Annotated in this window: 52 protein-coding genes (2 of these 52 only partly in view); 24 read left to right on the top strand and 28 right to left on the bottom strand. The window is 68.5% G+C overall.

All coding sequences use genetic code 11. From position 1 onward, the window contains the following. Together IFT89_RS00525 and IFT89_RS00520 are read left to right on the top strand one after the other, a co-directional pair. A protein-coding gene (locus IFT89_RS00525) for an LssY C-terminal domain-containing protein (RefSeq protein WP_307783354.1) crosses the window boundary here: on the top strand, positions 1-1,003 show its 3' portion. 362 nt of this gene lie to the left of the window's left edge; only the last 1,003 of its 1,365 coding nucleotides appear in the window; its start codon lies off the left edge, out of view; the stop codon is at positions 1,001-1,003. Then, positions 1,000-1,497: a ribosomal maturation YjgA family protein gene (locus tag IFT89_RS00520; RefSeq protein ID WP_124767802.1), complete on the top strand. Its 498-nt coding sequence runs from the start codon at positions 1,000-1,002 to the stop codon at positions 1,495-1,497. Before IFT89_RS00525 ends, IFT89_RS00520 begins: the two co-directional genes overlap by 4 nt. Before the next feature lie 8 nt (positions 1,498-1,505). On the opposite strand, the gene IFT89_RS00515 is transcribed toward IFT89_RS00520, so the two are convergent. From IFT89_RS00515 to IFT89_RS00500, 4 genes are all read right to left on the bottom strand, one after another. Continuing rightward, positions 1,506-1,793, bottom strand: coding sequence for a hypothetical protein (locus IFT89_RS00515; RefSeq protein ID WP_202937913.1), 288 nt, complete (start codon positions 1,791-1,793; stop codon positions 1,506-1,508). Positions 1,794-1,853: 60 nt separating this feature from the next. After that, on the bottom strand, positions 1,854-2,723 hold the full coding sequence (locus IFT89_RS00510; protein WP_202937912.1) for a DUF429 domain-containing protein: 870 nt from the start codon (positions 2,721-2,723) through the stop codon (positions 1,854-1,856). 125 nt (positions 2,724-2,848) lie between these two features. Next, positions 2,849-4,399: a S1C family serine protease gene (locus IFT89_RS00505; protein WP_307783353.1), complete on the bottom strand. Its 1,551-nt coding sequence runs from the start codon at positions 4,397-4,399 to the stop codon at positions 2,849-2,851. Positions 4,400-4,542: 143 nt separating this feature from the next. Then, positions 4,543-5,124 carry a TetR/AcrR family transcriptional regulator gene (locus tag IFT89_RS00500; RefSeq protein WP_229939165.1) on the bottom strand — a complete coding sequence of 194 codons (582 nt, stop codon included), beginning with the start codon at positions 5,122-5,124 and terminating at the stop codon, positions 4,543-4,545. 93 nt (positions 5,125-5,217) lie between these two features. Between IFT89_RS00500 and IFT89_RS00495 the strand changes: the two genes are divergently transcribed. Continuing rightward, positions 5,218-5,841, top strand: coding sequence for an NAD(P)H-dependent oxidoreductase (locus IFT89_RS00495; protein ID WP_137242957.1), 624 nt, complete (start codon positions 5,218-5,220; stop codon positions 5,839-5,841). Here IFT89_RS00495 and IFT89_RS00490 read toward each other — a convergent pair. Continuing rightward, complete coding sequence (locus IFT89_RS00490; protein WP_202937911.1) at positions 5,816-9,349, bottom strand: TM0106 family RecB-like putative nuclease; 3,534 nt, start codon at positions 9,347-9,349, stop codon at positions 5,816-5,818. The two genes, IFT89_RS00495 and IFT89_RS00490, sit on opposite strands and share 26 nt — an antisense overlap. Positions 9,350-9,563: 214 nt before the next feature. Between IFT89_RS00490 and IFT89_RS00485 the strand changes: the two genes are divergently transcribed. Then, the gene (locus tag IFT89_RS00485; RefSeq protein WP_124767808.1) at positions 9,564-9,956 is read left to right on the top strand and encodes a (deoxy)nucleoside triphosphate pyrophosphohydrolase; all 393 of its coding nucleotides are present in this window, start codon (positions 9,564-9,566) and stop codon (positions 9,954-9,956) included. A gap of 18 nt (positions 9,957-9,974) precedes the next feature. Here IFT89_RS00485 and IFT89_RS00480 read toward each other — a convergent pair whose 3' ends face one another. The 3 genes from IFT89_RS00480 to IFT89_RS00470 form a co-directional block, all read right to left on the bottom strand. Beyond that, the gene (locus IFT89_RS00480; RefSeq protein WP_124767809.1) at positions 9,975-10,850 is read right to left on the bottom strand and encodes a hypothetical protein; all 876 of its coding nucleotides are present in this window, start codon (positions 10,848-10,850) and stop codon (positions 9,975-9,977) included. Between the two features lie 109 nt (positions 10,851-10,959). Beyond that, positions 10,960-11,793 carry a siderophore-interacting protein gene (locus tag IFT89_RS00475; protein ID WP_124767810.1) on the bottom strand — a complete coding sequence of 278 codons (834 nt, stop codon included), beginning with the start codon at positions 11,791-11,793 and terminating at the stop codon, positions 10,960-10,962. A gap of 63 nt (positions 11,794-11,856) precedes the next feature. Next, positions 11,857-13,335 carry an MFS transporter gene (locus tag IFT89_RS00470; RefSeq protein ID WP_124767811.1) on the bottom strand — a complete coding sequence of 493 codons (1,479 nt, stop codon included), beginning with the start codon at positions 13,333-13,335 and terminating at the stop codon, positions 11,857-11,859. A 136-nt stretch (positions 13,336-13,471) separates the two neighbouring features. Between IFT89_RS00470 and IFT89_RS00465 the strand changes: the two genes are divergently transcribed. Together IFT89_RS00465 and IFT89_RS00460 are read left to right on the top strand one after the other, a co-directional pair. After that, entirely contained in the window at positions 13,472-14,107 is a 636-nt protein-coding gene (locus tag IFT89_RS00465) for a uracil-DNA glycosylase (protein ID WP_158596626.1), read from the top strand. A gap of 97 nt (positions 14,108-14,204) precedes the next feature. Further along, positions 14,205-14,417, top strand: a complete 213-nt coding sequence (locus IFT89_RS00460; protein WP_137242951.1) for a hypothetical protein — start codon at positions 14,205-14,207, stop codon at positions 14,415-14,417. A gap of 72 nt (positions 14,418-14,489) precedes the next feature. Here the strand turns inward: IFT89_RS00460 and IFT89_RS00455 are convergent, their stop codons facing one another. The 3 genes from IFT89_RS00455 to IFT89_RS00445 form a co-directional block, all read right to left on the bottom strand. After that, positions 14,490-15,947 carry a catalase gene (locus tag IFT89_RS00455; protein ID WP_079704299.1) on the bottom strand — a complete coding sequence of 486 codons (1,458 nt, stop codon included), beginning with the start codon at positions 15,945-15,947 and terminating at the stop codon, positions 14,490-14,492. 115 nt (positions 15,948-16,062) lie between these two features. Beyond that, a complete protein-coding gene (locus tag IFT89_RS00450) occupies positions 16,063-16,509 on the bottom strand; it encodes a Fur family transcriptional regulator (protein ID WP_191939941.1) in 447 nt (148 codons plus the stop codon). A 156-nt stretch (positions 16,510-16,665) separates the two neighbouring features. After that, a complete protein-coding gene (locus IFT89_RS00445) occupies positions 16,666-17,277 on the bottom strand; it encodes a TetR/AcrR family transcriptional regulator (RefSeq protein ID WP_064294065.1) in 612 nt (203 codons plus the stop codon). Between the two features lie 119 nt (positions 17,278-17,396). On the opposite strand from IFT89_RS00445, the gene IFT89_RS00440 reads away from it, so the two are divergent. Then, positions 17,397-18,170 (top strand): lysophospholipid acyltransferase family protein, encoded by a 774-nt coding sequence (locus tag IFT89_RS00440; protein ID WP_124767815.1) that lies wholly within the window; start codon positions 17,397-17,399, stop codon positions 18,168-18,170. A 111-nt stretch (positions 18,171-18,281) separates the two neighbouring features. Then, positions 18,282-19,202 (top strand): hypothetical protein, encoded by a 921-nt coding sequence (locus IFT89_RS00435; RefSeq protein WP_202937910.1) that lies wholly within the window; start codon positions 18,282-18,284, stop codon positions 19,200-19,202. 10 nt (positions 19,203-19,212) lie between these two features. Here the strand turns inward: IFT89_RS00435 and IFT89_RS00430 are convergent, their stop codons facing one another. Continuing rightward, positions 19,213-20,295: an alpha/beta hydrolase gene (locus IFT89_RS00430; RefSeq protein ID WP_161578587.1), complete on the bottom strand. Its 1,083-nt coding sequence runs from the start codon at positions 20,293-20,295 to the stop codon at positions 19,213-19,215. 194 nt (positions 20,296-20,489) lie between these two features. Here IFT89_RS00430 and IFT89_RS00425 point away from each other — a divergent pair, with 194 nt between their 5' ends. Further along, positions 20,490-20,663 carry a CsbD family protein gene (locus IFT89_RS00425; protein WP_064294062.1) on the top strand — a complete coding sequence of 58 codons (174 nt, stop codon included), beginning with the start codon at positions 20,490-20,492 and terminating at the stop codon, positions 20,661-20,663. 96 nt (positions 20,664-20,759) lie between these two features. Then, a complete protein-coding gene (locus tag IFT89_RS00420) occupies positions 20,760-21,023 on the top strand; it encodes a GlsB/YeaQ/YmgE family stress response membrane protein (RefSeq protein WP_064294061.1) in 264 nt (87 codons plus the stop codon). A 297-nt stretch (positions 21,024-21,320) separates the two neighbouring features. Here the strand turns inward: IFT89_RS00420 and IFT89_RS00415 are convergent, their stop codons facing one another. From IFT89_RS00415 to IFT89_RS00405, 3 genes are all read right to left on the bottom strand, one after another. Then, on the bottom strand, positions 21,321-21,872 hold the full coding sequence (locus IFT89_RS00415; RefSeq protein WP_079003748.1) for a type 1 glutamine amidotransferase domain-containing protein: 552 nt from the start codon (positions 21,870-21,872) through the stop codon (positions 21,321-21,323). Positions 21,873-21,981: 109 nt separating this feature from the next. Then, on the bottom strand, positions 21,982-22,929 hold the full coding sequence (locus tag IFT89_RS00410) for a G5 domain-containing protein (RefSeq protein ID WP_191939942.1): 948 nt from the start codon (positions 22,927-22,929) through the stop codon (positions 21,982-21,984). An 88-nt stretch (positions 22,930-23,017) separates the two neighbouring features. Then, positions 23,018-23,962 carry a J domain-containing protein gene (locus tag IFT89_RS00405; RefSeq protein ID WP_124767820.1) on the bottom strand — a complete coding sequence of 315 codons (945 nt, stop codon included), beginning with the start codon at positions 23,960-23,962 and terminating at the stop codon, positions 23,018-23,020. Positions 23,963-24,112: 150 nt separating this feature from the next. On the opposite strand from IFT89_RS00405, the gene IFT89_RS00400 reads away from it, so the two are divergent. Together IFT89_RS00400 and IFT89_RS00395 are read left to right on the top strand one after the other, a co-directional pair. Beyond that, the gene (locus IFT89_RS00400; RefSeq protein WP_064294058.1) at positions 24,113-24,364 is read left to right on the top strand and encodes a type II toxin-antitoxin system Phd/YefM family antitoxin; all 252 of its coding nucleotides are present in this window, start codon (positions 24,113-24,115) and stop codon (positions 24,362-24,364) included. A gap of 5 nt (positions 24,365-24,369) precedes the next feature. Then, complete coding sequence (locus tag IFT89_RS00395; protein ID WP_064294057.1) at positions 24,370-24,627, top strand: Txe/YoeB family addiction module toxin; 258 nt, start codon at positions 24,370-24,372, stop codon at positions 24,625-24,627. Positions 24,628-24,647: 20 nt separating this feature from the next. Here the strand turns inward: IFT89_RS00395 and IFT89_RS00390 are convergent, their stop codons facing one another. Both IFT89_RS00390 and IFT89_RS20060 read right to left on the bottom strand, forming a co-directional pair. Continuing rightward, on the bottom strand, positions 24,648-26,273 hold the full coding sequence (locus tag IFT89_RS00390; protein ID WP_202937909.1) for a DUF7059 domain-containing protein: 1,626 nt from the start codon (positions 26,271-26,273) through the stop codon (positions 24,648-24,650). After that, positions 26,236-29,832, bottom strand: a complete 3,597-nt coding sequence (locus IFT89_RS20060; protein ID WP_244650513.1) for an efflux RND transporter permease subunit — start codon at positions 29,830-29,832, stop codon at positions 26,236-26,238. Before IFT89_RS20060 ends, IFT89_RS00390 begins: the two co-directional genes overlap by 38 nt. Before the next feature lie 256 nt (positions 29,833-30,088). On the opposite strand from IFT89_RS20060, the gene IFT89_RS00380 reads away from it, so the two are divergent. Continuing rightward, positions 30,089-30,469, top strand: coding sequence for a hypothetical protein (locus tag IFT89_RS00380; RefSeq protein ID WP_064294055.1), 381 nt, complete (start codon positions 30,089-30,091; stop codon positions 30,467-30,469). A gap of 19 nt (positions 30,470-30,488) precedes the next feature. Here the strand turns inward: IFT89_RS00380 and IFT89_RS00375 are convergent, their stop codons facing one another. The 3 genes from IFT89_RS00375 to IFT89_RS00365 all read right to left on the bottom strand — a co-directional run bounded on the left by IFT89_RS00375 (position 30,489) and on the right by IFT89_RS00365 (position 34,653). After that, a complete protein-coding gene (locus tag IFT89_RS00375) occupies positions 30,489-31,061 on the bottom strand; it encodes a hypothetical protein (RefSeq protein WP_202937908.1) in 573 nt (190 codons plus the stop codon). A gap of 9 nt (positions 31,062-31,070) precedes the next feature. After that, a complete protein-coding gene (locus IFT89_RS00370; RefSeq protein WP_202937907.1) occupies positions 31,071-33,113 on the bottom strand; it encodes a primary-amine oxidase in 2,043 nt (680 codons plus the stop codon). Positions 33,114-33,174: 61 nt separating this feature from the next. Beyond that, complete coding sequence (locus IFT89_RS00365; RefSeq protein WP_202937906.1) at positions 33,175-34,653, bottom strand: APC family permease; 1,479 nt, start codon at positions 34,651-34,653, stop codon at positions 33,175-33,177. Between the two features lie 212 nt (positions 34,654-34,865). On the opposite strand from IFT89_RS00365, the gene IFT89_RS00360 reads away from it, so the two are divergent. The 7 genes from IFT89_RS00360 to trxA all read left to right on the top strand — a co-directional run bounded on the left by IFT89_RS00360 (position 34,866) and on the right by trxA (position 44,445). Further along, complete coding sequence (locus IFT89_RS00360; protein ID WP_192019784.1) at positions 34,866-36,356, top strand: APC family permease; 1,491 nt, start codon at positions 34,866-34,868, stop codon at positions 36,354-36,356. Next, positions 36,353-37,078, top strand: coding sequence for an IclR family transcriptional regulator (locus tag IFT89_RS00355; protein WP_202937905.1), 726 nt, complete (start codon positions 36,353-36,355; stop codon positions 37,076-37,078). Before IFT89_RS00360 ends, IFT89_RS00355 begins: the two co-directional genes overlap by 4 nt. Before the next feature lie 76 nt (positions 37,079-37,154). Next, positions 37,155-38,834 (top strand): DHA2 family efflux MFS transporter permease subunit, encoded by a 1,680-nt coding sequence (locus IFT89_RS00350; protein ID WP_202937904.1) that lies wholly within the window; start codon positions 37,155-37,157, stop codon positions 38,832-38,834. A gap of 134 nt (positions 38,835-38,968) precedes the next feature. Further along, positions 38,969-41,308 carry a DUF6049 family protein gene (locus IFT89_RS00345; protein WP_202937903.1) on the top strand — a complete coding sequence of 780 codons (2,340 nt, stop codon included), beginning with the start codon at positions 38,969-38,971 and terminating at the stop codon, positions 41,306-41,308. Continuing rightward, positions 41,301-42,917, top strand: coding sequence for a murein biosynthesis integral membrane protein MurJ (gene murJ, locus IFT89_RS00340; RefSeq protein WP_194642858.1), 1,617 nt, complete (start codon positions 41,301-41,303; stop codon positions 42,915-42,917). Before IFT89_RS00345 ends, murJ begins: the two co-directional genes overlap by 8 nt. A 151-nt stretch (positions 42,918-43,068) precedes the next feature. Then, on the top strand, positions 43,069-44,079 hold the full coding sequence (trxB, locus tag IFT89_RS00335; RefSeq protein WP_086472471.1) for a thioredoxin-disulfide reductase: 1,011 nt from the start codon (positions 43,069-43,071) through the stop codon (positions 44,077-44,079). Positions 44,080-44,124: 45 nt separating this feature from the next. Beyond that, complete coding sequence (trxA, locus tag IFT89_RS00330; RefSeq protein WP_064294045.1) at positions 44,125-44,445, top strand: thioredoxin; 321 nt, start codon at positions 44,125-44,127, stop codon at positions 44,443-44,445. Between the two features lie 268 nt (positions 44,446-44,713). Here trxA and IFT89_RS00325 read toward each other — a convergent pair whose 3' ends face one another. The 8 genes from IFT89_RS00325 to rpmH form a co-directional block, all read right to left on the bottom strand. After that, positions 44,714-45,772 carry a ParB/RepB/Spo0J family partition protein gene (locus IFT89_RS00325; protein ID WP_079704316.1) on the bottom strand — a complete coding sequence of 353 codons (1,059 nt, stop codon included), beginning with the start codon at positions 45,770-45,772 and terminating at the stop codon, positions 44,714-44,716. After that, positions 45,772-46,674 carry a ParA family protein gene (locus IFT89_RS00320; RefSeq protein ID WP_274500041.1) on the bottom strand — a complete coding sequence of 301 codons (903 nt, stop codon included), beginning with the start codon at positions 46,672-46,674 and terminating at the stop codon, positions 45,772-45,774. Before IFT89_RS00320 ends, IFT89_RS00325 begins: the two co-directional genes overlap by 1 nt. 2,198 nt (positions 46,675-48,872) lie before the next feature. Further along, positions 48,873-49,514 (bottom strand): 16S rRNA (guanine(527)-N(7))-methyltransferase RsmG, encoded by a 642-nt coding sequence (gene rsmG / locus IFT89_RS00315; protein WP_191939950.1) that lies wholly within the window; start codon positions 49,512-49,514, stop codon positions 48,873-48,875. 30 nt (positions 49,515-49,544) lie between these two features. Next, positions 49,545-50,048, bottom strand: a complete 504-nt coding sequence (locus tag IFT89_RS00310; protein WP_064294041.1) for a Jag family protein — start codon at positions 50,046-50,048, stop codon at positions 49,545-49,547. Between the two features lie 8 nt (positions 50,049-50,056). After that, the gene (yidC, locus tag IFT89_RS00305; protein ID WP_064294040.1) at positions 50,057-51,040 is read right to left on the bottom strand and encodes a membrane protein insertase YidC; all 984 of its coding nucleotides are present in this window, start codon (positions 51,038-51,040) and stop codon (positions 50,057-50,059) included. A gap of 9 nt (positions 51,041-51,049) precedes the next feature. Further along, a complete protein-coding gene (gene yidD / locus IFT89_RS00300; RefSeq protein ID WP_079003764.1) occupies positions 51,050-51,361 on the bottom strand; it encodes a membrane protein insertion efficiency factor YidD in 312 nt (103 codons plus the stop codon). After that, positions 51,358-51,720: a ribonuclease P protein component gene (gene rnpA / locus IFT89_RS00295; protein WP_137242933.1), complete on the bottom strand. Its 363-nt coding sequence runs from the start codon at positions 51,718-51,720 to the stop codon at positions 51,358-51,360. Before rnpA ends, yidD begins: the two co-directional genes overlap by 4 nt. A 7-nt stretch (positions 51,721-51,727) precedes the next feature. Beyond that, on the bottom strand, positions 51,728-51,865 hold the full coding sequence (gene rpmH, locus IFT89_RS00290) for a 50S ribosomal protein L34 (RefSeq protein WP_056010217.1): 138 nt from the start codon (positions 51,863-51,865) through the stop codon (positions 51,728-51,730). A 327-nt stretch (positions 51,866-52,192) separates the two neighbouring features. Here rpmH and dnaA point away from each other — a divergent pair, with 327 nt between their 5' ends. The 4 genes from dnaA to recF all read left to right on the top strand — a co-directional run. Beyond that, a complete protein-coding gene (dnaA, locus tag IFT89_RS00285; protein WP_064294038.1) occupies positions 52,193-53,614 on the top strand; it encodes a chromosomal replication initiator protein DnaA in 1,422 nt (473 codons plus the stop codon). 468 nt (positions 53,615-54,082) lie between these two features. Next, positions 54,083-55,234, top strand: a complete 1,152-nt coding sequence (dnaN, locus tag IFT89_RS00280) for a DNA polymerase III subunit beta (protein ID WP_064294037.1) — start codon at positions 54,083-54,085, stop codon at positions 55,232-55,234. A 17-nt stretch (positions 55,235-55,251) separates the two neighbouring features. After that, positions 55,252-56,142, top strand: a complete 891-nt coding sequence (gene gnd / locus IFT89_RS00275; RefSeq protein ID WP_056010210.1) for a phosphogluconate dehydrogenase (NAD(+)-dependent, decarboxylating) — start codon at positions 55,252-55,254, stop codon at positions 56,140-56,142. Positions 56,143-56,302: 160 nt separating this feature from the next. Beyond that, positions 56,303-57,252 carry the 5' portion of a DNA replication/repair protein RecF gene (gene recF / locus IFT89_RS00270; protein WP_137242932.1) on the top strand. Its footprint extends 271 nt past the window's final position, so 950 of the gene's 1,221 nt are visible here — the first part of the coding sequence; its start codon is at positions 56,303-56,305; its stop codon lies off the right edge, out of view.

The following is a 57,252-nucleotide window of genomic DNA, read 5'->3' as shown; positions in this document are numbered from 1 at the left end:
GGCGGGCTGGACGCTCGCCGACGACCTCGGCCTGCGCGCGAACCTGCGGATCGTGACCTCGACGCTGACCAGGCGCAGCTACTCCGAGGCACCCGTCTCGTCGCTCTACCTGTTCGGTCGTCCCCAGGCGTTCTGCTACCAGCAGGAGGTCGACGGCAGTCCCGGGAAGCGGCACCACGTCCGGTTCTGGCCGACCCCCGAGAGTTGGCTGCTCCCGGGCGGCTACCAGGCGGATTGGCTGGCCGCCGGGACGTACGACCGATCGGTCGGCATCAGCGTATTCACCCTGCAGGTGACCCATCGGATCGCCGACGACGTCGACGACGAACGCGATCACATCGTCGCGTCGATCGCGGCCGCGGACCTCGGGGCGTCGACGTCCGTGATCGACAACTTCTCCACCGGCTACCACTCGCGGAACGGCGGAGGCGACGCGATCGTCACCGACGGCGACCTGCCGATCATCGATCTCAGCGCCGTGGTCGTGCCGCCGGCGGCGACCCTGCCGGCCGCCGACGCTCCCCCGACGCGCTCCCTCATCCGGGCCGGCGACCCGCGGCCTTTGGACACCACCGTCGGCGTGGTCCTCATGGTCGTCGCGGCGCTGTCCACCGTGCTCTCCGGCGCCCTCCTGGTCTCCGATTGGAAGCAGGTCATCTCGGAGGCCCGCGCGACAGCTGCGACGGCTGACGACGTCGTCCTCATCCCGTGGGTGGTCGGGGCCGTGCTGGCCCTGTCGGCCGTGGTGACGCTCTGCTACCTCGTCCTCGCCTGGCGGGTCCATCGGGGAGGCAATCTCGCGCGGCTGCTCGCCATGACCTTCAGCTCGACGTCCATCGCCACCCTCGCCGCGAGCTATGTCGCCGGCGCCGGCGGATTGACCCTGCAGACCAACCTGATCGGCTTCGCGGTCGACTGTTCCATCATCCTCGCCCTCTCCGGAACCGAGGCCCGTGACTGGGCCCGTGGGCGACAACGACGCACCCGGAGGACGAAAGCATGACCGACGCACCCGACCAGACGGACGAGGGGCCACGCCCCGCCACCTCGCTCAAGCGCGCGCTGCTCCTCGGCGCAGCCATCATCACGATCGTCGCCGGGCTGACGGTGCACTGGTCGGTGGCGGCAGCCTGGGCGAACCCCGTGACCAACGCGCTCTACACGGTGCTCGTCGCGCTCCTCCTGGCCTTCGCCGCCCCACGGCGTCCGCTGTGGCAGATCGCCCTCGGCGCGTTCGGCTTCTCGGCGGCGATCGAGTGCTTCCAGGCCACGGGCGTGCCGGCCGCACTCGCGGACCAGTGGCCGCCCTCGGCGCTCGTGCTCGGCACGACGTTCATCCCGACGGACTTCATCTCCTACGCCCTGGGCGCGGCGGCGTTCCTGTTCCTGTCGCTCGCCATGTCGCTGGTGATCCGTTGGGTTCGCAACGACATCCTCGAACGACGCGCACGGGCGGACCGGGCGGCGCGGCGCCGATCGGACTCCGGACCCGCCTGACGGGTGCCCTAGCCGCGAGTCGTCTCCCCGTACTGGACGTGCTCGAGGTCGAAGACGGCCTCCGCCAACGCCGACCTCGCCGCTTCGAACTCGACGTCGTCGGGGTGACCCACCACCCGTGCGTGCTCGAGGTGCCAGGTGGCACTGCGCAGGAGTTCGACGGTCGTCGGAGCGGGGGAGGGCGCTCGCGTCGAGGCCGCGGGTGACGCGTCGGCGTTCGCCGCTCCGCCGGGGACGAACTCGATCGTGTTCGATTCCGCCGGAGCGTCGTCCTGAGCGTATGCCTTCTTCTTCATATGTCCTTCATCGAGGTTGTGAACTGTTGTGGCTTGCGGCGCGACGGGCTCCAATGGTGGCTAGGATGCCAGTCCTGGAGACGAAGTGATATATGCCGACATCGGAATGTCCGGCTTGGGGCGCTGTTCGGGTCGCGCCATCGCGAGGAGCGTCGGAACACGCCCACGGTCGTCCGGAGCATCCGAGGCACCGAGGACCTGGAACCGTTCGAGCCCCCAACGGGACCAAGCGGATGCCGTCCACGCGCAGATGGCCGCGTCGATGAGGTCCTCGCGGTGCTTGTGCGCCGACTCCTCCAGCGGCGACGGTTCCGCGACGAGGAGCGCCGTCACCGGGTGGGTGTCGAGGTCGAGTGGCGGAGTCGCCGAGGTCAGCGCCTGCAGGCGCGAGATGAGGTCGTCACAGACCTCCGCGCGGCGTCGCCGTCGCTCGGCGACTGGGAGACCGGGGTCGAGGCGCTTGTAGCGGGGCCGCGCATCCGGATACCCGAACTCCTCGGCACCCACCAACGTGGTGTGGGGATAGGCCTCGAAGAACACGACGGCATCCGCCGCCGGCGTGCTCAGTCCGTCGAAGTATTGGAACCCCGCCGCCTCCAGCGCCGTGAAGAGCGCGACACCACCGAGCGCGGGCAGGCCGAGGTTCGACGGGTAGGCCGAGACCTGCCAGCGCCCGTACCGCTGCCCGACCTCACGTTCACAGAGACGCATGCCGGTCTCGTTCTGGACGAGCAGAGGGGCGTCGACCGCGATCACGGAGCCCGGTGAGGCGGTGGCGACGATCCAGGCGACGACGGCGTCGATCCCCACGGCCCACCCGGCCTCGATGACGGTCCCGGTCTCGTCGATGCACACCAGTCCCGACTCGTTCGCCGCGCGGGAGCCGGTCCCCTCGCCCCAGGCGAGGTCGACTCCGAGGAAGCGGGTCACGAGCGGTTCCTTCCGGTGGACGCGGCGAGGCACCGCCTCCCGAGCCTACTGGGCAGACGTCGACGACTCCTCGGATCCGGCGGCGGGCCGGAGGTGAGGAGTCGTCGAGCGTCCCGACCACGCGATCAGCCGACCGGGCCCTCGATCAGCGTCACGTCAGCGGTCTGGGAGGTTCCACTCGCCGTGGTCCAGGTGACGGAGACCGTCTGCCCGGGCTCGAGCGTCGCCATCGTCGCCGTCAGGGTCTGAGCGGAGTCGATGGCGACACCGTTGAGGCCGGTGATGACATCGCCGGCTGCGAGGCCGATCGACGCCGCCGGCGTGTTCTCGATCACCGAACCGACCACGGCACCCGGCACGGTCTGGGCTGCGCCGGACGCTGCCAGACCGATCCCGATGAAGGCCGGGTAGCCGATCGTGACGGTGTCGGTCTCGACGCCGGTGCGGATCTGGTCGACGATGGACAACGCGTCGTCGATCGGGATGGCGAATCCGTCGATGTCGGTCCCACCGGAGGAGGCAGCGGTGTCGACGCCGACGACCTCGCCCTCCGAGTCGTAGAGCGGCCCGCCGGAGTCGCCCGATTGGATGTCCGCGTCCGTCTGGATCAATCCGGTCAGCTGCTTGCCCGCCCCGGTCGCCTCATCCTGGACCGTGATGTCCTGCTCGAGGGCGGTCACGGACCCGTCCGCCGCGCTGGGCGTCCCACCCGTGCCGCCGGCGTTCCCGACCCCGGTGACGGCGTCACCGACGGCTGCGCCGCCGTCGTCGTCGATCGTGACGGTGTCCAGCCCTGAGGCGCCGTCGAGCTGCAGGAGCGCGACGTCGTTCGTGGCATCCGTCCCGACGACGCGTGCGTCGTACTTCTCTCCGGTCGCCACGACGGTGACGACGATGCTCGTCGCTCCCGCGACGACGTGGTTGTTGGTCAGGATCTGGCCATCGGCGGTGAGGATCATCCCGGTTCCCGCGGCGGCGGCCCCCTGGTAGGCCAGCTCGGTGTCGATGTCGACGACTCCCACGGATTCAGCGGCGGTGGCACTCCGGGTGTTCGCCGTCGCGGCATCCGGCGTCGCCTGCTGCGGCCCAGGCTGCCCACCGGGAGCGCGGAAGCTCTGACCGCCGTCGTCCGGCACCGTCTCCGTCACCTGTGAGGAGGCGGCGACGCTCTGGAACGCGCCGGCCGCCAGCGAAGCGAGGCCGAGGCCACCGGTCACGAGGGACACGACCGTGGCGGCCGTCGCAGCGGCGATGATCCAGCCGATGGGCTGCTTCTTCGCGGGAGTACCCGTGGTCGACAGCGGCTGAGGGATCGTCTGCTGTCCGTACGGTTGGGGCTGCCAGGTGCCGGAGGGCGCGTACTGGCCCTGGCCGGCGGCGTACGGTCCGTACTGACCCTGCGGGCCCTGGTGATGACCGGGCCACACGTGACCGCTCGTCGCGTGGGGAGCCGTCGCGTAACCGAAGGGCGTCGTGGGCTCGCGTCGTTGACCACCCGCGGCCGTGTTCCCGGGGTAGCCGGCCGGGGGAGTGACGTCCACACCGGGCTGGGGCTGGTACGAGCCGGTGGGCGGCTGGTACGGATCGAGAGCGGGGGACGACTGCGGCGTCTCCGCCGCTCGAGTGCCGTCCGTTGGACGCGGCTCAGGGCGTTCTGGGTCTGGGGTGGTGTTCACGGGGATTCCTCTCGGCGGGGGTGCTGAGATCATCTGACTCCCGCAATCCGAGTGAATCGTCTGGTTCGACCATGAACGACCTTTGAGCTTCCCGACCGTTTCCCGGATGACGATCGTGTACAGGCTCCATGCGAGACGCCACCTCAGGGTCGCGTGAGCAACGCCTCCAGCGCAGGGCGGGCCGCTGCCTCGGAGATGTGTCCGGCGACGACGAGTTCCGCGAGCCCGTGGACCGCCGCCCAGACCGCCGTGGTCAGGGCGGCGATGACCTGCGGCTCGGCGCCGGGGGCCAGCGACGCCGTCGTCTCGGCGAGCAGCGCCTCGACGCCTCCGATGAGTGGCGCCATAGCCTCACTCGGTGAGCCGGGGACACAGACTTCGGGGTCGTAAATCAGGCGGAACCGCTCCGGGTGCTGCGCCGCGTAGTGCACATACGTCGAACCGATCCGGACGGCCGCCTCCCGTGGGTCTCGACCCGCCGTCGCCTCCCGCTCTTCGCGCATGGCGTCCAAGAGCTCGGCCATGCCGCGTTCACTCAGCCGCTTCAGGAGCGCGGTCCGGTCGCCGAAGTGGTGGTACGGCGCGTTGTGACTGACCCCGGCACGGCGTGCGACCTCCCGCAGGCTCAACGAAGCATGGCCCTGCGTCCGCATGAGTTCGAGTGCAGCGTCCTCGAGCGCCGGCCCGAGGTTGCCGTGGTGGTACGTCGTCGTCGATCTTGACACAAGCAACATCGTACCCGTAGAGTCGGTTCCAGCCGGAAGTGGACAGTGTCCAGATTCTTGGCACTGTCCAGACCTACAACTGTTGGAGAACTCATGCCCGCCCTCGTCATCGACGGACACCCGAACCCCGGGTCCCTCTGCGCCGCCCTCGCCACCAGCTACGCGGAGGCGCACGGCGACGCCACCGTCCTCGCCGTCCGCGACCTCGCGTTCGACCCGAACCTCCGCCTCGGTTACACCCGCCGTCAAGACCTGGAACCCGACCTCGAACGGGCGTGGGAGCAGATCCTCGCCGCGGACCACATCGTGATCGTGGCTCCGGTCTGGTGGGGATCGATGCCCGCACTGCTCAAGGGGTTCTTCGATCGCCTGCTGCTGCCCCGTCGCGCCTACCGGATGAAGTCCAACGGCCTCCCTGAGGGGCTGCTGGCGGGCCGTACCGGTCGGGTGATCGTCACGTCGGACTCGCCCTCGTGGTACCTGCCGCTCGTCGGCGACACGACGGTGAAGCAACTCCGTACCACCACCCTCCGGTTCTGCGGGATCAAGCCGGTCGCCGTGAACCGGTTCGGTCGGGTGAAGGATTCGACCGTGGAGCAGCGTCAGCGGTGGCTCGCGAAGGCGGCGCAGAACGGTCGCACCGACGCGGCGCGACGGAATCCTCGCCCCTCCGCAGCCCCGGCGGAGCTGGTCAGTGGCCGTCGACCAACCGGATGAAGGCACTGAGCTCGGCCACGCCCTCCGGCGTGACCGGCAGGTACTCGGTGAGCGCGGGGGAGTGCACGAGGTACGCCGCCCACTGGGCGCGGGAGATCCCGACGTTCAGTCGGTTCTTCATCAAGAGGAACGACATGCCCCGCGGGACGTCGGCGGGGGAGGACGCGGCCAGCGACACGATCGCGATGACGGCCTCCTGACCCTGGAACTTGTCGACGGTCCCGACGCGCACCCCGTCGAACCCGGCCGCGTCGAGCGTCGCTCGGACGACGGCGACGTGGGCGTTGTAGGGACAGACGACGATGATGTCGGCCTCGCCCACCGGGTCGTCGATGCGGCCGGCATCCGGATCGGTCCAGCGGAGCCCGATGCTCGACCGGACGAGCTCGGCGACGCGGTCGGCCTCCTCCTGCGAACTCGTCGCGTTTCCGACGTGGTGGACCGGGACGACGTGCAGTCCCGGCGCACGACCCTCCAGACGCCGCTTCGTCGTGGCCGCTGCTGAGCGCAGCTCGCCGCCGTACGACAACCGCGAGACCGGCTCGGTGACCGCGGCATCCATCCGCCAGGTCTCGTGGAGGAAGTAGCCGAGTTCCGGAGGGAGGACGTCGCGACCGTCGGCCACGAATCCGAGGGCCGAGGTGTCGATCGGTTCGGGATGCGTCCCCTGGCTCACCTGCGGCAGCTGCTGCGGGTCGCCCAGGAGCAGGAGGTTCCGCGCGGCGACGCTCGCCGCGATCGTGTAGGCGAGCGAGAACTGACCGGCTTCGTCGACGACGAGGAGGTCGAGCGATCTCCGGTCGAACCGGTTGGGGTTGCTGAAGTCCCAGGCCGTCCCGCCGATGACGAAGCCGCCGGTCTGCTCGGCCATGAACGCGCCATGACCATTGGCCGGGAGGACCGTGTAGCCGCGCTCAGCATCCGGGTCGGCACCGGATCGTAGGGTCTTCGCCACGAGCGCGGGGGAGAGCCCCGCCTTCACCACACGCTCGAGGAGGTTCTCGACGACGTCGTGCGACTGCGCCACGACCCCGATCCGCCAGCCGTGCTGCTGCACGAGGGCCGTGATGACGTGCGAGGCGACGTAGGTCTTGCCGGTTCCGGGCGGCCCCTGGACGGCGAGCGCCGAGTCGTCGAGGTCGAGCAACGCGGCGGTCACGTCCTCGATCGTCCGCCCGTCTCCGCGGTGGGGGAGCGGCTCACCCGAGCTCGTGCGGGGCGGCCGTCGCCGCAGGATGTCGACGACGCCGTCGTCCGGCCACCCTGGAGAGGCGTCGAGGACCGCTTGCCCCCACTCGGCGATCGCGTCGACCTGTGTTCCGGGTCGCGGGGGAGGAGACGGCGTGAGCGCGACCGGCAGCTCCGTGTAGGGCTCACGATCCGTCTTGAGCGTCTCCTGGATGAGCAGGGAGTCGTCGTCGACCTCGAGGACCGTGATCTGCCCCGCCGGTCGCGAGCCGGGCTCGGCGCGGGGGAGCGTGTACGGTCCCGGGTGGTCGTAGACCGCGAACGGGTCGGCGCCGACCTTCACACTGCTGCCGGGAGCCCATCGGCCGCGGAGTCGGACGTGACGGCGGTCGCTGCGCTGCCGTCCCTCGCGGAACCAGTCGCGCTCGACGATTCCCGAGGTGACGGTGAAGACGTTCCGGGTGTCCTCCCATTCGTCGCGCGCGGCGATGAGTCGGGAGAAGTGCTCCTGCCAGAACGATTTGTGCTCACGCCGGTGGTAGTCGATGGCGGCCGCCGCGAGCGCATACGCGGTGGCGTCGTCGGAGCGTTCGGGGTCGAGGGGGTCTCCGGCCAACGCCGTCAGCGCGTCGTGGAGCGGCGTCGGTTCGTCCACCAGGGGCTCAGGTGCGTCGGTGACGAAGGTGCCCGGCAGCACGCCCCGTTCCGCACCGAGGTCGAGCAACCAGTTCCGCAGCCGACGGGTCGACTCGCAGTCGTACGCGTTGTACTCGGCGATCTCGGCGAGCTTCCGTTCGCCTTCGGCGACGAGCTCCGGGTCGCCGCTCCGACTCAGCTCGCGCGCCTCCGCGTAGGCGGTGATGGATGCCGCGGCGTCGGTGACGTCGCTGTCGCGGTGGTCCTCACCCATGTAGAGCGGCTCGAGCTTCTTGATCGAGTACGACCGCGATCCGACACGCACCGTCTTGCGGACGAACGGGTAGAGGTCGAACAGCACGGCCTCGCGGAGGAGGTCGTCGATCGTGTCCTCCCCGACCCCGTGCCGGGCGGCCAGCGAGAGCAGGTGCGTCCGCTCGTAGGCGGCGTAGTGGTACACGTGCATGCCCGGGAACTCGGCACGGCGGGCGGTGAGGTAGGCGAGGAAGTCGATCAGGGCCGTGCGCTCCTCATGGAAGTCGTGCGCCCACCAGGATCGGAACCGGCCGTCGGTGTCGACCAGGCCGAACAGGTAGTCGATGCCCCACCTCGTGCGGTCGCCCCGTCGGGCGTCGCCCGGCTCGCCCTCGGTGTACAGCGGGTCGCCCTCGAAATCGAAGAAGACGTCGCCCGGATCGGGTTGCGGCAGGAGCCCGAGCGCCGCGGCGTCGTGCACGCGGAACGCCGGCACGCCGGCGGCGGGTGACGGCTCGAGCTGCAGGTGCGCCTGCTCGCGCAGCGCAGCGAGCGTGCTCTCGGCGATGCCGTCGACCGTCCCGCCGGCGCCACCCGACGGCCCGTGCGGCCCTGGTCGCTCGGTCGACCCGGTGAGCGTGAGCGACGCCAGATCGTCGATCGTGGCGATGCCGGCCGCCAGCAGGCGGTCGCGCTGCGTCAACCGGAGCCCGGCCACCAGCAGGACGTCGCGTGAGGCTGTGATCTCGGCGTCGCACCACGCGCATCGTCCGCAGACGCTGTAGCGCTGATCGCCCCAGGCCACCGGGGCGTCGGCTTCGAGCCGTTCGGCGACGATCCGCAGCAGGCGCGCACGGCGGCGACGGTACACCGGCAGGATGTCGGCCACCGCGTGGGTGCTGACGGTGCCGTCTCCCAGGATGAGGTCGACGTCGTCGTCGACCGGGATCCCGGCCGTCTCCAGCTGCTCCACGTAGGCGGCGAGCTGGAGGAGGGCGGTCACCTTCGGTGAGCGCGCGAGTTTGGTGTCCTGCACGCGATACCGGCCGTCGGGCCGGCGCACGATGAAGTCGGCGAAGCCGATGAACGATCCGTCGAAGAACGCGGCCTGGAAGACGACCGGGGCTCCGTCGCGGAACGCCGTGATCGTCGACTCGACGGCTGCGGCGAGCGCCACCGCGTCTCGGACGTCGGGGCGGTCGAGCTCGACGACGCCGGTGCCGAACTCGGCGCGGTACGACTCGAGGACGCGCAGCTCGTGCTGGTCGCCGAGCTTGGAGGTGCGCATCAGCATCTCGTCCTCGGGCTGTACGATCGGTTCGATCCGACCGAGCTTCGCGTCGACCGTGCGCAGGAAGGCGAACTCGCAGTAGGAGGCGTTGGAGAGGTCGCTGGCGCTCGTGATGGCGGAACCGTCGAGGAGGAACATCGGTGCGGTGGGTGCCTTTCGAGACGACTACTGCGGGGGCTGGTCCGCCTCCGATCGCTGTCAGTCTGGCACGCACCACCGACCACGGCGCCGCCGCGGGACGCAGGCTGTCGTCAGCCGAGGGGGAGCCGTCTGTGGAGCGGCGTCGGGCGTCCTCGATCCCGCGTCCCCTAGCCTGGACAGCGACCACGACGCCACGGGACAGGAGCGCATGATGACCACCACGATCCAGGTCGTCGCGGGTGTCGCCTCACAGGACGACACCGTGCTCGCATGTCGGCGGGCACCCGGGCGGGCGTCCGGTGGACTGTGGGAGTTCCCCGGCGGCAAGGTCGAGCCCGGCGAGCAACCGCAGGACGCGCTGGCTCGTGAGCTGCGCGAGGAGCTCGACGCCGACGTCGCTGTGGGGGCGCTGCTGGACCGCTCCACCGTCACCGTGGGCGAGCTCGTCATCGACCTCGCCTGCTACGAGGTCGTCTTCCGAGGGGCACCCCCGGTCCACAGCACGGACCATGACGAACTGCGCTGGGTCACCCGCGAACAGCTCCTCGGACTGGACTGGGCGACCCCCGACCTCCCGATGGTCAGGCGACTCACCGCGAGCTGACCCCGGAGACGCGGCGTGTCAGTCGGCCGCGTGGAGCGGAATGCGCGCGAGCGTGCGTCCACTGAGCACGAGATCGTCGTTGGTCGAGGTGATCGCCAGCTCGGTGACCGTCCACTCGAACAGGGTGACGTCGCGCCAACGCTCGAGGAATGCGGCGAGCGCCGCGGTCTCGGCAGCGTCGAGCTCATCGCGGAAGTGGTGCAGGCCCACCCCGACGAGCGGTGATGGACGCCCACCGACGGCCCGCTGGATGGGGCCGAAGGCGTCCGCGATGGCGGGGAGGTAACAGCGTCCGCGGTTGAAGCCGCCGATGACGGGGCCCGCCAGCCTGACCCGGAAGGGCGTGAACGCGCCGACGCTCGTCCGCAGCCCGTCGAGGAACCCGGAGTCCGCATCGATGGAGGAGAGCGTCGCGTGCAAGCGGTGGGCGCGTCGGAGCTCGATGCCTCGTGCGAGTTTGGGGGCGAAGGGTGCCGAGGCGAGATCGGCCTCGTAGCTCAGGAAGATCGGATCGACGAACAGTCGTTCGATCGGGACGGGGACGACGACCGCCAGGCGCGCCTCGGCGTACCGCCCGCCACGGTAGACGCCGTCAGGACTCGCCGCGAGCGCGAGCGGGTGGTCGGCGTCGATCAGGGGGAGCTGGGCGTACCGGTAGCGCTCGTCGAAGGTCAGGGCCTCACCTGGTCGGAAGGTGGAGCGGACGACGTCCCAGCTGCGGAGGGCGTCGTGCGAGTGCGACGACGTGTCCGCAGCGCTCGAGGCTGTTTCGGGGACATCGACCTCGAACGCCCGGTCGGCGGATCCACCGGTCACCGTCCGGATCAGACCCGTCGCGACGCCGGTCGGCAGCGCGCCGATCGTGTTTCCGGTCGCACCGGCGGGAGAAGGCATGTCGTGAGGTTAGTGGAGCCGTCAGCCCAGCGCGTCGGGGACACCCCGAATTCGGGCGATCGACCCAATTAGCGGCGAGGTCGACCAGAACGCCGACACCAGCGGCCGATCAGTGCGCCTTGCCGGCCTTCCAGTAGCCACAGAACATGACACGGTCCTTCGGCATGCCACCACGGACCCAGAGCCGACGCACGTTCGCGGCCAGGGACTGCTCTCCGACGACCCATCCGTAGCACGGGCTGGGCGGCACGCCGAGGGCCGTCGCGGCCGCCAGCGCCGCTCGTCCAGGGATGTCGTGCGGATCCTCTCGGACCACCCATCGCAGCTCGACCCCGTCCGGGACTCGCACGTCCTGCGCGTCGGCGGCGGAGGGGATCTCGACGATCGCCGTCCCGACGGTCGACGCCGGAAGCGAGGTCAGGATGCCTGCGACGGCGGGGAGTCCGGTCTCGTCCGCGACCAGCAGCACCCGGTCGACGTCGGCCGGGAGGTTGAACATGCGCCCCTCGTCCAGCAGTGCCACCGCATCGCCCACCTCGCATGACTGGGCCCAGCTCGCCGCGGGCCCCGCAGTCCCCTCGGCGGCCGACCCGTGGATGACGAAGTCGACGTCCAGCTCCGGCCCGTCGGGCCCGTCGCGCCGGAAATCCCGCACCGTGTAGTTCCGGAGCACCGGTCGCACGGACTTGGAGATCGCGAGGTACTTGGCGTAGGCCAGCATGTCGAGCTTGGTCGGCAGCCGCTCGAGCCCGCCCTCGGAGACCGGGATGAAGAACCGGAACCACTGGTCGTAACCGAGGAACGTGAAGTCGGCGATGTCACCGCCACCGAGGGTGACCCTGGCGATGTTCGGCGAGATACGCGAGCGGCGGACGACCCGCAGCGTGAGGAGTGTCGCCGCCTCGGGTTTGATGCGCGCCGTCTCGGCATTCGTGCGAGCCACTCGAGCCCCTTCCTCCGGCGGCTCCGGCGGCCGCGACTGAGGCTACCCTAACTCAGGTCACCCTTACTTGGAGGATTCGGGTGCGACGGCGTTGACCTTCCGCGAACGGGTGTCGAGCAGCGCGAAGACGAGCGCCACGACGACGAAGCCGATCGTCACGAGGGTGCTGTTGCGGTACGCGTCGTGATAGACGTCGAGCGAGGCGCCCGACGCATCGCCGCCGTTTTCCGAGTACACGGTCGCGTAGAAGGTGGCCGTCGCGGCGGCGAGCCCGACCGCGGTGCCGATGCGCTGGCCGAGCTGACCGATCGATCCGGCGACACCACCGGAGGCCACGGGGATGTCCGCGAGCATCAGCGTCTGGTTGGGAGAGATCACCGCGCCGCCGCCGATGCCGGCCAGGAGCATCGCGGCACCCATCGCGTACGGCGTGATCTCCGGGGGCGTGATGAACGCGAGGAGCGAGTTGAGACTGAACCCCACCACGACCAGTACGAGCCCACCGACGACCAGGGGGCGTCCGAGGCGGTCGACGACCCGCCCGCTCAACCACGAGCTGACGGCTGAGGCGAGGGCGAAGGGGATCGTGATCATGCCCGCGAAGACCGGCTCGAGCCCGAGCCCCTGCTGCACGAACAGCGTGAGCGTGAGGAAGGTGGCCGGCATCGCCGCGAAGTACGTCGTGGAGATCAGGACGCCGTTGCGGTAGCTGCCGAGCTTGAACAGGGAGAAGTCGACGACGGGTGTCTTCCCGGCGCGTTGGTAGCGACCCTCCCACCAGGCGAAGAGGCCGGCGAAGACGGCGAACGCGACCAGCAACCACCAACGCGCCGGGTCGTCGCCCGGGGAACCGGTCGTCAGGACGAACGGCAGCATGAGCGACAGCACGGCGAGACCGAGGAACACGATGCCCACCGGGTCGAGCGATCCGGCACCCGCCTCGTGCGGCTGCTGCTTGGGCAGCAATCGGGCGGCGATCGGCAACAGAATGATCGCGAGCGGGACGTTCATCCAGAAGAGCAGGCGCCAGCCGTCCTCCGGGCCGCCGATGGCGATGAGCAGACCGCCGAGCGTCGGTCCGAACGCCGTCGAGAGGCCGATGATGGCTCCGAAGAGCCCGAAGGCGCGGCCGCGCTCCTTCCCCACGAACAACTGCTGGATGAGCCCGATGACCTGCGGCATCAGCAGACCCGCGGCGATGCCCTGGAGGATCCGCCCGCCGATGAGGATGCCGACGCTCGGTGCGACGGCGCACGCGAGACTGGCCGCCCCGAACACGCTCAGGCCGATCATGAACATGCGACGCCGCGAGTGCAGGTCGCCGTAACGCCCGGCGGGCACGAGGATGAGACCGAAGGCCAGGGCGTACCCGGCGACGATCAGCTGCAGGGCGGTCGGGCCGGCGTCGAGCGCCTGCTCGATCGACGGCAGTCCGACATTGACCTTCGAGAGGTCGAGGATCGTGAGGGCGGCGACCGACACGCAGATGGCGAACGCGCGCCACTTCGTCCGGTCGTCGGGGGCGGTTCGCTCGTCAGTCATCCTGGCCAGCCTAGGCCCGCGTCAACCCGGTCCGCCCCGGCTTGACGGGCACGAATCCACCGTCCTGTGCAGCATCTTCAGCCTCAGAACCGGCTCAGACGATGACGGGGCAGCCGTCACGGGCTACGCTCGGAAGATGCATATGGATGCCCCTCGCGGGCTGCAAGACCCCGACGAACTGGCCGAACGACACCGCATGCTGGCCGAGTCGCCGGCACTCGCACCGCTGCGCGACTGGTCGGACGCGATGATGACCCGCCGAGGACGGCGGCAGGCGGACCTCGTCCTCCCGCTCGTCGACCCGGCCGACGCGGCCGTCAACGCGAAGACGCTGATCCTCCTCGACGCCCCGGGGACGCTTGCTCCCGACAGCCTCGACGCCCCGGGATCCGGCTTCGCCTCGGTCGACAACGACGACCCGATCGCCGAGAGCCTCTGGAATCTGCGGAACGACATCGGCTTCGACGACGTCATGGTGTGGAACATCGTCCCGTGGTACCTGAGCGCCGGGCGGAAGAAGCCGAACGCGCCCGAGGTCGCTCAGGGAGCGATGGAACTGCGCGCCCTCCTGCCCCTCCTCAAGAACCTGCGCGTCGTCGTCCTCTGCGGACCCCACGCCCAGGACGGTTGGTGGAAGCACGTCGAGCCCCTGCTCGGCAACACCTACAGCGCCTTCAACGCTCCGCACCCCTCGCCCTTGTCGCTGAAGCAGCCGGGTCGTCGCGAGGAGATCGAGAAGGTCTTCGCCCGCGCCAAACAGGTCGCCGGCTGATCACACACCCCTTTCGCAACCCCTTCGCCCGTCGGGCGAGGGGGTTGCGTGCATCTGAGGCCTCGTTAGGGTCGATGGACGAGGAGAGGAGCATCACATGGACATCGGCACCATCGTCATCCTCGCCGCGCTCGTCCTCCTGGCGATCGCGGCCGTCTGGTACGTGTCACGGCGCGACCGCGCCGCCCGCTCGGCCGACGAACACCATTCGCACGACAACGACGCGGAGGTCGAGCGCGAACGCGCGAGAGGCCTCGCGGAGGGCACCGGCGGCGTGCCGCGCCGTGGCGGCGGCCCGATGGGGTTCTGACCCCGCGAGAGCGCAGCAACGGTCGCCATCCACGAGGAATGGCGACCGTTTCCGCGCTCTCGGCGGTGGGCTCTAGACGAGCGGCGGGAGGCCCGCTGCGACGCGAGCGCCCAGCGTGCCGTCGACGGCGGTCCAGTAGGCGATGACCCGGGCACGGAGCTCGGGGCGCGTCACCTTCGAGACGTGGCCGATGATGTTGCCGACGAGGCGGTCGCGGGCGGCGTCGTCGAGCACCTCGCGCACGAGGGTCCCGGCCTGGCCGAAGTCGTCGTCCTCGGCGTGCAGCGTCGCGGCTGCCCGCACGAGCTCGCCGTCGGACTGCCAGCCGTTGGACTCAGCGGCGCGCGCAGGGTCGGCGTGGGCGCCACCGACCGAGTTGGGTGCGTAGACCGGCGCGTCCGCGTCGTTGAAGGTGTAGCGCATGGCACCTTCCTTCGAGTACGTGTGCACCGGCGCGTGCGGCGCGTTGACCGGCAGCTGTGCGTGGTTGGTGCCCACGCGGTAGCGGTGTGCGTCCGCGTAGCTGAAGATGCGGGCCAGGAGCATCTTGTCGGGGCTCGCCGCGATTCCGGGGACGAAGTTCGACGGCGCGAAGGTCGCCTGCTCGATCTGCGCGAAGTAGTTCTCCGGGTTGCGGTCGAGGGTCATCTTGCCGACCTCGATGAGCGGGTAGTCGCTGTGCGGCCAGACCTTGGTGAGGTCGAACGGGTTGAAGCGGTAGCCCGCGGCGTCGGCGTAGGGCATGACCTGCACGGACAGCGTCCAGCTCGGGTGCTCACCGCGGGTGATCGCCTCGGAGAGGTCGCGGATGTGGAAGTCGGCGTCCTCGCCGGCGATCTGGTCGGCCTGGTCCTGCGTGAGGATCTCGATGCCCTGGTCGGTCTTGAAGTGGTACTTCACCCAGAAGCGCTCGCCTGCGGCGTTGACCCACTGGTAGGTGTGCGACCCGAAGCCGTCCATGTGCCGCCAGGAGCCCGGCAGGCCGCGGTCGCCCATGAGCCAGGTGACCTGGTGCGCGCTCTCGGGGGAGAGCGTCCAGAAGTCCCACTGCATGTCGTGGTCGCGCAGGTGCGAACCCGGGAGACGCTTCTGCGAGCGGATGAAGTCGGGGAACTTGATGCCATCGCGGATGAAGAACACCGGCGTGTTGTTGCCGACGAGGTCGTAGTTGCCCTCGCTCGTGTAGAACTTCAGCGCGAAGCCACGGGGGTCGCGCCAGGTGTCGGGGCTGCCCTGCTCACCGGCGACGGTGGAGAAGCGTGCGAGCATCTCGGTCTCGACACCAGGCTGGAACAGCGCGGCGCGGGTGAACTGGGAGACGTCGCCGGTCGTGACGAACCGTCCGAACGCACCGCCGCCCTTGGCGTGGACGACACGCTCCGGCACCCGTTCGCGGTTGAACTGCGCGAGCTTCTCGACCAGGTAGTGGTCGTGGAGCGCGATCGCTCCGTCTGCGCCGACGCTCTGGGAGTGCTCGTCGCTCGCGACGGGTGCTCCGCTGTTGGTGGTGGTGTAGCTGGTCTCGGACATGTCTCTCCTCGAGGGTGGGGCTGGTCGGACGGTCGGATGGATTCAGCACTGCCACCTTGGCGGTGACAGCTGACGATCGGCATGGAGGTGCCGTCGAGTGGTCTGTGGAACGGCGTCAGGCAGCATCCGCCTGGCACGCGGGGCATACGCCCCAGAACGTGATCTCGGCCGTGTCGATGACGTACCCAGCCGTGTCGTCGGGGTGCATGCATGGCGCCGCACCCTGCGTGCAGTCGACGTCGACCACGGCGCCGCACGAGCTGCACACCAGGTGATGGTGGTTGTCGTCGACGCGCAGCTCGTACCGGCCGGGATGGCCGTCCGGTTCGATCCTGCGCACGAGACCGGCTGCGACGAAGGCGTTGAGCACGCTGTACACGGCCTGTGGGGAGGTCTGCGGGGCTCGCGGCTTCAAGGACGCGACCACCTGCTCCACATCAGCGTGCGGTGTCCGGGCGAGGATCTCGAGGACGGCGAGGCGTCCCGTGGTCACCCGCAGCCCGGCTGCCCGGATCTTCGTGTTGAAGTCGAACGTCGCCGACTCCACCTCCAATCCGTTCATGCAGCCACCGTACCGAGTTGTTTTGAATTAGTCAAAATAAGGACTTCCCCTCCGCGTTGTCCCGCAGCCACCCCAACTCTAATATCAGATATGAGTTGTGGACCGATGGATGACGCCGGATGTGGAGAATTCCCGGTCACGGCGGGGGAGCGCGGGCTACAGCTCGACGGTCAACAGGGGCCGCAGCGAACGTCGGGTCTCCTCGGCCATGTCCACCGAATCACGGTCGAGCAGCCACTGCAGCTGGAGACCGTCCATCATCGCGATGAGCATGCGTGCCGCGCTCGCAGGCTCGACGCCGGCCACCAGCTGGCCCTCGCGCGCCATCACCTCGAAGGAGACGGTCATCCCGTCGATCAACCAGCTGTACCGCCGGACGAAGTGCTCGTGCGCCGGGTGGTCCGGTGAGGTCGCCTCGGCGGACAGGACGCAGTGGAGCTCGACGAGACCAGGGACGCGCATGTTGTGCTCGACGAGGCGGAGGAGCCCGCGGATGCCTTCGATGCCGCTCCCGATCTCGATGCCGGACTCCTCGCGATCCCGGTCGTCCCGGAAGTCGAGGATCGCGGCGAGTAGATCGTTCTTGGTCGAGAAATGGTGGAGGAGGCCGGCCTGGCTCATGCCCACGCGCTCCGCGACCTCGCGGAGCGATCCACTGCGGAACCCCTGCTCGGCGAAGACGTCCATCCCCGCCTCGAGGATCTCCCGGCGTCTCGCCGCCGTCTTGGCGTAACTGCCGCGGGAGCGGCCCGTCTGCGTCACCGTCATCCTGCGATCGTATCGGGCGTGCGGTCCGCCGGCGAAGGGTTCCCGAGGCGCCCCTAGCCCGGTCCTTCCCCAGGTGTCCAGCCCGGTACTTCCCCAGGTCCCTGTCGTACGGTGTCGCCATGAGACGCCGCATCGAGCCCGTGTACGACACCGCCGTCGGTGTCGGTCGCTCCCTCTTCGGCTTCTGGCGCCTGCGCCGTCACGCCACCGGCATCGAGCACCTCCCCGACGAGGGGGGCGCGGTGGTCGCGATGACCCACTTCGGGTACCTCGAGTTCGCACTCGTCGAGTGGGCGACCGTGCTCCACAACCGCCGCCGTATCCGCTTCATGGCCAAGCAGGGTGCCTTCGACCAGCCCATCGTGGGCCGTCTCCTCCGGAGCATGCGGCACATCGCCGTCGACATGCGTGCCGGTGCGGCCGCCTATGCCGACGCCGTCGCAGCGCTCCGCAGCGGCGAGCTGGTCGGGGTCTTCCCCGAGGCCGGTGTCAGCGCCTCGTTCACCGTCCGCGAGCTCAAGTCGGGCGCGGTGCGCCTCGCGCAGGAGGCCGGCGTGCCGATCATCCCCGTCGCGGTCTGGGGCGGTCATCGCCTCATGACGAAGAACCACCGGGTCGGCTTCCGCGAGCGGTTCGGGGTCCCCGTGCACTTCTCGTTCGGCGAGCCGATCATCGTCGCGCCCGGTGATGACGTCGGCACGAGTACCGAGCAGCTCCGCGACCGTCTGCAGGGCATGGTCGACGAGCTGCAACGCGACTATCCCGTCGATGGGACCGGGGCGTGGTGGCAACCTCGCGCCCTGGGCGGAACGGCTCCCACGCCTGCCGAGGCTGCAGCCGCCGACCTCGAACGCGAGCGCCGACGTGAGGCGCGTCGGCAGACGGCGAGCTGAGCGCACGTCCGCCGCGGTCTATCCTGTGGAGGTGCCACCTCTGACCTCGTCGACCCACCCCGCAGGGCATCGTCGCTCTGCCAGCCCGCGCTCCGAGCGGAGCGTGGCACCGTGAGTCGCGGGTGGAACGGCTTCGTCGCGAAGTCGACATGGCTCCCGAAGGCCTGGCGCGAACGCGCTGAACGTGCGCTCTCGGAGGACCCCTCGACGCCGGCCACGCCGGACACGAACGACGCCGAGTCCGCAGCGGACCACTCGCCACGGCGCACGCCGGATCCCACATCCCGGGCGACGCCGACACCCCCTGCTCAGCAGCCCGACGACTCGGCGCCGCTGGACGACCGCGACGCGCACGCACCCCGGACGCCCGTCGCCGGCCCGGACGTCGGCGAGGTAGCACCAGCCCATGACCGGTCCACGACCGGCCTGGTCGACCCGGTCGCCCTCCCCGTCACCGCGTCGGCCCCGGTCGTCCCCCTGAGCGTCGCCATCACCGATTTCGAGCTCGCCGACGACTCCGTCATCGGCCCCGCGTCCGTCCTCGACAACCTCGAGCTCACGAAGGCCGCCGTGACCCGCGTCGCATCGACGATCCTCACGACCGAGGGCCCGATCGCCGTCCCGCGACTCGTGACCATCGTCGCCCGGCGCTTCGGCGTCGACCGACCGTCCGAGGAGTCCCGCACCGAGCTGTCAGCGCTGGTGACGGAGGCGTTCGTCGTCCAGAACGGCTTCGCCTGGCCCACCGGACTCGACGTCGTCACGTGGCGAGGCGTCCGCCGGGTCGTGCATCGCGATCACCGCGCGGTCACCGACATCAGTCCCGCGGAGATCTGCAACGCCATGGAGCTCGTGATCACCGCGAGCCCCGAGCACGAGGTCGACCGCGAGCAGCTGCCGATGCAGGCGGCGTCCGTGCTCGGCTACGGTCGCCTCGGCGAGACCGCTCGACGTTGGCTCGACCTCACGCTCGCCCAGGCGGTGCTCCACGGTCGTCTCGTCGAGGACGGCGAACGCATCCGCCTGCCCTGACGCCGATCGTTCAGCGGACGGGCGGACCCTGCTGGCCGAACGGCAGACTCGTGTCGGTGACGCCGTCGATGAAGGCGTCCATGCGCTGGAGGTTGAACCGGCCCTGGTCGTTGAGCAGGAACTGGTACTCGTGCTCGAGCCCCGGTCGGAAGTCCGGGTTGAAGATCATCGATTGCACGTCGACACCGAGGCCCTGGAGCTTCGCCTTGAACTCGACCGACTGCGGGTAGAGCGGATCCCAGTTGCCGACCGTGATGTACGTCGGTGGATACTTCGCCGTCAGATAGTCGACGACGGACGCGGACGCCACCTCCGGTCGGGTCTTGTAGTCGCGCGCTCCGAAGTACGACCAGAGCACCGTGTCGAGGAACCACCCGAAGCTGCCCTCGGCGTTGACCAGGCTGAGGTCGTAGGCCCCGCAGGCGAGGACCACCCCGGCGAGCTGCTCCGGTTCGATCGGCGATTCGACCTTGATGGAGCTGGCGTACTCGGAACTCGTGACCACGTTCGCGACCTGGGCGGCGATCTGGGCACCGGCGGAGTCACCGGCGAGGATGAGCTTGGACGAATCCACGTTGAGCGCGCGAGCGTTGGCGTCGAGGTAGCCGAGCGAGTCGGCGACCTGCTCGATGGGCAACGGGTACTGGCCCTCTGGCGCGATCGTGTACTCGACCGCGATCGCCGTGTACCCCTCGCCGGCCAGCACGCGCATGTAGTTGGAGATGAGTTCCTTGCTGCCGGAGATCCACGCTCCACCGTGCACCCACACGATCGTCGGGAGGGCGGCACCGCTGCCGCGCACCCCGTCGGGCGTGTAGACGTCGAGCAGCGCGTCCGCGTCGCCGGAGCGGTACGGGATGTCCTGTCGGACGTCGACACCGTCTGGGACGTACTTCACGAGGTCGGATTGCACGACCTTCGCCCGCTCGTCGAAGGCCATGCGGATGACCATCGAGCCCGGCCACGGGGTCAGCTGCAACCAGACGAAGATCACCAGCGCGATGGCGAGGATCACGCCGATGATCCAGAACATCGTGTTGCGGACGACACGCAGGAAGCGCGCGAAGCCCGAGCGAGGGGGTGCTGTCCTCAAGCGATTCACCTCCTGGCGGGTCTGGACGGCGGCGCTGCCTGGCGGAACACGAACCTCCAGTCTCGCATTCGATCGCACTCCGCCGGCGCCCGGGAAGTTTTTCGACGGATTCCGTGACGAATGCCCGCCGAGCTGCGTCTTACCCGATGACCGGACATCATCACCGGTTTCCAACGCAGACGAAGGAGAACGCCATGAGTGCATCGGACAAGATCCAGAACGCCGCTGAGGACCTCGCGGGCAAGGCGAAGGAAGCTCTGGGCAAGGTCACCGGCGACGACAGCAAGGTCGCAGAGGGCAAGGCCGACCAGACGAAGGCCGACGCCAAGAAGGCCGGCGAGAATGTCAAGGACGCGTTCAAGCACTAGTCCTCGCGATACAGTGGCTGCCCCCGCCCACCGGCGGGGGCGGTAACACGGTCGACCGGCACCCCGTTCGATCCAGTAATCACATTTGGAGACATCATGAGTTTTCTCGGCTTCCTGCTGCTCGGCCTCATCGCCGGCGCCCTCGCCAAGGCAATCCTTCCGGGCCGTCAGGGCGGCGGCTGGTTGATCACGCTGCTGCTCGGCGTCGTCGGAGCACTGCTCGGCGGCTGGCTCGGCGGCATCCTCTTCGGCGCGAACCTGCAGGAGTTCTTCTCGCTGCAGACGTGGCTCCTCGCCATCGGCGGATCGATCGTCGTGCTGCTCATCTACGGCGCACTGACCCGCAACAAGAAGGCGTAAGCGCCTCCACACAGCACTCGGACGCCCGGCCCCTCCAAGGGGTCGGGCGTTCGTGCGTGTCTGAGGAGGGCCGGCGACCGCGGGGTGTCCGCCATTGAGGGGACTGTGCCACCTCCTATGCCCTGTCAGGATGACTGATGTTTAATGTCAGCATCTGATATGAGAGGAGGTGGTCTCATGGACTTCTATCGAAAGTTGCTCGAGCTGCTCCGCGCGATCTACGGCTGGGTCTGACCCGCACGGACGAACGCCCGGTCCACCAGGACCGGGCGTTCGTGCGTCGCGTTGCGACCGGAGTCAGGCGTGCTGGCCCTCGTGCTCGCCTTCGCCGATCTCCTCGACGAGCTTCGCGTTGAAGGCCGGGAGGTCGTCGGGCGTCCGGCTCGAGACGAGTCCCTGGTCGACGACGACCTCCTCGTCCACCCAGGATGCACCCGCGTTCCGCAGGTCCGTCTTGAGGCTCGGGTAGCTCGTGAGCTCACGACCACGGACGACGTCCGCCTCGATGAGGATCCAGGCGCCGTGGCAGATCACCCCGACCGGCTTGCCCTGCTCGAAGAACGCCTTCGCGAAGGCGACCGAGGACTCGTCCACGCGGAGGTCGTCCGCGTTGACGACGCCGCCCGGCAGCACGAGTGCGTGGTAGTCGTCGGAGGACGCCTCGGCGACCGCGACGTCGACGGGCTGGACGTGTCCGTTCTTGCCGGTCACGTCCTGGGTGGCGGGCGACACCAGTCGGGCGGTCGCTCCGGCTCCGGTGACCGCCTCCCAGGGGCTCGTCAGTTCACTGTCCTCGTAGCCGTCCGTGAGCAGGAAGGCCACCTGCTTGCCGTTGAGTTCTGCGCTCATCGTCGCTCCAATCCGTCAGCGTCGAGGCACCGTCCGGCGCCTCGCCAGCGACGATACGCTCGGCTCCACCTCGCGGACCCGGGCTTCCGCCGAGCGCGAACGGGGTTGCTCAGGTGTCGCAGGCGATGCCGTCGCCGTCCCTATCGAGGTCGTAGACGTCGCTCCCGACGACGTACACCGGGCCGGGCGTGTACGCCGGCCCGTTGCCGCTTCCGCCGGCGCAGTCGACGTCGCTCGCGACCGGAACGCACTGCCCCTCGTAGTTCGGGTCGCACCCTCCGCCGGCCGGATCGGCGACTGGAGCGGGAGGCGGCGGAGCGGGTTGCCGCGTCCCGACGGACGTCACCTGCGCGACCGGTTGGACCGACACGAGCTGCGCGACGAGCTCTCGAGTGATCTCGACCCCGGCTCGCGTGGTGACGCGGTAGGTGTTCGTCTGCTGTCCGGGGACGCCCGTGGTCGTCACGACGACTTGGCCGACGTCGACGTTCGGGTCTTGGACCTCGGTCGCAGCGAACGGGATCTCCACGACCTCCGTCACCTCGGTGACGACGTCGGTCGGGGTGGGGGACGGCGTGGCACTCGGCTTGGCGACGGACGTCCCCTCCGGAGCCGACAGCAGTGCCGCGGGCCGGCTCCCGACCGGGTGGATGGCCGCATTGGCGCTCCCGCCCACGACGAACACGCACAGGGCCGCTCCGATCACCGCGGCCGCGATCCCGCGGTTGCGGATCCCGAGGGAGGAGACGCGACCACGGACGAGCGCGACCACGCCGATCACCACGGCCACCAGGGCGACGAGTGCGAGCATCGCCCAGAACGCGCCACCGACGGCGCTGACGAGCAACAGCGCTCCGACGAGGCTGAGCAGGACGATGTGGAGCGGACCGAGGCGGCGCGTACGCGTGGCCCCGGCGGCTGCAGCTGCAGCAGGGACGGTGGCCGGGGGAGCGGGCACGGCCGTCGGCACGCGTTGCCCACCCCAGCCGACTCCGGTCCACCATCGTTGCTGGCCGGGCTGCTCAGGATCGGGATACCAGCCCGCGGGAGACGTCATGCCCTGATGCTGGGGCCTGGAGCACGACGACACAAGGTCCCCGAGTGGGGCTGGAGGGGATTCCTCCCGTGCCGTGTCGCGGCGCGTGTCAGAGGCCGACGAAGCGGATGGTCTGCTGCAGGCGCGTGCGGATGTCGAACAGCTGGTTGCCGCCCATGCGGTCGAGGCCCGGGAGACCGGTGCGGAGGAGGTCGGCCAGGCGGGAGCGCTCGACGAGGACCGTCACCGGATGCTTGCGACCGATGAACTCCACCGACTCCGGGGTGGCGCCGTCCGGCACGACGATGACGGAGGCCGTGAACTTCACGCGGGCCGCCTTCGCGACGGTCCGCGCCGAGCGCACGATCGACCGGACGGGCTCCTCGCGAGGATCGAGCGTCTCCCCGACGACCTCTCCACGGTGCACCCGGACCGACCCACCCCAGTCCTCCGACTTGACCGCGAAGAGGCCGGTCGGGCCGAGGACGACATGGTCGAGCTTCGCCTCGCCCGGCGCCAGGACGTCGTGCCAGACCGTGTATCCGATGCCGAGCGTCGCCACGGTGCGCGCCGTCTGCTCCTCGGCGAGCGCGTTGGCCAACTGGTGCCGGATCTCGCGCGGAGCCGAGCGCACGAGCTTCGGGTCGTAGGGGTCGTCGAGCGGGACACCACGGCCGACCCATTCGCGGATGAGCCCGAGGTAGGCCTCGCGCGAGTCTCCGCCGGGGTGTCCGTAGGCTCGAGCGCGGGGTCGTGAGTCGGCGCGCTGCGTACCCGACCGACCAGTGGTCGACGCCGACCAGGTCGGAGCGTCGTCGTCGCCCGCGTCGGAGGACGGCACGTTGCGACCGCGGTCGTAGGCGGCCCGGTCCTGCTCGGTTCCGACGCGCTCCCAGGCGAGCTGGACGGCGTTGAACTGCCGCGCGCTTCCGCCGAGGTCGGGGTGGGTCTCGCGCATGAGCCGTCGGTAGGCCCTCCGGAGCTCGTCCTGCGTCGCCGTCGTGCTCACGCCGAGCACCTCGTACGGGCTGGCTGAGAGTGGGCTCTCCGGCATGGAGGGTGGTCGCTTTCGTCGGCGGCGTCGGTCGGTCCGACACGGCAGACTATCGCCATCACCTGGAAGACCGCCCGAACCGGCACCCTGTCGGGGCTGTGGACAACTCCAGCGAGCCGACGTACAGTTTGTTGTACTTGGAGGATGTCGATGCGTACCCTCAGTTATTCGGAATCCCGCGCGAACTACGCGGCCACCCTCGATTCGGTCCTCGACGACCGCGAGGAGGTGATCATCACCAGAGCGGGGCGCGACCCGGTCGTGATCGTCGCGCTCGACGACTACGAGTCCTTGAAGGAATCGGCGTATCTGCTCCGCACGCCGTCGAACGCACGTCGGCTCCTCCAGGCCATCGACGACCTCGAGGCCGGCGCGGGCACCGAGCACGACCTGGTCGAGTAGTCGGCGTGCGGCTCATCTGGTCCGACGCCGCCTGGGAGGACTACTGCCACTGGCAGCAACAGGATCGGCGCATCGTCAAACGGATCAATCTCCTCCTGAAGGACATCATCCGGAACGGCAACGAGGGCATCGGCAAACCTGAGGCGCTCAAGCACGGCTTCCAGGGATTCTGGTCACGACGGATCACCGACGAACATCGACTGGTCTACCGCCTCACGGACGACGGCGTCCTCATCGCCCAGGCACGCTTCCACTACGAGTAGGGCCAGCGTGCCGGAACACCTCAGGAGCTCGGCAGGAGGATGCCGTCGTCCAGCAATGCGCGGACCCGGGGGAGGAGTTCGGCGCGGAGTTCCGCCGCATCGACCTCGACGAGCTGGGCGATCGCGTCGATGATGGCTCCCAGGGTCAACTCGCCGTCGCAGGCCCCGACGAGCCCCGCCAGGCCTGTGTCGATGCCCACCGAGCGGGCCAAGCCGCCACCCTGCCGCAGGGTCATCGCCGTCGGGTCCTCGTCCCCGGGCCAGTAGTGGCGCTCCTCGGTGACGTCGCCCGCGAGGATGACGCGTTCGCCGAGCAGCTGCTCGTCGTCGAGCGCGACCTGCCAGTCGTGTGCGAGGAGACACACGGCGAGGTGCGCACCGAGCCCGGCGGCGTTCGAACCCGCCTGCCCGTGCAGCCGCTCGAAACGGCGCAGCGGAGTGGACGGGTCCGATCGACGGAGCAGGACATACCCGAAGCCGACGCCGGTCACGGCCCGAGCCGCGAAGTCGTCGAGCCAGGCTCCCGCGAGGCGCTCGAACTCCGGCGTCCCGAGGCGGGTGCCACCGTCCCGGATCCAGGTCTCCGCGTATTCGGCCGGATCCTGCACCTCGCGCTCGATGACCCAGGCGTCGACCGGTTCCGGACTGCGATCCACCCACTCGGCGACGCGCTCGAGCCCGTCGGCGCCGTCGCGGTACTCCCAGTTCCCGAGGAACTGCGCCACGCCGCCGGGCGTCAAGTGCCGGGCGGCCTCGAGGAACACGGACTCGACGAGCGCATCGCCGACGAGACCGCCGTCGCGGTACTCGTAGCTCGGCACGCCCTCGGCACGCGGGGTGATGACGAACGGGGGGTTGGAGACGATGCGGTCGAACCGTTCACCGACGACGGGTTCGAACATGCTGCCGTGGCGGAATTCGATCGAGTCGATGCCGTTCAGGTGCGCGTTGAGTGCGGCGAGCTCGAGGGCCCGTTCGGAGATGTCCGTCGCGACCACGTGATCCGCGATCCGCGACAGGTGGAGCGCCTGGATGCCGCACCCGGTCCCGAGGTCGAGTGCCGTTCCGATCCGCTCAGGGAGGATGATGCCGCTCAGGGTCATCGACGCGCCGCCGACCCCGAGGACGTGCTCTTCGCCGAGCTCATGACCCAAAGCGAGTTCGCCGAGATCGGAGGCGATCCACCAGGCACCGCTCCCGTTGGCGTCGACCCAGGCGTACGGACGCAGATCGATGGCCGGGGCGACCGACCCGTCGTCGCTCAAACCGACGAGACCGAGCGCCACCGCGCCGTCGAGACCGAGCGACGGCAGAGCACGCGTCGCGTCATCGGCCCCCACGGCGACACCGAGCACGAAGAGTGTCGCCAGTGTCGCGAGCGGTTCCGCGCCCGCCGTCCGGCGGCGTTCGTCGAGTGAGCGGATCGCCACGACCCGGTTGGAGCGGTGCAGGGCCGCCTCGGCCGTCTCGCCCCAGAGGCCGCGCACCCGCTCGACCGTGTACCCGGCCGCGTCGAGGTCGGAACGGAGGAGGTCGATCAGTCGCTGGTCCACGCCCACCAGTGTGCCAGCTGCGGGGTGGGCCGAGCCGCCCACCCTGCAGCCGCCGTCAGCGATCCGTGGTGAGGATCGCGTCGAGGTCCTCATCGGTCTGCTCGTCGTGCTCTTCGACCTCGCGCTGCGCGGCCTTCGCCGTGCGCTTCCGTTCACGCCTCGCCAGACGGCGCTCGGTCCGGCGCTCCAGCAGCAGGTACAGCACGGGCACGAGGATGAGCGTCAGGAGCGTCGACGACACCAGGCCGCCGATCACGACGATCGCGAGCGACTGCGAGATGAACACCCCACCGCCGGTGAGGCCGAGCGACATCGGCACGAGCGCGAAGATCGTCGCGCAGGCGGTCATGATGATCGGCCGCAGACGGAGTCGGGCTCCGTGCAGGACCGCGTCGTCGATGCCGTCGCCCCGAGCCCGGTACGAGTTGACCAGGTCGATGAGGACGATCGCGTTCGTGACGACGATGCCGATGAGCATGAGGAGGCCGATCATCGACGGGATGCCGAGCGGGGTCCCCGTGATGAGCAGGGCCGCGATCGCGCCGGTCGCCGCGAAGGGCACGGAGACCAGCAGGATGAGCGGCTGCAGGAGGCTCCGGAACGTCGCCACCATGACGATGAAGACGAGCACGATCGCGATGAGCATCGCGAGGCCGAGCTGCGCGAACGACTCCTCCTGGTCCTGGGCGACACCACCGACCGAGGCGGTGACCCCGCTCGGCAGGTCCAGGCCGTCGAGGCCCTCCCGGACGGCGAGCGTCGTCGCGCTGAGGTCGTCACCCGTCGGCGTCGCCGACACGGTCACGGTCCGGACGCCGTCGATGCGCGTGATCGCCGCTGCGGCGCGTTCCTCGCCCACCTGCGCGACGGCGCTGACCGGGATCGGGACGGCGCTGACGTTGGCGAGGTCCTTCTGCGCCTGGGTGAGGCGGTCCGCCTCCGCCTGCTGCTCGGCCGCCTCGCTCTCGGCGTCCCGCATCGCGGTCAGCTGCTCGTCGATGGTCGTGATCGAACCCTGGAGCTGGGAGATGGCGTCGCTCAGCCCGACGAGTTGGGCGGCGCGGGCCTCATAGGCCTGCCGTGCCGCCTCCTCCTCCGGTGTCGTGGGCGTGACCGGTGGCACCTCGACGGGAGCCGCTTGCAACGCGCTCAGCTGAGCCCGCAGGGCGTCGAGCTGCGACGCCGCGGTCGAGCGGGCCTCCTGGAGTTCCGAGCGCTGGGTCGCGGCCTGGGATGCCGCCTCGTCCTTCGCACGCTGGGTGGCCTCGTCCTGCTCGGCCGTGAGGGCGTCGGTCGCGGCCTTCTGAGCCGCGGCCTGCTGCAGCGCGCTGACCGGAAGGGGGAGCGCGGCGATCTCGGCCGGTGTCGTGCCGACCCGCTGCGACCGCACGATGATGTCGCGAGACGAGCCCTCGAGGATGACCGAACCCATCGGCGTGCCGCGGAGCGCACTGGCGATGGCCTGGCCGACCTGCTCCTGCGTGAAGCCGTACCGGGCGGCGGCGGCGCGGTCGACGTTCACCTTGAGCAGACCTTGCTCGTCGGCGAGGTCGCTCGTCGCATCGCGGAGGCCGTCCGTACCGCCGAGCATGTCCTGCACCGCGGCCGCAGCTGTGGCGAGCGCCACGGGGTCCTCACCCTGCAGCGTGACCTCCATGCCGCCACCGCCACCGGTGAATCCGCCTGCGGCGTCACCGACGGTGACCTCTCCGACGTCGTCGAGCTTCGCCACGGCCTTCCGGATGGTGTCGGCGACGCCCTCACGTGAGCTCTCCTCACCGACGGTCACGCTGATCTGTGCCGTGTTGCTCGAGCCGTTCCCACCGACGGTGGTCAGGTACCCGGAGACGCCCGCGGTCTTCGCGAGGACCGCTTCCACGGCCGCGGCCGCGTCGCTGGTCACGTCGAGGCTCGTCCCCTCAGGGAGTTCCTGGGTGACCGTGACGGTGTTCTCGCCCCCGATGTCGCCGAGGTAGTCGGTCTTCAGGAACCCGGCCGAGACGATCGTCCCGGCGAAGACGACCGCCGCCACGAGCAGGGTCACGACGGGACGCTTCAGGGCGGTGCGCAGGACCGGCAGATAGGCCCGCTGGAGCTTCGAGTACGCCTCGGACTCGTCCTCGACCACGGACGCCTCGTCGGTGGCCGCGACGTCGGTGGCCTTGCCAACAGCCGGGGCGGAGGAGCCTCGCATGAACCAGTATGCGAGCACCGGCACGATCGTGAGCGAGACCACGAGGGACGCGATGAGCGCGACCGACACGGTGACGGCGAACGGTCGGAACAGCTCGCCGACCGTCCCGCCGACGAAGGCGACCGGGAGGAACACGGCCACGGTCGTGATCGTCGACGCGGTCACGGCCCCGGCGACCTCGCGGACAGCTTCGACGACACTCGTGGTCGTCATCGCCCGCCCGGTGTGCCGACGTTTGATGTTCTCGATCACCACGATCGAGTCGTCCACCACGCGTCCGACGGCGACGGTGAGCGCCGCGAGCGTGAAGATGTTGAGCGAGTAGTCGCCGATCCACAACCCGATCATCGCGATGAGGAGCGAGAGCGGGATCGACACGGCCGTGATGATCGTGGACCGGATCGACAACAGGAAGACCAAAATCACGATGATCGCGAACAACAGCCCGAGCCCACCCTCGACGGAGAGGTCGTGGATCGACTGCTCGACCATCGGCGACTGGTCGAAGACGACGGTGAACGCTGCACCAGAGCCGAGCTCCTGCTCCAGCCCGGGGAGGGCGTCGCGGATGGTGTGGGCGAGTTGGACGGCGTTGGCCGACGGGTCCTTGAGGATCGTGAGCGACAGCGACGGGAGACCGTCCGCCCGGGCGATGGAGGTCTCGGCTGCGGGGACGAGCTCCACGTCCGCGACGGCGGAGAGCGCGAAGGGCCCGTCCTCGTGCTGGATGGGGAGCGCCTGCACCTCGGCCAGCGAGCCGACGGGTGACCCGACCTCGATCGAGAGTTCCTTGCCGGCGTCGACACTCGTCCCGGCAGCCGTGATGACACCACTCGCTTGGACGGCAGCCATGACCTCCTCCGCGGTCACCTTCTTGGCCGCGAGGTCGGCCGGACGCATCGTGATGACGAGCTGCGTGGCGTTCTCACCCGCGAGATCGACCTGGCGGACGCCCGCGATCCCACGGAGCGCGGGGAGCACGGTGGACTCGACCTTGCCCGCGAACTCGCCGGACTCGTCCTCGGACGCGACCGCGAGTTGCAGCACGGGGATGTCCTCGCTCCCGCCGGCGTAGACCTCGGTGGTCGAGTCGTTCGGGAGCGTGCTCTTCAGGCCGGCGAGGGCGCTGCGGATGTCACCGACGATCTTCTCGTCGTCCTGGCCGAAGTCCCAGCTCACCTGCACGGACGTGGAACCGCTGACCGACGTCGAGGTGACGCCGGTGACGCCCTTGACCCCCTGCACCGCCTGCTCGACGGGCTTCGTGACCTCGCGCTCCACCGACGACGGCGAGGCGCCGGGGTACGTCGCGGCTACGACGGCACCCGGCTGCTGCACGGACGGCAGCAGTTCCTGCTTCAGGGAACCGACCGCGAAGAGCCCGAAGGCCACGATCGCCGCGGTGATGAGGCCGACGATCAGTCGATTGGCGAGGCTGAGCCTCGTGAGGAATGACATGGAAGGACGGGCCTCTCGGTCGCGGAGTGGGCGCGATCCGCCCCACTCCACGCTATGGAGCGCCGCCACCGACCACATCCGCATGAGGATGGACCTGATGCGACCCCGGCATCCGCCGATCGGACGACATCGGTGGTCCTGCGGTACCAGCCTCCGCCGCGAGGGAGCTGCGCCTTGACGGCATGGTCCACCGATACCGGGCGTACCCTTGATACCCGAGTGCGCGCCGCGGGGTGCGCCGGAGCGAGGAGGGTACGTGGATCTGCAGGCCGTCGACCTCCCCAGGTTGCGCCGCGACGCACAGCTCGAGCGCGAGGTGATCATCGAGCACCGCGCCCGCGACGGTGAGGACCCCTGGGACTTCCTGCCCTCGATGCCGACGGTCGACGAGCTCGTCGTCGCCGTCCTCAGGGACGACGCGCTGCACGCCCGGGGTCTGGCCGCCCAGCACGCGATGGCGCGGCTCGCCGGGTACTCGTCGCTCGACGACGCCCAGGACCACCGCGACAACGCGGACCACTTGGAGTACGAGGTGCTCCGTGAGATCGCCCGAGTGCACCCCGAGTTGACCCGAGCGGTGTGGCGGATGTCCGGCAAGGTCGCCCGGCCGCCGTGGGAGGGCGACGACGCCGAGTAGATCGACGCCGCCGCCCGGGTCACAGCGCCGAGGCGAGCCCCATGGCGACGACGGAGACCGTCATGCTCACCACCTCGACGACCACGACCCGCTCACGCCGTCGAGCCGCCTCGACCGCGATCCACGTGGACAGGGCGGCGAACCCCGCCATGCCGCCCGTCAGGAGCACGGCGGGGAGGGCGACCGTCCCGATCTGATGTCCTGCCGGGTGCATGCCCGATCCTGCATATATGGTCCCGGCGGCATGACCAGCCATGGTGCACACGAGCGCCGCCATGATCACGAGGCCGCCTGAGGTGTGCGCGGTCATCGCCGCACGGTGACGCGTGGTGGCGAGCGCCACAGCGTCACCGACCGGAGTCGGCAGCCCGGCGATGTACCGCAGCCGGACCGCCGAGGCGACGGCGAGGACGATCGGGACGACGGCCCAGAGCAACGGATGCAGCATCCCGACACCGGTCGCCAGGTCGAGCATCGCCGCGAGCATGACGATCGCGGCCACGAGGTCGAGGGGTCCGCGTCGGCCGCCGACGGTGCAACAGGCACCGACGGCGGCCGGGACGAGCGCCCCGAGATGGAGGACCTCGCTCATCGCCGCGGCCTAGTGCCCGTGGCCACAGTGCTCTTCGGCGCCCTGGTCGTGACCGCCGTGTCCCACGTGCGCGGCGCCGGTGTCGTGCGAACAGTGCCCGACCGCTTCGTTCGGCGGGACGTTCAGGGTCGGGTTCTTGCCGAAGAAGCCGTAGGGCTTGAGCGTGAACCGGGCGTAGTCCACCGGCATGACCGGCCAGTCCTCCGGACGGGGGAAGTGCGTCGGTCCGAAGGTGTGCCAGAGCACGATGTCCTCGCCGTCGATCGACTCGTCGCCCTCGATGAAGCGCGTGATCCCGTCGCCACCCGGGTTCTGGTGGACGAAGTCGCCCGCCGCGTATCGTTCAGCCGGGTCGTACTTCGTCACGAAGAGGTGCTTCGTCGCGAACTCCGCCCGCTTGGCGATCGACGACGACGCGTCGGCCATGAGCGTCGGCGACTCCTGCGGGTACAGCACGTACCCCGTCGGGCGTCCCATCCGGTTCGTCTTCTCCGTGTTGACGATGTGCCAGGCTCGAGCGGCCGAACCGTCCGCCACGCGCCCGGACCCCGCTTCCGTGCTGAGCCGCGTGACCCGCTTCGTGAAGGCGTTGCCGTGCTCGTTCCCCGGCCCGATCGGCACCCGGACCGCGTCCACCTCCTCGACCGCGTTCGACAGACCGTCGACCATCATGTCCAGACGGGCCGAGAAGAGGTGCTGGTGGTACGGCCCACCGAGCCCGGGCGCGACCTCCGAGGCGTACGGGTAGTCGGCGCCCTCCGCGTCGAGCCCGGGGTACGCGGAGGTGAAGAGGATGCCCGTCAACTTCGACTCGCACTCGATGGTGCCGTCGAGGTACAGGTACCAGTAGAACCCGTAGTCGTAGTTGCCGACGGTCGTGAAGAAGGAGATGACCAGCCGACGCGACCGCCGGACCTCGTTCGAGCCGGTGTACAGGTCGGAGTGCTTCCAGAGGGTGCCGAAGTCCTCCTCGTGCATGCAGATCCCGTTCTCGATCGTGAACGGATTGCCGAGTTCATCGGCGAGCACCGCGTCGAAGTACTTGATCTCGCCCACGCAGTCGCACCCGAGCGCCAAGGAGTTCGTGAACCGGCCGAACAGGTACTCGCCGGTGTCGAAGTAGTTCTGCCAGAAGCGCACGGGGGAGGGGTCACCGTAGGGGACCAGCATCTCGTTGATCGACGCCCGATAGATGATCGGTCGTTCCTCGCCGGCATCGTCGAACGAGAGCTGCCGGAGGACGAGGCCCTCACGGACGTCGAACCCGACCTGGAACCGCCAGTTGCCCCACTCGACGAACTCGCCGTCGACCTGGAAGCTCGGACCCTCCGGCTGGGTGATGACGATCGGCTTGAGCGAGGAGAGCGGAGCACCCTGGACCACCGGGTCGTCGAAGTTCCCGGGCTCCGCCGGGATCGCCAGGGCTGTCGCGTCGATCAGGCGGGTGATCCGTCGCGCGGCGGTGTCCACATAGGCGCTCAGTCCGTCGACGGGGTGGGCCCACGGGTGGTCGGCCGGGTAGTCCTGACGGAACGCGAGGACCCGGACGATCCGGCGCCCGACCTCCTCGGGATAGTCGTAGAAGCCGGCCGACAGCGGGACGACCTTCACCTCGTCGACCGTGCAACCACGGGCGGCGAGGGCGGCGACCCACCCCTCGTCCTCCGCCACGATCTCCGCGATGGCGTCGAACTCCTCGATGAGGATGGGCAGCTGGCCGCGGGAACCGTCCAGGACGACCGTGCTGAGCAGGGACCCGCTGTCGATGGACACCACGTTGTCCGTCGATCGACCCGTGGCCATGTCGAGCAGCATCACGCGGGCGAGGCGTTCCGGCAGGGGACCGCCGCCGGCCTGCCAGGCGAGCACCGCCCGCTTGTGGGGCTCCTCGAGGCCGACGTAGGCGAACCGGGTCGTCTCCGTGAAATCGTCGAAGCCGGTGACGATGTCGCGGATGCGGTCGAACTCCGGCGCGGACAGGCTGGCGAGCGGGTGCTGGACGGGCGTGTCGCCGTCGGTGCTGCGCAGGGTGGTGGGGTCGGTGATGGTCATCGTGATGCTCCTGGTTCGGTGATGCGGCTGGTGTCGGAAGGCGAGGGGAAGGGTCGGATGGTCAACCGCCGATGGCGTCCATGACGTCGGCATAAGCCGCCGGGCGACGACGACGCAGGTACGCGGCCTGCACGAGGCCGACGACGGGGCAGACCACGATGAGGGCGAGGAGGACGGCGCTCACGGTTCCGAACGCGGGGTTGCCGCCCGCATCCACGTCTCCGACCAGCATCGGGAAGTAGACGACGATCACGACGGCGGAACCGACGAGTCCGATGAACCCGAGGCCGGGCGCGACGACCGTGTTCCACACCCGCCGATCCTGCTTCGTGCGAGCGAAGTACACGATCACCGCGAGGCTCGTGACCGCCATGAGGATCGCGATCGCGAGGGTCGCGACGCCGGCGAACCAGGTGAACACCTGCAGGACGGGGTCGAGACCGAGCACGGCGAAGACGACGATCAGGATCGCCGCGGTGGCGCTCTGGACGAGCGACGAGGTGTGCGGCGAGAGGTGCTTGGGGTGGACGCCGCCGAGCCGGCCCGGCAGGACGCCGGCGTTCGACATCGTGTGCTGGTACCGGGTGATGACGTTGTGGAAGGAGAGGACGCAGGCGAACATGCTCGTGATGAGGAGGACGTTGATGACGAGCTCTCCGACCGGGCCGAGGTAGAGCAGGGTGGTGCGGAGGATCATCGCGCCGGGATCCTCACCGGCCACGGCGAGGACGTCGTCCGGGCCCCAGGCCATGACCAGCGCCCAGGAGGCGAGGGTGTAGAACAGGCCGATCCCGATCACCGCGATGTAGGTCGCCCGCGGGATCGTGCGAGACGGGTCCTTCGCCTCGTCTCGGAAGATCGCGGTCGCCTCGAAGCCGATGAACGCCGCGATCGCGAACATCAGTCCGACACCGGGCGACCCGGAGAACACCTGCTCGGGCACGAACGGCTCGGCCGACAGCCCGTCGGCACCTCCGGTCACGATGACCGCCCCGGCGAGGACGAGGACGATCCCGACCTCCGCCACGAGCAGGACGCCGAGGACCTTCGAGCTGAGGTCGATGTGGCGGTAGCCGAGCAGACCGACGACGGCGATCGACGCGAGCGAGTAGAGGTACCAGGGGATCTCCGGAGCACCGAGGCCGGCGAAGGTCACGCTCAGCAGGTAACCGATGTAGCCGTACACCGACACCTGGATGGTCGTGTAGGTCAGGAGGGCGAGGAACGCCGACGCGAGACCGGCCGGTTTGCCGAGCCCGTATCCGACGAAGGTGAAGAAGGCACCCGGCTTGGGCACGTGCCGCGTCATGGCCGAGAGTCCGACGGCGAACAGCAGGAGGATCACCGCGGACACGACGTACATGCTCGGGAAGCCGACCCCGTTGCCGAGCAGGATGCCGAGCGGTGCGGCTCCACCGACGACCGTCAACGGCGACGCCGCGGCGACGACCATGAAGACGATGGCGGTGACGCCGAGCGATCCCTTCAGGGACCGGGTGGGCTGTCCGGCATCGGTGGCCGGACCTTTCGTGACGGTCATGGACACTCCTCGAGCGATGCGGCGGTATCGGGACGAGGCCAGCATCCCGGTCTCCTGTTGCCGCCTCGTCTCGTCGCCGTAACACCTGCTCGGCACCGAATGAGACCGGTCGGCACCGCTGTCTCATTTGACGGTCATGAAGCCGAAACACGCCCGCCACGGCGGTGCAACGGGACGCGCCTAGCCTGAACGACGAGGAGGAGGTGAGGGACGTGACGGCTCTGGAACGCGCGATCAGCAATCCTCCGAGCGTCCGTGGTCTCGAGTCCCGGTCACCGGTCGACGGCCTCCAGCGGCGCAGTGTCGGGTTCATCGACGTGTTCGCCCAGTCCGTCTCGGCGGTGGCGCCGTCCGCTGCTGCGACGACGATCCCGTTGATCGTCACCGTGACCGCGGGCGGGGCGACCATGTGGTCGCTCGCCATCGCGATGCTGCTGTCGTTGCTCGTCGCCACCACCGTGAACGTGTTCGCGAAGCGCATCGCCGCAACCGGCTCGCTGTACACCTTCGTGTCGAAGGGGCTCGGAACGGGTGCGGCCTTCGTCACGGGCGTCGCGCTGCTCATCGGGTACGGCTTCATCGCCATGTTCGCCCTGGCCGGTGCCGGGTACTACCTGTCGATCCTGCTGCACCGGTTCTGGCCCGGTATGCCGAGTTCGACGGGTGTCGTTTCCGCACTCCTCGTGTGCATGGCCGTCGTCTGCCTCGTCGTGCTCGTCCGCGGGATCCACCTGTCCACCCGGGTGACCCTGATCGTGGAGAGCGCCTCGGTCGCGACCATCCTCATCCTCGTGGGCGTGCTCCTGTCGCAGCTCGGACCGACGCCCGACTGGGCCGTGCTCGGGCTGGACGCCTCCCCGGAGCACCTCGCGGTCGGATCGGTCCTCGCCGTGACCGCCTTCGTCGGATTCGAGAGCTCCTCGACACTCGGCGTCGAAGCCCGTCGGCCGTTCGCGAGCATCCCCCGGTCCCTGGTCTGGACCGTCGTCGGCGCGGGTCTCCTCTTCCTCGTCACCTCGTACAGTCAGCTGGCGGGCTTCGCGGCGTTGGGGGAGGACATCACCGCGACACGGACGCCCATCAACGACCTGGCGCTGGCCTTCGGCGTCGAATGGATGGGGCTGCTGCTCGACCTGTCTGTCGCGGCGTCGTTCCTCGCCTGTGCGATCGCCTCCATCACGGCATTCTCGCGGGTCGTGTTCTCGATGGGTCGAGAGGGGGTCCTCCCGTCGCGCCTCGGGACCACGCACGGCCGGTTCCGTACGCCCCATGTGGCGATCATCACGGCTCTGGCGATCGTCACGCCCGTCTCGGTGCTCGCGCTCGTGCTGACCGGAGGAGCCTGGGCGGCGATGCAGGTCCTCATCGTCGTGGCCGCGGCCGGGTACATCACCGCCTACGTCCTCGTCTGCATCGCAGCCCCGGTCTTCCTCTGGCGGATCGGGGAACTGACGCTCTGGCCGCTCCTGCGAGCGGTGGTGGCCGGGGTGCTGCTGTCCGTCGCGCTCGTCGTCTATCTGGTCGTCGAGAGCGCCGGCGAGCGGGCTGTCGGCGTCTGGGTGTTCCTCATCACGATGGCGCTCGGCATCGCGATCTGGGCGATTCGGCATCGACGCCGACCGTGGCTGAGTTCGACCGTGGGGGTCTACGACGAGACGGTGAGCGCCGACGTGCTCGGCGGACCGTCCGCGGAGCCCCGGTGAGCGGCTCGGGCGAGCTCCGCGCCCGACAACCGAAGGCCGTGCACAGCGCGCTCACCGTGCTCGAGGAGGTCGCGCGATGCGGTGCCGGTGTGACGGCGCAGGAGGTCTCGGCCGGACTCGACATGCCGAGGGCGACCACGTACCGACTCCTCAACCTCCTCGTCCAGGACGAATACCTCGTCCGCATGCCCGATCTCCGTGGATTCGCGCTCGGACGGAAGGTCGTCGAGCTCGCCCATCTCGTCGCTCCGGCCCCACCCCCGCTCGCTGCGCGCGAGGTGATCGGACGATTGCGGTCGAGCGTGCGAGGCGGCGTCCACCTCGTACGGTACGAGGGCGATCGGATCAGGATCGCGGATGCGGATCCCGACTTCCCGTTGAGTGACGAGCAGCGGATCGTCAGGCGTCTCGACACCTCCGCGATCGGGCGTCTGCTCCTGCACGAGCTCGCTCACGGCGGATACGACTGGTCAGGACTCGTCCAGCGGCCGTTCCGGGACGCCGAGCCCTTGATCCACGACGTCGAACGACTCGGGTACGCACGGCAAGTGGGTGAGATCACGCCCGGTCACGGTTGCCTCGTGGTCCCGATCCGGGACGACCGCGGCGGTCTCGTCGCGGGGCTGTCGCTCTCGGCACCGAGTGAGCGGATCGAGCGCCCCGCCGCACTCCTCGACCTCCTGATCGACGGCTCGCGTCAGCTGCAGCCGCTCCTCGTCTGACCGCCGGACGTCCGTGTGACATCAGCCTCGAGAAGGCGCATAATCAGAATATGCAGCCAGCTGATCGTTTCCGCGCATGACGGAGTCCACGCCTTCCGCGAAGCCTGAGCGCTCGCCGTCGGACCGTCGCAAATGGTTCGGCCTCGTCGTCATCAGCATCGCCGTCGCCCTCATCATCGTCGATTCGACGATCGTCAACGTGGCGATCCCGTCGATCGTCGACGACCTCGGGATCTCCTCGACCCAGGTGCAGTGGGTCCAGGAGTCCTACACGCTCGTCTTCGCCGCGCTGCTCATCGTGTTCGGCACGCTCGCCGACCGGTTCGGCCGTCGTCGGATGCTGCTCGTCGGCGTCGTGGTCTTCGGCGGAGCCTCCGTCTTCGCCGCCCTCGCGGCGACGGGCGACCTCCTGATCCTGTCCCGGGTCATCCAGGGCGTCGGCGGCGCGATGATCCTGCCGACGACCCTCTCGATCATCAACGCGACCTTCCGAGGCCGCGACCGTGCGATCGCCTTCGCGGTGTGGGGCTCCACGATCGGGGGCATGGTGGCGGTCGGTCCGCTCCTCGGCGGCTGGCTCACCACCGACTTCTCCTGGCGCTGGGCGTTCGGGATCAACGTACCGCTCGGCGTCCTCATCATCGTCGGACTGCTCCTGTTCGTGGGGGAGTCCCGAGAACCCGCGACGGACCGCATCGACGCCGTCGGCGCCGTCCTGTCGATCCTGACGAGCGCGTCCCTCGTCTACGGACTCATCGAGGGCCGGAGTCTCGGGTGGTGGCTCACCGACAACCCGCTCGTCATCGGGGACTGGACCTGGCCGTTCAGCCTCTCCCCGGTGCCTGTAGCCCTCATGGTCACGGTCGTCGCAGGTGTCGCGTTCGTCCTCTGGGGACGCCACCGGATGCGCCACGGGCGCAGCACGATCATCGCGTTCTCCCTGTTCTCGCTGCCGTCGTTCCGGAACGGCAACATCGCCGCCCTCATCGTCTCGCTGGGGGAGTTCGGCATCATCCTCTCGCTGCCGATCTGGCTCCAGTTCGTCCTCGGCTACAGCGCGCTGCAGACCGGTCTGATCCTCCTGGCCCTCGCGATCGGTTCCTTCGTCGCGAGCGGGTTCGCCGGCGCGTTCGGCAACCGGGTCGCGCCCGTCCTGATCGTCCGCGTCGGCATCGTCGCGGAGATCATCGGTGTCGCGGGTATCGGGCTGGTCGTCGGGCCGGCGACCGAATGGTTCGCGATCGTGCCGTTCCTGTTCGTCTACGGCTTCGGCGTCGGTCTCGCCACCGCACAGCTGACGGGCGTCGTGCTGAAGGACGTGCCCGTCGAGCAGAGCGGCCAGGGCTCCGGAACACAGAGCACGGCGAGGCAGATCGGCTCGGCGCTCGGTATCGCCGTCCTCGGGACCATCCTCTTCGTGAGCACAGCGTCGGTCCTCGACGGACGACTCGAGGACGCCGGTGTGCCGACCGCCCAGCGCGACGCTCTCGTGACGAGCGTCGTCGACAGCTCGGGCGCCGCCATCGCCGGTCTCGACGCGAACCCGGCGACCGCGACGGTCGCCGAGGACGCCAGGATCGCCCTGTCGGACGGCACCCGCTCCGCGGCGTTCGCCGCCGCAGGATTCCTCGCGGTCGGCTTCCTCGCCACCCTGTCGCTCGGGGCCGGGCGCCGGGAGGACCGAGAGGACGAAGCCGGAGCACGAGCGGACGGGACGGACTCCTCCGAGACGTCCGACCCGACCTCGCGGACGTAGGGCTCGAGGCCGCCTCACACCTCCGCCGCCGGCGAATCGGCGTCTCCCAGGACATCAGCACCCAGGTTCGACTGGGAGGCCCCCGTACAATCGTCACCGGACGGTTCCGCCCGAGCGGACCGTCCCCACCGCCCATGACACGCCACCGCCACCGCCCACGCCTCCTCAGCGCCCTCGCCGCAGCCGCGCTGTCGTTCGCCGTGGTGTCCGCCGGCGCATGGTCCACGGGTTCCGGCGCAGTCGCCTCGCCCGAGCTGAGCGCGAACACGGCATCGACTCCCGACGGCCTCGTGTCCGTCGAGGTGAGCCCGAGCGACGGAGGAGCGGTCGAACCCTCGTCCCTCACCTCGTTCGGCATCACGCTCACGAACGGCACCGACGCCGACCTCCCCGCCGGCTCCGTGTCCGTGGCGGTCACCACGGCGCGGATCACGGGCACCGCGGCGCTCGACGCCTGGCTCGACACGACCGGGGCGGACGCCGCTGCGACGCCCGCCGGCACCACCGTGGTACGGACGATCGACATCCCCGAGCTCATCGCCGGACAGCAGTACGTCGTCAGCGGGCTCGACTTCACGCCTCCGGCGCTAGGGTTCGACGACACAGACGCGTGGGGTTCCTACGGTGTCTCAGCCGGCTACGTCGCGGGTGACACCGCAGCCGGAGGTCGGACAGCGCTGGTCTGGCGGGCGCAAGGACAACCCACGTCAGCCACCGTCGCGCTCGTGGCGCCGCTCACCGTGCCCCTCAGCTACGGCGGACTCCTCGATGCGGACGAACTCGCCGAGCTCACGGCCGACGACGGTGCGCTCACGACTCAGCTCGACGCACTCTTCGGCGAGCAGATCGCGCTCGGGATCGACCCACGCATCATCGCGTCCGTCCGCGCGCTCGGCACGCGCGCACCGGAGAGCGCCGTCGCCTGGCTCGCCCGCCTCGAGGCCGCAACGAACGAGACGTTCGCGCTCCAGTACGGCGACGCCGAACCCGCTGTACAGGCCGAAGCCGGCCTCGACCGACTGCTGACCCCGAGTTCGTTCTCCTTCGCCCTGAACGTCGCCGACTTCCCCGTCGTGCAGCCGACCGAGACGCCCACCCCGACCGGGTCGCCGACCATCGGGCCCGACGACGTCCAGCCGACGCCGCAGGCGGGGTCCTCGCCGGCCACGGCGTCCGACCCGTCGGCGGCAGTCACTCCGTCGGACGAGCCGACACCCACACCGAGCCCCTCCGAGACGCCCGGCCAGGCGGTGCCGACCGTTCCGACGATGGACGAGCTCCTCAGGTGGAGTTACTCGCTCCCCAGCATCGTGTGGGCGGGAGGCACGGTGACCGATGCGGATCTCGCCGTCTTCGCCGCATCGGGCGGAACGGTCACGATGCTCGACTCCGCGAACACGACCGACACCGGACAGTCCGTGCGCGCCTCGGCGACGGTCGGCACGGCGCAGACGCTGCTGGCCGACCACGGCCTCGCCGAGTCGCTGGGCGACGCCGCCGCCGCCACGACGGACGCGGCGTTCGAGAGCGCCATTGCCGACGTGAACGCGCGGGCGGCCGCCATCGGCACCGAGGGTTCGTCCGGCGGAACGGTCGTCGCCGTGCTGCCTCGGGGAGTGGACGCGACCCTGCCCGCCCTCGCCGACACCGTGAACGCGCTCCGCTCCCTGCCGGCCACGGCGCAGACCTCCCTGGCGGCGACGCTCGCCGAGCCCCCGGCCGCGGCGACGCTCGGGGCGATGGCACCCGACAGCGAACGCGTGTCCGACGTGCAGGTCCTCCTCGACGAGGAACAGGACGTCACCGCCTTCTCCTCGGTGCTCGACGAACCCGAGCTGCTGACCGGACGGGAGCGCGCCACCCTGCTCTCCAGCCTCGCGGCCGGATGGCTGCGTGCGGAGGGCGGCTGGGGATCGGCGGTCACCGCGCAGCAGGAACGGACGGACACGGTCCTCGCGTCGGTGCGCGTCACCGACAGCAGTCGCATCAACATGGTCGGCGGCGAGGTGTCCCTGCCGTTCGCCGTGCGCAACGACCTGCCCTATCCCGTCACCGTGGTCATGGAGGCCTCACCGAGCAACGGTCGGTTGAGCATCTCCGGTTCCGTGACGCAGGAGATCGCCGCGGACTCGCGCGCCACCGTGCTCGTCCCCGTGCAGTCGCAGATCGGCAACGGCGACGTCACCCTCCGTCTGCAACTCTTCAGCACCAGCGGGCAGGCGATCGGCGAACAGTCCTTCGTGGGCGTGAACGTCCGCGCCGACTGGGAGGGCATCGGTGCCGTCGTCCTCGCCCTGCTCGTCGCCCTACTGTTCGTCAGCGGTGTGGTCCGCATGGTGGTGAGCCGACGAGCCAAGCGACGCGGCTCGGGTGCCACGTCCGCCGCCCCCACAGATGCTCCGGACAGCGGTCAGCCCCCCGGCGGTGAGCCCCCGGTAGAGTCGTCACCCGGACGACAGGAGACGAATGGCTGACGGCATCGGCAGGGCGAGCGCGCTCCTCGCCTCGGGAACCCTCGTCTCCCGACTGCTCGGCTTCGTCAAGGCGATCCTCGTGGCTCAGGCCATCGGCGTCCTGGTCATCGGCGACACCTTCGCGATCGCCAACCAGCTCCCGAACACGATCTACGTCATCATCGGCGGCGGCGTGCTCAGCGCCGTGCTCGTGCCGCAGATCGTCCGTGCGGGGATCCATGCCGACGGTGGCAACGCGTACATCAACAAGCTCGTCACCATCACCCTCGTCTTCATCGGCGGGGCCACCGCGCTCATCACCCTGCTCGCACCCGTGTTCGTGTTCATCGTCGCCGCGACGCTGTCGCCTGATCAATTCGCGCTCGCGACGGCGTTCGCCTACTGGTGTCTCCCGCAGATCCTGTTCTACGCGCTCTACACCGTCCTCGGCGAGGTCCTGAACGCACGCAAGATGTTCGGGCCGTTCACCTGGGCACCGGTGCTCAACAACGTCATCGCGATCGCCGGGCTGATCGCCTTCATCACGCTGTACGGCCGCGGCGACCTCGCGGTCAGTGAGTGGACCGACGGTCGAACGGTGCTCCTCGCAGGCTCCGCGACCCTCGGCGTCGTCGTCCAGGCCGCCTTCCTCATGCTGTTCTGGCGTCGGGCCGGACTGCGTTTCCGACCGGACTTCCAGTGGCGAGGCGTCGGCCTCCGCGCCACCGGGCGGATCGCCAGCTGGACCTTCGGCATGCTGCTCCTGACGACCGGTGCGGGGATCGTCGAGACCCAGATCGTCGCCTCCGTGAGCGATAAGGGACCCTCGGTCGCGATCCTCAACTACGCCTGGCTGATCTTCATGCTCCCGCACTCGATCATCACCGTCTCGATCGCGACGGCCTATTTCACGCGGATGAGCGAGCACGCGCAGGGCACACGCGATCGCGGACGGGACATCCAGCGGCTGCAGGCCGACATCTCCGGGGCCATCCGCGTCGTGAGCGTCCTCATCGTGCTCGCAGCGGCCGTCATCATGGTGGTCGCCGTGCCGTTCGGCAGTGTCTTCGCCGAGACGTTCGAACAGGCGCAGGCGATGGGCGGCATCATCATCGCGTTCGTGATCGGACTCGTGCCTTTCTGCATCCTCTTCGTCCTCCAGCGCGCGTTCTACGCCCTCGGAGACACGAAGACGCCCTTCTTCTTCACCCTGTTCCAGACCCTCCTGTTCGTCCTCCTGGCGCTGATCGTGCTCCTGGTCCTCCCACCGCATCTGGTGGGTGCCGGCGTCGCGCTCGCCATCACGATCGCGTGCATTGCACAGACCGTGGTCGCCGCACTGCTGCTCCGGCGCCGGCTGGGGGGTCTCGACGGCCGACGTATCGTCCTAAGCCTGGTCCGGTTCATCGCCGCCGCCGTGCCTGCAGCTGTGGTCGGAGTCGTCGTGCTGCTGCTGCTCGGCGGTGTCAGCGAAGAGGGGTTCCCGACGGCCACGATCCCCGGCGCCATCGTCACCATGGCCGTCGTCGGGGCGGCGATGGCCGCCGTGTACCTCGCGGTGCTCGCCCTCCTCCGCACGCCGGAGCTCAAGGCGGCCTTGGCGCCCGTCCTCGCCCGGTTCGGGCGCTGACACCCACGGGTCGACGCCACCTCACGCACACCGGCTGAGAGCTGCCCGAGGTCCCGGGGGGAGCGGAATAGCGGCCGGTTAGGATGTGTTACACCACTCGGAACCCCGGAACCCACCTGGTCCGGGAGCCCACGAACCACTGAGGAGCATCGTGCGTCAGGTCATCATCATCGGATCAGGACCCGCCGGCTACACGGCGGCGATCTACGCTGCCCGCGCCTCGCTGCAGCCGCTGCTCGTCGCGTCATCGGTCGAGGCCGGCGGCGAGCTCATGAACACCACTGAGATCGAGAACTTCCCCGGCTTCCCCGAGGGCATCCAGGGCCCCGAGCTCATGATGAAGCTCCAGGAGCAGGCAGAGCGGTTCGGCACCGAGGTCCTCTACGACGACGTCACCGAGCTCAAGCTCGACGGCGACGTCAAGACGGTCACCCTCGGCAACGGACAGGTGCACGAGGCCCACACCGTGATCTTCGCCACCGGCTCCGCCTACCGCAAGCTCGGCCTGCACGACGAAGAGCGACTCTCCGGCCACGGTGTGTCCTGGTGCGCCACCTGCGACGGCTTCTTCTTCAAGGAGAAGACGATCGCGGTCATCGGCGGCGGCGACAGCGCCATGGAGGAGGCCACCTTCCTCACACGGTTCGCGTCGAAGGTGTACGTCATCCACCGCAAGGACACCCTGCGCGCGTCGAAGATCATGCAGGACCGTGCGTTCGCGAACGAGAAGATCGAGTTCATCTGGAACAGCGAAGTCGCCGGCATCACCGGCGCCGACGCGGTCGACGGCGTGACGCTGCGCTCGACCACCGACGGCACCGAGACACACCTGCCGCTCGGTGGCCTCTTCATCGCGATCGGCAACGACCCGCGCACACACCTCATCCACGGCCAGCTGGAGCTCGCCCCCGAGGGCACGATCGCCGTCAAGGGCCGCTCGTCGAAGACCAACCTCCCCGGCGTCTTCGCCGCGGGCGACGTCATCGACCCCACGTACCGACAGGCCATCACCGCAGCCGGCAGCGGCACCATCGCCGCCCTCGACGCGGAGCACTACCTCGCAGACCTCGAGCAGGCTGCTGGGGAAGCGTCGGCCATCGGCGAAGCACAGACGGCCGGTCGTCCGCAGCCGGCCGACCCCGTGCTCACCACCACCGTTTGATCGACGGCCAGGCTGTCGGCCTGGCCACCACGAAGGAGAACACTCATGTCAGATGCAGTCACCGAGGCCACGTTCGACGAACTGGTCATCAACAGCGACAAGCCCGTCCTCGTCGACTTCTGGGCCGCCTGGTGCGGTCCGTGTCGCGCGGTCGGCCCGATCCTCGACACGATCGGCTCCGAGAACAGCGACAAGATCACCGTTCTCAAGCTGAACGTCGACGAGAACCCGAACCTGGCCATGAAGTACCAGATCACCTCCATCCCCGCGATGAAGGTGTTCAAGGGTGGCGAGGTCGTGCAGACCGTCATCGGCGCCAAGCCGAAGGCCGCACTCGAGAAGGATCTCGCAGCTTTCCTCGCCTGATCAGGTTTTTCTGAACCACTGAACCGCCCGGCTCATTCGAGCCGGGCGGTTCTTCGTTGTCGGGGTGTTTCACGTGAAACATCCCGAATTATCGCTCTGATCAGGTCTTATCAATCACAGAGCACGCGCGCGGCACTTCGACAGGCTCAGTAACCGAGATGGGGCGGCCGTCCGCCAATCCACGGATTCCGCCGCCTTGGTCCCTGAGCTTGTCGAAGGGCATACGGTACCCCGCGGCCGACTGGCCCATGTTTCACGTGAAACAGCGTCAGGAAGACTGACCGAATCCTGACTCCCCAAGCTCGCTCAGGATGCGGTTGAGGTCGGCGATGGTCGCGAACTCCACGACCATCTGCCCCTTCTTCGCACCGAGCGTCACCTTCACGCGGGTGTTCAGGCGGTCGCCGAGGCGGTCTGCGATCTCATCGAGTTGTCCACGACGCGATCCGGCCACCGGACGCGGCTTCTTCGCCTGAACGCCCTGAGCCGCAGCAGCCTCGGCCGCGCGAACCGACAGGTCCTCGTTCACGATCTTGTCGGCCAAGCGCTGCTGTGCCTCAGGATCGGTCAGCGACAGGATGGCGCGAGCATGTCCGGCGCTCAGCACACCGGCAGCCACGCGCTGCTGCACGGCCGCCGGCAGCTTGAGCAGGCGGATGGTGTTGCTGATCTGGGGGCGGGAACGACCGATGCGGTTGGCAAGTTCGTCCTGGGTGATTCCGAAGTCGGCCAGGAGCTGCTGGTATGCAGAAGCCTCCTCGAGCGGATTCAGCTCGGATCGGTGCAGGTTCTCGAGCAGCGCATCGCGCAGCATGTCCTCGTCGGCGGTGTCCTTGATGATCGCGGGGATGCGGTCGAGACCCACCTCCTTCGAAGCGCGAAGACGCCGCTCACCCATGATGAGTTCGTATCGCTCGTCGTCGCCAGGGATCGGCCGGACCACGATCGGCTGCAGTACGCCGACCTCACGGATGCTCGTGACGAGTTCGGCGAGGTGGTCCTCATCGAAGACCGTGCGCGGCTGGTTGGCGTTCGGCACGATCAGTTCGGGGGAGAGGTACGCCAACCGGGCACCGGGGACGGCCACGAGCTGCGGCCCATCTGCCGTGGTCGCAGCGGCGTCCGGTGCAGTGGGGGCGTCAGCTGCCGCCGCCTCTGCTGCGGCGGCGTCCGCAGCGGCGGTAGCCGCGTCCTTCGCTGCCTTGCGGGCAGTGCCCTGGTTGTCGGGGAAGAAGACGTCGACGGGACGGTTCGCCTGCGAGTCTGAACTCGTCGTCGGAATGAGTGCACCGATCCCGCGACCGAGTCCAGTTCGTTTCGTTGCCATCAGTGACTGACTCCCTCAGGGTGGTTCGTATCGGGTGTATCGGAGGAGCCTGCGGCCCATCGGTTGGCGATCTCCGCCGCTGCTTCGAGATAGGACACCGCGCCGAGCGACGTGGGGTCGTAGCTGATGACGCTCTGCCCGAAGCTGGGGGCTTCAGAGATACGCACCGCTCGTGGGATGACCGACTCGAGGACCTGCCCGGTGAAATGGTCTCGGACGTCCTGAGCCACCTGCTGCGCGAGGTTGGTGCGCCCGTCGTACATCGTCAGGAGGATGGTGCTGACGGCGAGCCCTGGGTTCAGGTGCCGCTGGATCAGCTGGATGCTACTGAGGAGCTGACTCAATCCCTCGAGCGCGTAGTACTCGCACTGGATGGGGATGAGGACTTCCTTGGCCGCGACGAAGGCATTGATCGTCAGGAGTCCGAGGGACGGCGGGCAATCGATCAAGACATAGTGGAACGGCTCTTCGGCGTCCTGGATGAACTGTTCGAGGGCCGTGCGGAGACGGTGCTCACGCGCGACCTGTGACACGAGTTCGATCTCCGCGCCGGCGAGATGGATCGTCGAGGGAGCGCAGAAGAGCGTGGGGAACTCGGGGCTCTGCTGGACGACATCGGCTAGGGGGAAGTCGTCGATCAGGACGTCGTAGACACTCGGGACATCCGAGTGATGCTCGACGCCGAGTGCGGTGGACGCGTTCCCCTGGGGATCCAGATCGATCACGAGGACACGTGCACCCGAACGGGCGAGGGCGGCGCCGATGTTGACGGTGGTCGTCGTCTTGCCGACTCCACCCTTCTGGTTGGAGACCGTGAAGACCCGAGTGTGGTCGGGCGTCGGCAAGGTTGCGTGAGCCAAGGCTTTACGCCTCTCAGTCAGATGATGGAGCTCGCGAGCCAACGGCGTGGACGCGTCGAAGGCGCTACCAACGGAGTCGCGCTCGGGAGCCGCGGAATGCGTTGGTTCGGGTTGTTTCACGTGAAACCTTCTTGCTCGAAACGTGTACTTCAACCGTACCAGCGTGGGCTGACGCCAGGGGAGCGATCTCCGACAGCGATCGGGGGAGTGTGGAAGCGTCGCGGCCCTCGAGCGCCGTTTCGCGACACCCGCATGTCGTCGATCGCCCCGCATGGCGCCCAGAAGGGACGCCTCGCCCTCTCTCTTCCACAGGGTTATCCACAGGGCTCCGAGATACCCGATGCCGCGGAACCGCGTGCGCCTCGGGCGTGCAGGTCGAAGCTGGTCAGATCAACACGAGACGAGCCCGGCGGACGTATGTTGACAACCATGGGGGAAGTGCCTCTGCAATCAGTCAGAGATCCGCGTCTTTCCGCGGAAGTTCGCACCCGATCGCCCCACGCCGGGTCCAGTACGTCCAGGCTCTTGCCCCGGTGCGTGTTGACCACAGTTCGGTGGTACGCCGGTTGGGGCCCGGTTCTTCACGGAGGATCGCCGGTTCCTCCGGCTACGTGCGAGAACTGTCCACAGAGTTATCCACAGGCGCTATCTCCACGCGCTCGTATGGTGGAGAGCTGTACGACTGGCGCAAGTCCGCGCCAGCGTTTCACGTGAAACCAAGACTCCGTGCACGCCGAGCCGTCCCGCGGCTCACATCGATAGGCGCCTTTCCAGCCTCTGGCCACAGCCCGCTGTCCGCCTCACCGGGGTGATCCGACAGTGGGGGAGCGGTAGCGACGAAGCATCACGCAACCGGTCCGATCCCACACGCGGTCCGTCGTACCCGCCCGCTGTTTCACGTGAAACACTCTCGACAGGACCAACGCAACGGATGGGGTGGTCTCGAGCGCAGGCCAGCCTGCTACCGCGCCCTGTGCTCGTCGAACTCAACTTGTCTCCACCGCCGCGCTACAGCCGCGCAGGAGCAGACCGCCACCCATGTTCCACGTGAAACATCGAACACCGCGGCGGTCCCGGCACGACGGCCTGGGAGCGCACTCACTGAGTGAACTGGCACACACGACTCCAGGCCGATAGGAACCACTCCTGAAAACGAAGAACTCAAGCGAGTGGCATCGTCCCACGTTCCACGTGAAACGTCGCTCAATCTCATCCTTCCGGCGGCAAGCACGCTCCGCCGAGCCTATCTGGGCGCAGAACCATGCATCGTCAGTCGGAAGTACACCAGCTCATTCCAAGCTGACAGGAGTCACGAGCACGACCTCCGCAGCGCCGGCGCACTTCGACACATCGTTACGCCGAGTGGCCGCCGTGCACCGTGCGTCGCAGCCCCGTCGGGGAAAGCGCTCGGAGTAGCAGCAGGGGCTCCGGCGTGACCGCACCGCACGGCGCCAGAGCCTCCAAGACCGGGGCGCCTTCGACGCACGCGATAGCAACAGGCCGACCATCCTCTCCTTCTTCGGCCGGCAGCTCACCCACACCTCAGCCAGCGCCGACCCGCCGGTGCACATGAGCCTGCCGACGGTCGGGCGCCAGTCGGCCCGCAGGCACATAGGAAACTGGCGGAATGCGCATCTCGCAGCAGTTCTCCAACGACAGGTCCGCCACGTGATGCACCCCCGCGAGTCAGTTGAACGTGTGGGACGGGGACGGGGTGACGCATCTTCCCTGCAACCAAGGAACGCCTCGGACCTACCCGGGGTTCGAACGAAGGCCACAGATCACTGACACGCCCGACCGGATCACCAACCTGGGAGGTCCACCGTTGCCACCCGCACTCGTCCGTCATCTCCGAGGGGGCAGCTAGCTGGCCGGCCACCGCGCACAACAGCATCGACGTCTGGGGGCGCCGACCACCGAAGCGCGGAGCATCGCCGCCCGTCGATCGCGGTGCCGGCGCCGCGTCACAAGACTGGGGCTACAGGCCAAGTGAAGAACATATATGAGATACCAGAAGCATTACCGCTGGCAAACGTCAGAAAACACTCGAATCCGGCCCACCCGGCACCCCAGATTCGTGTCAAATTAGACCGGAGAATCGTTCCTGACGAACTCAGGACCTCTGAATTGGCCGCAGGTTCCGGGCCGGTTCGTCAGGAGCCATTCTCCCGAGAGCTCGCAAGCCGCGGAAGATTGTCTGCGGTGCCCCTCGCGGAGGCCCCGAGCGTTCCCGACTGACCTCAGCCGCGGACGGTTCCAACGATGACTCGGGTCGGCTCCGCGAGAACGCCCTCGCCAAGCGTTCGAACCTCGACACCGGAGACCCGGTACTTGCGAAGCTCCTTGGTCGATGCATCGACCTCCGCCTGCGCGCCGGCACCCTTCATGAGGACCAGCTCTCCGCCGTCCCGAAGCAGGGGAGCGGTGAGGGGGAGCAACTTGCGGAGCGCACTGACCGCGCGCGCGGTCACCTGGTCGAGGGGCTCATCAAGACGAACCTCCTCAGCGCGCGCTCGCACGACGGTGACGTTCTCGAGCCCGAGGACTCCGACCTGATCGTTGAGCCAGGCGACTCGACGTTCCATCGGCTCGATGAGCACGAACTCGACGTCCGGCCGGGCGATCGCGAGGACCAGTCCAGGCAGCCCCGCGCCAGTGCCGACATCCCCGACTCTGCCGGGACGAAGGAGCGGAGCCACAATCACGCTGTTGAGGATGTGGCGCGTCCAGAGACGCGGAAGCTCCAGGGGCCCGATCAGCCCGAGTGGCTCACCGAACTCCGCCAGGTTCGCGGCGAATGCACGACCGACATCGATCCGGTCACCGAACAACTCGGACGCTTCCGCCGGTTCCGGTTCGAGTCCTGCAGGCACGTCAGTCATCGCAGTTTCACGTGAAACGATCAGGCCGCGTCAGCCGCGGGTGATGACGGTGTGACGGTCGCGGCCTTCGCCGTGCGACTCGGACACGAAGCCGCGAGCCGACACGATGTCGTGGACGAGCTTGCGCTCGTAGCTCGACATCGGGGGGAGTGCCGCCTCGGTGGAACCAGCCTCGATGCGCTCGACCGCTCGCTCCACGAGGGCGCCGAGCTCCTGCTGACGCGCTTCGCGGGATCCGCCGATGTCGAGGATGAGCCGGGAGAAGCCACCGGTACGGTTCTGAACAGCTAGGCGGGTCAGCTCCTGCAGCGCGTTGACCGTGTCGGGACGCGACAGGAGACGCAGGTTGCTCTCCGTGGGGGAGTCGATCGACACGTACGCACGACCATTGCGGGCATCGATGTCGATGTCGCCATCGATGTCGCAGATGTCGAGGAACTCCTCGATGTAGTCCGCTGCGACGTCGCCCTCTTCTTCGAGCTGCGTGATGGTGGGTGCTTCGTCCTGGGCCGGGGCCAGTTCCTGGTCAGTCACCGATACTCCTACTTGTCTCGTCCGTCGGTCTGCTGCTTCTTCGCACGCGCCTTGCCCATGGGCTGCTGGCGCTGCGTCGGGGTCTTCTTCTCGGGTACCGGCGCCTCGGAGATCGAGATGACGTCGCCGTTCGGCGTCATGAGCTTGCCCTTCCGCGCGAGACGCTCCTCACGAGCCTTCGCAGCGTCGGAACCAGGCGTCGGCATGTTCCGGATGACGAGGAACTGCTGCACCATCGTCCACGCGTTGGACGTCAGCCAGTAGAACATGACGCCGAGCGGGAAGGCGAAGCCGGAGAAGAGGAACACGAAGGGCAGGATGTAGAGGAGGATCCGCTGCTGCTTGAACTGCGGGCTGGCCTTCGTCTCGGCCGACATGTTCTTCGACACGATCTGCAGCTGCGTGATGAACTGCGACGCGCACATGAGGATGACCATGACGGCGGCGATGATGACGACCGCCCAGTTGACCGGGTTGCCGGCGAGTGCCGCCTGCATGCTCGTGTGCAGCGGAGCGATCCCGAACAGGTTCGCGTCGCCGAACTGCACGGCGAGGGTCTCGTTCAGGGGACCGACGCCGGCCTTGCTCTTCTGGGCGTCGTTGAGCACGGAGAACAGAGCGAAGAAGATCGGCATCTGGACGAGCAGCGGCAGACATCCGCTGACGGGGGAGGTGCCGTGCTTCTTGTACAGCTCCATCGTCTCGCGGGACATCGCCTCGCGGCTGGCCTGGTCGCGTTTGCCCTTGTACTTCTCCTGCACCTTCTTCATCTGCGGCGCGATCTCGAGCATCTTGCGCTGGCTCTTGATCTGCTTGATGAACAGGGGGATGAGCGCGGCACGGACGACGAGGACGAGCCCGACGATCGAGAGGACCCAGGTGAGACCGGCCGCGGGGTCGAGTCCGATGGCCGTCCACAGCAGGTGCCAGCCCACGAGGAGCAGCTCGACCGCCCATTTGAGCGGCCAGAGAATTGTGCCGATGATGTCCATAGGTGCGGGTCAGCCCTTTCCGTGGCTCGGTTGCACGACAAATCCGTGAGAAGTGACGCTGTACCGAAAGTTCTTCTTGGGTGGTACCTCGTCGAAACGAGGTGCAGCCCAGGGGTGGCATCTCGCGATGCGGGCCGCTGCCATCGCCGAACCGACGACGACACCGTGTTGCTGCACCGCTCCCAGAGCGTACGCGGAACAGCTGGGGTAATACCGGCAGACGTCGCCGTACAGCGGGGAGATCGCGGCGCGATACCCGCGGAGCGCCAGCACCGCAGCATTGCGGGGCGCGAGGCAGGTGGCAGCGAGGACGCCGTTCATCGGTGCGCGTCCGAAGCCTCGACGATGACGCCGCGTTTGGCGAAGGCACGATCGACCTCGGCATGGAGCGAGGCGAACGGCGCCGTTGCTGCAGACGGCAGTGCTCGGATGACCACGTCAGCGCCGTGGGCAGCCTGAACGACGCTGTCGTGGCAGATGGCCTTCAGGCGACGTCTGACGAGATTGCGGGTCACTGCGTTACCGACCGTTTTCGCAACGATGAACCCGAAGCGCGGCTGTCCGCCCTTCGGGTTCATGCGTACGTACATGACCGTGTGCTCGCCGACGAACCGGGACCCGCGACGAACTACCCCTCGGTAGTCGTCGCCGGACGTGATCCGGCTCGCACGCTCGAGCACGACGGCTCTACGCGGAGAGTTCGGTGCGGCCCTTGGCGCGACGAGCCGACAGGATGCCGCGGCCGGCACGCGTGCGCATGCGCAGACGGAAGCCGTGCTTCTTGGCGCGACGACGGTTGTTCGGCTGGAAGGTTCTCTTGCTCATAATTACGATCTCCGGATCATGACCCACCACTGCACAGGTGGCAGCAGGGTACGGAAGGGTGCCCGTGGGCAGAAGTCAACTGATTAAACCTACGGTCTACTCGCGCGAAGGTCAAACCAGCGGCGCCCAAACGAATGATTATCCACAGGATTCTCAGAAATTGTAGCAGTGACACGCAGGGCGGCCGTACAGTGATTTGGGACTGGGGCGACGTGTTGTTAGCGTAAGCCCTCGGGTTATGCACAGCGTGTGGATAGCACCGCGCTCAGCCCCGAATACTCAGGGGAGAGCCTGTGGATGAACCTGTGAGTATGTGTGGGGAGAACTATGTCGGACGCCGACGATGCGATCGCTGAGACCTGGCAATCGGTGCTCGAGATCCTCTCCGTCGACGACCGCATCACCCCGCCACTCCGCGGGTTCCTCAACCTCATCGTCCCCAAGGGCATCATGGGCGGCACCTTCTACCTCGAGGTGCCCAACGAGTTCACGATGGGCATGCTCAACCAGCGCATGCGGGCACCGATCCTCGCCGCACTCGCGTCCATCGTCGACGGCGGTCCCGTCGGCAACTACGCGATCGTCGTCAACCCCGACATCGTCGAGGAACGGTACGAGCAGACCGGCTTCCAGCACATCGACCCGGCACCGCTCGAGTCGCCGCAGCCGCAGCTGACCCCGACGCCCACGCTGCCGGCGCGCGAGAACGACACCCGACTCAACCCGAAGTACAGCTTCGACAACTTCGTCATCGGCCAGTCCAACCGGTTCGCGCACGCGGCCGCGGTCGCCGTGGCCGAAGCGCCGGCGAAGGCCTACAACCCACTGTTCGTGTACGGCGACTCCGGGCTCGGCAAGACCCACCTCCTCCACGCCATCGGCCACTACGCGATGAACCTCTACGCGGGGATCCGCGTCCGGTACGTGTCCAGCGAGGAGTTCACGAACGATTTCATCAACTCGATCGCCAACAACCGCGGCTCGTTCTTCCAGTCGCGGTACCGCGACATCGACATCCTGCTGATCGACGACATCCAGTTCCTCCAGGGCAAGGCGGAGACGCAGGAGGCGTTCTTCCACACCTTCAACACCCTGCACGATCACAACAAGCAGGTGGTCATCACCAGCGACCTGCCCCCGAAGGCGCTCACCGGCTTCGAAGAGCGGATGCGTTCACGCTTCGAGTGGGGACTCATCACCGACGTCCAGGCTCCCGACCTCGAGACGCGCATCGCGATCCTGCGCAAGAAGGCGCAGAACGAGAAGCTGCACATCCCGGACGAGGTCCTCGAATTCATCGCCACCAAGGTGTCGAGCAACATCCGTGAGCTGGAGGGCACGCTCATCCGGGTCGTCGCATTCGCGAGCCTGAACCGGACCGCCGTCGACATGACGTTGGCCCAGACGGTGCTGAAGGACGTCATCAGCCTCGACGACGACAACGTCATCTCGCCGATCGACATCATCAACACCACGGCCGACTACTTCAAGCTCTCGGTCGACGACCTGTACGGCTCGAGTCGGTCGCAGGCCGTGGCGACGGCGCGGCAGATCGCGATGTACCTCTGTCGCGAGCTCACGAACCTCTCGCTCCCGAAGATCGGTCAGCTGTTCGGCAACCGGGACCACACGACGGTCATGTACGCCAACCGGAAGATCACCGACCTCATGCAGGAGAAGCGCTCGATCTACAACCAGGTGACCGAGCTCACGAGCCGCATCAAGCAGAACCTCCGCTACGGCGCCTGAGGCGTCCTGATGAACGTTTCCGGCCCCTCGACGCACTCGGTGCGCTCAAGGGGCCGATTTCGTTCATCAGGCGACGACGAGCGCTCATTCGACGACATGATCCGCGTCCGATCTGTCCACATTCCGGCCTCGCAGCCCTGTGGATAACCTGTGGAGGGATGTGGAAGCTCCGGGCACGCTTGTGAGTGAACACCGTTCACCCGCCTCCGCGTCCCACACCCTCGCGTCGTTCTCTCCACAGGCCGCCACCAAGTTACACACATGTAGTTCCCTGTGTTCGAGCGGGTTCGGCGGACTTATCCACAGTTTCCACACCGGTTAAGACTGTTAACCGTTAATTCAATGATCTCTCCGCCAAACAACCTTTCCCTAGGCTCGCTTCTCCACAGCACCTCGTCCCACTCGACCCCGGAAGCAGACCCACTAGCATTGGTGACGTCATCGAGAGCCAGAGACAGGGGACTTGTCGTGCGATTCAGCGTCAACCGGGATGTATTCAGCGAAGCCGTCTCGTTCGCAGTGAAGCTGCTCCCGCAGCGCCCGACGCTGCCGATCCTCAACGGCATCCTCATCGAAGCCGGTGACGACGGTCTCATCCTGTCCTCCTTCGACTACGAGGTGTCCAGCCAGACCGGAATCGCAGCCGAAGTCGAGGAGGCCGGTACGGCACTCGTCAACGGCCGGCTGCTCTCGGAGATCGCCAGCCGACTCCCGAACGCGCCCGTCCGGTTCAGCAAGGTCGAGAACCGCATCGAGGTCACCTGTGGTTCAGCCCGGTTCACGCTCGGATCGATGCCCGTCGAGGAGTACCCGACGATCCCGCAGGTCGACGCCGACTTCGGTCTCGTGCCCGCCGACGAGTTCGCCACTGCAGTGAGCCAGGTGGCCGTCGCGGCAAGCCGCGACGACGTGACCCCGGTCATCACCGGCGTGCAGCTCGAGGTCTCCAAGACGAGCCTCAGCCTCGTCGCGACCGACCGCTACCGGGTCGCGGTGCGCGAGATCGACTGGGACTCGGGCCAGGGCGACGGTTCCAGCGAGACGATCACGGCCCTCGTGCCGGCCCGCACGCTCCAGGAGGTCGGCAAGACCTTCGGCCACAGCGGCAACATCAACGTCGCGATCACGAATCGCGACGACCGCGAGCTCATCGCGTTCCGGGCTGACCGCAAGACGGTCACCTCGCTGCTGATCAAGGGCAACTTCCCGCCGGTCAAGCGGCTCTTCCCCGAGACGACCGACAACTACGCGATCATCAACACCGCGGAACTCATCGAGGCGACCAGGCGTATGTCGCTCGTCCTCGAGCGCGAAGCGGCCCTCCGCTTCACCTTCACCATCGACGGCCTCACGCTCGAGGCCGTCGGATCCGAGCAGGCGCAGGCATCTGAGGGCATCGACGCCCTCCTCACCGGCGACGACATCGTGCTCTCTCTCAAGCCGCAGTTCCTGATCGACGGTCTGACCGCGGTCCGGAGCGAGTATGTGCGGTTCTCGTTCACGAAGACGGAGAACACGAACAAGCCGGGACCCATGCTCATCACGAGCCAATCCTCCAAGGATCAGCCGGGTGCCGACAGTTACAAGTACCTGCTGCAGCCGAACCTGCTGCTGCGCTGACACGCAAAGGATCCTCCATGCACATCGGTCTCGTCGGTCTCGGCAAGATGGGCAACAACATGCGCACGCGCCTGCGTGCGAACGGCATCGAGGTCACCGGTTTCGACCGGAACCCCGATGTCACCGACGTCGCGACGATCAGCGACCTCGTCGCTGCGCTCCCGGCACCTCGCACGGTCTGGGTCATGGTCCCCGCCGGGGCCATCACCGACTCCGTCGTCGAGGAGCTGAACGGCCTGCTCGAGGCCGGCGACCTGGTCATCGACGGCGGCAACAGCCGCTTCACGGACGACTTCAAGCACGCTGAACTGCTGTCGGCGAAGGGCATCGACTACATCGACGCCGGCGTCTCCGGCGGTGTCTGGGGTGTCGACAACGGCTACGGCCTCATGGTCGGCGGTTCCAAGGAGCAGGTGGAGCGGGTCATGCCCGTCTTCGACGCGCTGCGTCCTGAAGGCCCGCGCGATGAGGGCTTCGTCCACGTCGGAGAGGTCGGCGCCGGCCACTACGCGAAGATGGTGCACAACGGCATCGAGTACGCGCTCATGCAGGCGTACGCCGAGGGCTTCGAGCTCCTGGACAAGCGCGAAGACATCATCAAGGACGTCCCGGGCACCTTCAAGGCCTGGCAGCGCGGGACCGTCGTGCGGTCCTGGCTGCTCGAGCTGCTCGTCCGCGCCCTCGAGGAGGACCCTGATTTCGAGCAGATCGAGGGCTACGTCGAGGACTCGGGCGAGGGCCGCTGGACGATCGAGGAGGCCATCGCGAACGCGGTGCCCGTCCCGACCATCTCGGCATCGATCTTCGCCCGCTTCGTGTCGCGCCAGGAGGACTCGCCGGCCATGAAGGCGGTCGCGGCACTCCGCAACCAGTTCGGCGGTCACGCGGTCAAGAAGGCCGACGACTGACGACACGACGTCTCCTGACGAACGAAATCGACCCTCCCGGAGCATTCCGCTTCGCTGGAGGGTCGATTTCGTTCACCCTGCGTCGTCGTGACGGGCGCGCTCAGACGTCCGACGGCGCCCCGACCCGTTCGGCGTCAGGGCGAGGCGGTAGGGTGACGTGGTGATCGTGCGGCACTTGAATCTCACCGACTACCGCAACTACGCGGTGGTCGACGTGGCGCTCGAACCCGGACCCAATCTGTTCGTGGGTCGCAACGGCCAGGGCAAGACCAACCTCGTCGAGGCGATCGGATACCTCAGCAGCCTCGGGTCCCATCGGGTCTCCTCCGAGCAGGCGCTCATCCGACACGGTGCCGACGCGGCGATCATCAGGGCGCGCATCGTGCACGACGGTCGTGAGCTGCTCGCCGAGGTGCAGCTCAACCGGGGTTCGGCCAACCGCGCCCAGGTGAACCGGTCCCAGATCAAGCCGCGCGAACTGCCGCGATACGTGTCCACCGTGCTGTTCGCCCCGGAGGACCTCCTGATCGTCCGCGGCGACCCGTCGGCGCGCCGGCGGTTCATCGACCAGCTCCTCGTGCAGCGGATCCCCCGGCTGGCCGGCGTGATGGCCGACTACGACCGCTCCCTGAAGCAGCGGAACTCGCTCCTCAAATCGGCGAGGGCGCGTGGGCTGAAATCCGGGCCCCTGGCGACGCTCGACCTCTGGGACGACCGACTCGTGCAGTACGGCACGGAGATCATCGCCGAACGTCTGCAGCTCCTGGCCATGCTCGGTGGACCACTGCGCGGAGCGTACGAGGCCGTGGCCGGCGACGATCACCGACCGGTCCTCCTGCCCGTGCTCAGTATCGCCGGCACCGATGCCGAGGACGAGTCGGCAGCCGCCGATCCCACGGAGGGCGTGGAGCCGGGCGCCCCCGTCGATCTGGCGCGCATCGCGGAACGGTTCCGTGCGGCGCTCGCGCAGCGCCGGTCGGCCGAGCTCGAGCGGGGCCTGACGCTCGTCGGACCGCACCGCGACGACGTGTTCTTCGGTCTCAACGGGCTGCCGGTCAAGGGGTACGCGAGCCACGGTGAATCGTGGTCGTTCGCGCTCGCCGCCAAACT

The organism is Plantibacter sp. CFBP 13570 (genome assembly GCF_014841395.1).
Lineage (GTDB): Bacteria > Actinomycetota > Actinomycetes > Actinomycetales > Microbacteriaceae > Plantibacter > Plantibacter auratus.
The sequence above is the reverse complement of the archived record's forward strand: the minus strand, read 5'-3'. Positions and strand labels throughout refer to the sequence as shown.

What these genes read in the sequence shown, in the direction of transcription:
- yidD (WP_079003764.1), bottom strand. Translation starts at nt 51,361, where the DNA reads ATGAACGGCGTCCTCGCTGCCACCTGCCTCGCGCCCCGCAATGCTGCG.
- IFT89_RS00480 (WP_124767809.1), bottom strand. Translation starts at nt 10,850, where the DNA reads ATGCCTTCTCCCGCCGGTGCGACCGGAAACACGATCGGCGCGCTGCCG.
- IFT89_RS00460 (WP_137242951.1), top strand. Translation starts at nt 14,205, where the DNA reads ATGGACATCGGCACCATCGTCATCCTCGCCGCGCTCGTCCTCCTGGCG.
- IFT89_RS00405 (WP_124767820.1), bottom strand. Translation starts at nt 23,962, where the DNA reads ATGCCGGAGAGCCCACTCTCAGCCAGCCCGTACGAGGTGCTCGGCGTG.
- rsmG (WP_191939950.1), bottom strand. Translation starts at nt 49,514, where the DNA reads ATGACTGACGTGCCTGCAGGACTCGAACCGGAACCGGCGGAAGCGTCC.
- IFT89_RS00495 (WP_137242957.1), top strand. Translation starts at nt 5,218, where the DNA reads ATGCCCGCCCTCGTCATCGACGGACACCCGAACCCCGGGTCCCTCTGC.
- IFT89_RS00465 (WP_158596626.1), top strand. Translation starts at nt 13,472, where the DNA reads ATGCATATGGATGCCCCTCGCGGGCTGCAAGACCCCGACGAACTGGCC.
- gnd (WP_056010210.1), top strand. Translation starts at nt 55,252, where the DNA reads ATGCACATCGGTCTCGTCGGTCTCGGCAAGATGGGCAACAACATGCGC.
- IFT89_RS00420 (WP_064294061.1), top strand. Translation starts at nt 20,760, where the DNA reads ATGAGTTTTCTCGGCTTCCTGCTGCTCGGCCTCATCGCCGGCGCCCTC.
- IFT89_RS00365 (WP_202937906.1), bottom strand. Translation starts at nt 34,653, where the DNA reads ATGACCGTCACGAAAGGTCCGGCCACCGATGCCGGACAGCCCACCCGG.
- IFT89_RS00520 (WP_124767802.1), top strand. Translation starts at nt 1,000, where the DNA reads ATGACCGACGCACCCGACCAGACGGACGAGGGGCCACGCCCCGCCACC.
- IFT89_RS00375 (WP_202937908.1), bottom strand. Translation starts at nt 31,061, where the DNA reads ATGAGCGAGGTCCTCCATCTCGGGGCGCTCGTCCCGGCCGCCGTCGGT.
- rpmH (WP_056010217.1), bottom strand. Translation starts at nt 51,865, where the DNA reads ATGAGCAAGAGAACCTTCCAGCCGAACAACCGTCGTCGCGCCAAGAAG.
- IFT89_RS00470 (WP_124767811.1), bottom strand. Translation starts at nt 13,335, where the DNA reads ATGACTGACGAGCGAACCGCCCCCGACGACCGGACGAAGTGGCGCGCG.
- IFT89_RS20060 (WP_244650513.1), bottom strand. Translation starts at nt 29,832, where the DNA reads ATGTCATTCCTCACGAGGCTCAGCCTCGCCAATCGACTGATCGTCGGC.
- IFT89_RS00390 (WP_202937909.1), bottom strand. Translation starts at nt 26,273, where the DNA reads ATGAGGACCTCGACGCGATCCTCACCACGGATCGCTGACGGCGGCTGC.
- yidC (WP_064294040.1), bottom strand. Translation starts at nt 51,040, where the DNA reads ATGGACATCATCGGCACAATTCTCTGGCCGCTCAAATGGGCGGTCGAG.
- IFT89_RS00440 (WP_124767815.1), top strand. Translation starts at nt 17,397, where the DNA reads ATGAGACGCCGCATCGAGCCCGTGTACGACACCGCCGTCGGTGTCGGT.
- IFT89_RS00425 (WP_064294062.1), top strand. Translation starts at nt 20,490, where the DNA reads ATGAGTGCATCGGACAAGATCCAGAACGCCGCTGAGGACCTCGCGGGC.
- IFT89_RS00515 (WP_202937913.1), bottom strand. Translation starts at nt 1,793, where the DNA reads ATGAAGAAGAAGGCATACGCTCAGGACGACGCTCCGGCGGAATCGAAC.
- IFT89_RS00445 (WP_064294065.1), bottom strand. Translation starts at nt 17,277, where the DNA reads ATGACGGTGACGCAGACGGGCCGCTCCCGCGGCAGTTACGCCAAGACG.
- IFT89_RS00490 (WP_202937911.1), bottom strand. Translation starts at nt 9,349, where the DNA reads ATGTTCCTCCTCGACGGTTCCGCCATCACGAGCGCCAGCGACCTCTCC.
- IFT89_RS00485 (WP_124767808.1), top strand. Translation starts at nt 9,564, where the DNA reads ATGACCACCACGATCCAGGTCGTCGCGGGTGTCGCCTCACAGGACGAC.
- IFT89_RS00415 (WP_079003748.1), bottom strand. Translation starts at nt 21,872, where the DNA reads ATGAGCGCAGAACTCAACGGCAAGCAGGTGGCCTTCCTGCTCACGGAC.
- IFT89_RS00450 (WP_191939941.1), bottom strand. Translation starts at nt 16,509, where the DNA reads ATGAACGGATTGGAGGTGGAGTCGGCGACGTTCGACTTCAACACGAAG.
- IFT89_RS00325 (WP_079704316.1), bottom strand. Translation starts at nt 45,772, where the DNA reads ATGGCAACGAAACGAACTGGACTCGGTCGCGGGATCGGTGCACTCATT.
- trxA (WP_064294045.1), top strand. Translation starts at nt 44,125, where the DNA reads ATGTCAGATGCAGTCACCGAGGCCACGTTCGACGAACTGGTCATCAAC.
- IFT89_RS00345 (WP_202937903.1), top strand. Translation starts at nt 38,969, where the DNA reads ATGACACGCCACCGCCACCGCCCACGCCTCCTCAGCGCCCTCGCCGCA.
- dnaA (WP_064294038.1), top strand. Translation starts at nt 52,193, where the DNA reads ATGTCGGACGCCGACGATGCGATCGCTGAGACCTGGCAATCGGTGCTC.
- IFT89_RS00370 (WP_202937907.1), bottom strand. Translation starts at nt 33,113, where the DNA reads ATGACCATCACCGACCCCACCACCCTGCGCAGCACCGACGGCGACACG.
- IFT89_RS00400 (WP_064294058.1), top strand. Translation starts at nt 24,113, where the DNA reads ATGCGTACCCTCAGTTATTCGGAATCCCGCGCGAACTACGCGGCCACC.
- murJ (WP_194642858.1), top strand. Translation starts at nt 41,301, where the DNA reads ATGGCTGACGGCATCGGCAGGGCGAGCGCGCTCCTCGCCTCGGGAACC.
- IFT89_RS00350 (WP_202937904.1), top strand. Translation starts at nt 37,155, where the DNA reads ATGACGGAGTCCACGCCTTCCGCGAAGCCTGAGCGCTCGCCGTCGGAC.
- IFT89_RS00410 (WP_191939942.1), bottom strand. Translation starts at nt 22,929, where the DNA reads ATGACGTCTCCCGCGGGCTGGTATCCCGATCCTGAGCAGCCCGGCCAG.
- IFT89_RS00455 (WP_079704299.1), bottom strand. Translation starts at nt 15,947, where the DNA reads ATGTCCGAGACCAGCTACACCACCACCAACAGCGGAGCACCCGTCGCG.